Below are 57671 nucleotides of genomic sequence, written 5' to 3'. Positions count from 1 at the left end.
GCCCTGGAACTCCTCGGACCCGACGGCTCGGTGTGCGAGGGACCGGGGGAGGCGGCGGTGCGCGAACTGCTGATGTCGCGCTGCCTGACCATCGCCGGCGGCACCACACAGGTCCAGCTCAACGTCGTCGCCGAGCGCATTCTCGGCCTTCCCCGGGACTGAAGGAGCACGCTGTGAAGAGCTACATCGTCGGCGTCGGGATGACGAAGTTCGAGAAGCCCGGCACCCGCGCCTGGCAGTACTGGGACATGGCCGAGGAGGCGGGCACCAAGGCCCTCGCCGATGCCCAGGTCGCGTACGAGGATGTCGAACAGGTCCCCGTCGGCCACTGCTTCCAGGCGTCGACGGCCGCCCAGCGCGCGGTCTACGCGATCGGGCTCACCGGCGTCCCCGTCTACAACGTCAACAACAACTGCGCCACCGGCTCCACGGCCCTGATGATGGCGCGGCAGTTCGTCGAGGGCGGTATCAGCGACTGCGTCCTCGCCCTCGGCTTCGAGAAGATGGCCCGCGGCGCGCTCGGGGCCGGGGCGGACGGCGGGGACTTCGCGTCGTCGCCCGTGGCACGGCACTACGGGATCATGGCCGCGGCACACGGCTTCGAGGCGACACCGCCCACCGCGCAGATCTTCGGCAACGCCGCACGGGAACACATGGAGCGCCACGGCACCACCGAGCGGCAGCTCGCGGCCGTCGCCGCCAAGAACCACCGGCACTCCGCCGACAATCCCAACGCCCAGTTCCAGGACGTCTGGTCCGTCGACGAGATCCTCGCCGCGCGCACCGTCCACCGCCCGCTGACCAAGCTCCAGTGCTCACCCACCTCGGACGGCGCGGCAGCGGCGGTGGTCGTCTCCGAGCGGTTCGTCGTCCGGCACGGGCTGCACGCGAGGGCCGTGGAGATCGCGGGTCAGGCCATGACCACCGACACCGAGGAGTCCTTCGCCTCCGGCTCCTGCATCGACGTCGTCGGCACACCGATGTCCCGGGCCGCCGCGCGCCTCGCGTACGAGCGGTCCGGGCTCGGGATCGAGGACGTCGACGTCGTCGAACTGCACGACTGCTTCTCCGTCAACGAACTGCTCACCTACGAGGCGCTCGGCATGTGCCCGGACGGCGAGTCCGGAAAGCTGGTGGAGAGCGGCGCGACCACCCACGGCGGGCAGTGGGTGGTGAATCCGTCCGGCGGGCTGATCTCCAAGGGGCACCCGCTCGGCGCCACCGGTCTCGCCCAGGCCGCCGAGCTGACCTGGCAGTTGCGGGGCGAGGCGGGCGGGCGTCAGGTCGCGGGGGCGCGGGTGGGGCTCGCCCACAACATCGGCCTCGGCGGGGCGGCGGTGGTCACCCTGCTGCGCAAGCCCTAGGGAGTTTCCGCAAAGTATCGTCGTCCGCCCGGAGGGCGTCGCGAACCAGACGGGACTTTGCGGACACGACCTAGTCGCATCGACTGGGGCCTAGGTCTCCCGGCTCCTGGCGCGTACATCTTTATCCGGATGTACGGACCGCACCTTGGCTGAGACCATGACGGCCATGGTCCACGCCCGCTCAGACGCCACCGAATCCCTCATACCCGCGCCCGCCCGGACCGCCCGCACCTGGCTGGTGGTGCTCACGGCGTGTGCCGGGCAGTTCCTCGTCGTGCTCGACGTATCCGTCGTCAACGTCGCGCTGCCTTCGATGCGCGCCGACCTCGGGCTCTCCACCATCGGGCTCCAGTGGGTGCTCAACGCGTACTCCATCGCCTTCGCCGGGTTCATGCTGCTCGGCGGGCGGGCCGCGGACATCTTCGGCCGCAAGCGCACCTTCCTCGTCGGGCTCGGCCTGTTCACCGCCGCGTCCCTCGCGGGCGGGCTCGCCCAGGAGGGCTGGCAGTTGCTCGCCGCCCGGGCGGTGCAGGGTCTGGGCGCGGCCGTGCTCGCGCCGGCGACCCTGACCCTCGTGACGGCCGCCGTGCCGCCGGGCCCCGCCCGCACCCGGGCGATCGGCACCTGGTCGGCGGTGGGAGCCGCGGGTGGCGCCGCCGGCGGTCTCGTCGGGGGAGTCCTCACCGATCTGCTGTCCTGGCGCTGGGTGTTGCTGATCAACGTGCCGGTCGGTGCGCTGGTGCTGCTGGGAGCGGCCGTCTGGCTGACCGAGAGCAGGAACGGCGCGGGCCGCCGCCTCGACCTCCCGGGCGCGGTCCTCGTCACGGGCGGCCTGGCCTCGGTGGCGTACGGCATCGTGCAGACGGAGGAGTCGGGCTGGACCGCTTCCGCCACGCTGCTGCCCCTGCTCGGCGGCCTGGCACTTCTCGGGCTCTTCGTCGCCGTCGAGGCGCGGACCAGGGCGCCGCTGATGCCGCTGAAGGTGTTCCGGTCCCGGGCGGTCTCGGCCGCCAACGTGACCATGATGGTGTGCGGTTCGGCGTCCTTCTCCATGTGGTTCTTCATGACGGTGTACGCGCAGAACGTGCTGGGGTACACGCCGCTCGAAGCGGGCCTCGCGCTGATCCCCAGCTCGGTGAGCGTGATCGTCGGCTCCAAGCTCGCGCCCCGCTTCATGGCGAAGGCGGGAGCCACCAACGTCGCCGTCATCGGTGCGCTGATCGCCGCGACCGGCTTCGGCTGGCAGTCCACGATGACCGCCGACGGCGGCTATCTGACCTCGATCCTCGGACCCGGCATCCTGATGATGACGGGCGTCGGCCTCGCGGCGACCCCGCTCGCCGCCCTGGCCACCGCGGGTGCCGAGCCGGCGGACGCCGGTCTGGTCTCGGGCCTGATCAACACCTCGCGCACGATGGGCGGCGCGCTCGGTCTCGCCGTGCTGTCCACGGTCGCGGCGGCGCGCACCGGGGGAGGCACCGGGCCGAGTGACCTGGCCGCCGGATACGCGCTCGCCTTCCGTACGGGAGCGGGGGTGCTGGTGACCGGAGCGGTGCTGATGCTGCTCCTGCTGCCGCGCCGGGTGGAGCCGTAGAGTCGGCCGTCAACGCCCGCCGGAGTACGAGCAGCCCCGGCACTCGGGGAGTTCACAGCCAGCCCTGCCGGCGTGCCGCCCGCACCGCTTCCATGCGGTTGCGCGTGCCCGTCTTGCCGATCGCGGACGAGAGGTAGTTGCGTACGGTCGACTCCGACAGATGCAGGGTGCCCGCGATATCGGCGACGGTCGCACCGTCCACCGACGCGTTGAGCACGTCCTGCTCCCGCGCGGTGAGCGGATTGGGCCCCGCGCTCAGCGCGGCGGCGGCGAGCACCGGGTCGATGACCCTCTCACCGGTCAGCACCCGGCGGATTGCCGACGCCAGATCCTCCACCGGCCCGTCCTTGACGAGGAAGCCTGCCGCCCCGGCCTCCATCGCCCGGCGCAGATAGCCGGGCCGCGCGAACGTCGTCAGGATCAGCACCCTGCAGTCGGGCACCTCGTCCCGCAGATCCGCCGCCGCGTCGAGGCCGCTGCGCCCGGGCAACTCGATGTCCAGCAGCGCCACATCGGGCCGCCACTCCAGCGCCGCCCGGACGATCTCGTCGCCGCGGCCGACCTGGGCCACCACGTTCAGGTCCGGCTCCATGCCCAGCAGCAGAGCGAGAGCGCCCCGCAGCATGCCCTGGTCCTCGGCGAGAAGCACGCGGACGGACTTGGACGGACGGTGGTCCCGCGGCATCTCTTCCACTCCGTCATCGTATGTCCGACCAGCGCGAAGGCCTCCCGTGCGACGCACCTGGCCCCGGGCGTGGACGTCGTGGCCCCGCCCGTGGACGTGGCCCGGGTCAGAACGCGGGTGCCGGGCTCTCGTCCTGCACCGGGAGCCGGGCGCGGACGCGGAAACCCGCACCGGCCGGGCCCGCCTCCAGGGTGCCGCCCACCGCGGCCAGGCGTTCGCTGAGCCCCCTGAGCCCGGTGCCCTCGGTCTCCGCGAGTGTGTCGACGGGAGCCCCGATGCCGTCGTCGGCGATCGTCAGCTCGACCCGCTCCGTCGCGGTCGTGAGGGTGATCTCGCAGGTGGTCGCGCCGCTGTGGCGTACCGCGTTGGTCACCGCCTCCCGCACCACCCAGCCGAGCAGTGCGGCGGTCTCCGGCTCCGGCGGCGGCCCCGACTGGCGCACCACCGCCTCGACGCCGGCCGCGCTCAGCGCCGAACGGGCCCGGTCCAGTTCGGCTCCGAAGCTGCCCCGGCGGTAGCCCGTCACCGCCTCGCGGATCTCCGTCAGCGCCTGGCGGCCCACCGACTCGATGTCCGAGATCTGCGCCAGCGCCGCGTCCATGTCCCGTGGCCCCAGCCGCCTCGCGGCCTCGGACTTCACCACGATCACCGACAGCGTGTGGCCGAGCAGATCGTGCAGGTCGCGGGAGAAGCGCAGCCGCTCCTTCTCGACGGCGGTGCGGGCCAGTTCCTGCCGGGTGTCACGCAGTTCACGCACCGTTTCGGACAGGGCGAGGATCGCCGCGGTCACCATCCCGGAGATGAGGGTGCCGTACGCGACGCTGATCGCGCCCCAGCCGTCCCGCAGTCCCGCCACCAGACCGGCGGCGACCGTCAGCGCGAGGACCACCACGCCGACCCGGGGACCGCGCATCACGGCGCCCGTCGCCAGGCCCAGGAGCGGGAAGAAGTACAGCCACTCGCCGCCGTATCCCCCCGCCAGGGCGAAGGTGACCGCGGCGAGTGCGAGCAGCAGCAGGCGGGTCGTCGGCGTCTCCCGCGCCCGTCGGTCGAAGGCGCGGAAGACGAGGGCGATGTAGAGCGAGTTGAAGATCAGCACTCCGATGGCGCCGATCCAGGGATTGGGCGTCTCGCCGCGTACGAGATTGGCGATGGCGCCCATCCCCATCAGCAGCCAGGGCAGCATCGTGAATCCGCTCGGCGGACCGATACCGTCCCGCGCCGGTCCGCACCTCTGTGACGGCCGCCGCTTCCCGAGGCCGATCCTGTGGCGTGTGCCGCACCCGCCGTCCGCTGTCTTCGTCATACGGACGACGCTACGGAGGGGACGCGCTTCCCGGCAGACACAGGTGTACGGACCCGGCGGTGACAAATGTCCCGGGCGCGGGCGCGGGCGCGGGCGCGGATGCCGGCCGGGTCGGACCGAGCCCCGACCCGCCGCGACCCGGAACCGCCGCGACCCGGAACCGCCGCGACCCGGAACCGCCGCGACCCGGAACCGGCCCGACCCGGAACCGACCCGATCCGGAGCCGAACGTGCCCGGCGACCGCGCTCGGGTCAGCGCCCCCGTGGCCCCGCACCCATGTCTGACTACCCGTCAATTCCCTGCACCGGTCTGGTGTGCGTGCTCTTCACATGTCCTGTGGCCTGCGTTATACATAGGGGCCACCGGCCCTAGAACGCGTTCTAGAAAGGGCTGCCGGGCCGGTCCCACGCGACCTCGGTGCGGCCGACGGTGCGGACGGCCGTGCCGAGGTCTTCCCCTCCTCAAGGAGCCAGAGCCTCATGCCCATCGATCCCGCAAAGGCCGTCGCCGCGGAGCCCCGCAGCGCGGAGATCAGCTGGGACCGCAAGGACGTCCAGCTCTACCACCTCGGCCTCGGCGCGGGCATTCCCGCGACCGACCCCGCCGAGCTGCGCTACACCCTGGAGTCGAGGCTGCACGTCCTGCCGAGCTTCGCCACCGTCGCGGGCGCGGGCAAGGGCGTCGTCGGCGGGCTCACCGGACCCGGCCTCGACATCGACCTGGCGTCCGTCCTGCACGGCGGACAGACGGTCCGGCTGCACCGGCCGATTCCGCCCGGCGGGACGGCCCTCTCCACGACCCGGGTCGCCGCCGTGTACGACAAGGGCAAGGCCGCGGTCCTCGTCCTGCGCGCCGAGGCGGCCGACGACGACGGCCCGCTGTGGACCAACGACTCGCAGATCTTCGTACGCGGCGAAGGCGGCTTCGGCGGCGACCGAGGACCCTCGTCCCGCACCGAACTCCCCGCGCGCGAACCGGACAAGACCGTGGAGAAGCGGATCCGCGAGGACCAGGCCCTGCTCTACCGCCTGTCCGGCGACCTCAACCCCCTGCACGCGGACCCGGAGTTCGCCGCCCGCGCCGGATTCGACCGTCCCATCCTGCACGGCCTGTGCTCGTACGGCATGACGCTCAAGGCCGTCGTCGACACCCTGCTCGACGGGGACGTGACCCGGGTCCGCTCGTACACCACTCGCTTCGCCGGGATCGTCTTCCCCGGCGAGACCCTGCGCATCAGGATGTGGCGCCGCACCGAGGGCACCGAAGGCATCCGGGTGTCGGTCACGGCCGTCGAGCGCGACGACGCTCCCGTACTGGCCGACACCACCGTCGAGCACGACTGACCGGACACGACACGAACCGAGGGAGCCGCACCGTGCGCGCAGCCGTACTGCACGAGACAGGGCAGGACAAGCTCGAAGTACTCGACGACGTCGAGGCGGTGGGCTTCGGCCCCGGCAAGGTCAGGATCCGCATCCGGGCCACCGGGCTCTGCCACTCCGACATCTCCGCCATGAACGGGGTCCTGCCGCAGCCCGCGCCGTTCGTCCCCGGCCACGAGGGCGCCGGCGAGATCATCGACGTCGGCGACGGAGTGGGCGGACTGAAGCAGGGCGACCGCGTGCTGCTGTGCTGGCTGCCCGCCTGCGGAGTCTGCCCCTCCTGCAAGCGCGGGCAGACCGAACTGTGCCTCGCGGGCTTCCTGAACGCCGGCACCCCCAACTTCCGGCGTCCCGGCGGCGATGTCTTCGGCTTCGCCGGGACCGGCACCTTCGCCGAGGAGGTCGTCGTCGACGCGGCCTGCGCGGTGCCGATACCCGACGACGTGCCGTTCGACATCGCCGCGCTGATCGGCTGCGGAGTGACCACGGGACTCGGCGCGGCGATCAACACCGCCGATGTGGAGGCCGGTTCGTCGGTCGCCGTCATCGGCTGCGGCGGCGTCGGCATCTCCGCCATCCAGGGCGCGCGGCTCAAGGGAGCGGCGCAGATCGTCGCCGTCGACCCGGTCGCGACCCGGCGCGAGGCGGCCCTCAGGTTCGGCGCCACGGAAGCGGTCTCGCCCGACGAACTCGGCGACGCCAAGCAGCGGATCACCGCGGGCGAGGGCTTCGACTATGTCTTCGAGGTCGTCGGCAAGTCGGCCACCGCACGCACGGCCTACGAGACGACCCGGCGCGGCGGCACTCTCTGCATCGTCGGCGCGGGCGCCATGGACGACTTCCTCCAGCTCAACATGTTCGAGCTGTTCTTCGACGAGAAGCGCATCCTGCCGTCCATGTACGGCGGCGGGGACGTGCTCACCTCCTACGAGCGCGCGATCGCGCTGTGGCGGGCGGGCCGTATCGACCTCGAAGGGCTGATCACGCACCGGGTGCCGCTCGCGGAGATCAACGACGCACTGGCCCAGATGCGTACCGGTGAGGCGCTGCGCACCTGCATCGAGATCTGACACCGCCCCTACCCCCTACGGGAAAGGAACCCGATGTCTCTGCCACTCGACGGACTGTCCGCGATCGTCACCGGGGCGGCCCGCGGGCTCGGCCGCGCGGAGGCGCTCGAACTGGCCCGCCTCGGCGCGGGCGTCGTCGTCAACGACTACGGACGCCCGGGCCGGGACGGCTCCGGGGACGCCTCGGCGACCCCCGCGGAGGAGGTCGCCGAGGAGATCCGCGCGGCGGGCGGTTCGGCCGTCGCGCACCACGGCGACATCGCCGACTTCGACCGGGCCCGCGATCTGGTCGACCTGGCCGTCGCCACCTACGGAAAGCTGGACATCCTGGTCAACAACGCGGGCATCCTGCGGGACCGGATGATCTTCTCGATGTCCGAGGCCGAATGGGACTCGGTGATCCGCGTCCATCTCAAGGGCCACTTCAACATGACCCACTTCGCCTCGGTCCACTGGCGCACACGCTCCAAGTCCGCCGGGGCGCCCGTCTACGGACGGATCGTCAACACCTCCTCGGAGGCGTTCCTCGCGGGCTCTGCGGGTCAGCCGAACTATGCGGCGGCCAAGGGGGGCATCGTCGGCCTGACGACGTCGTCCGCGCTGGCGCTCGCCAAGTACGGGGTCACGGCGAACGCGATCTGCCCGCGGGCCAGGACGCGGATGACGCAGGACGTCTTCGCGGGCTTCGAGGAGCCTCGGAACGGCGGGCTGGACCCACTGGCGCCGGAGCATGTGGCGCCGCTCGTCGGCTATCTCGCGTCCCCGGCGGCCGCCGGGGTCAGCGGTCAGCTGCTCGTCGTGCACGGCGGGATGGTGGCGGTCGTGGAACGCCCCAAGGTCTCGGCGCAGTTCGACACCGCGAAGGAGAGCTTCAGCTTCGACGAACTGGACGCGTTGCTCACGCCGTTCTACGCGGACCGCAGCGCGCACGAGACGTTCGCGGCGTCGGAGGTGCTGGGCCTCAAGCACGGACGGGCCGGCCAGAACCTGTCCTGAGGTGTTCGGGCCGGGCAACGGGCAACCGGCCGGGTGCCGTGCTCGTACGCCGACGGGGAACGCGACCCCGCCGGCGTACGGGGCACGAGGGGCGCAGGCCCCGGAGGTTCAGTGCGTACGGCCGTCCGGCTCGGGGCGGCGGTGCTTGCCGTGCGCGGGCGACGCGTAGTCCTCCGTGCGCGCCGCACCCCCTCGGTGCTTACCGGCACCCCCTGCCTCCGCCTCCTGCGGACGCGAATCGGTGGTGTCGGTTCGGGCTTCAGACATGTGGGAAATTCCCCCGTTGAGATCGCTGACATACGTGTCCGGCCGGTGCGGTGTCACCCGCACCGGCCGCAGAGTTTATCCAGGGCCCAGGCGGCCGGTGAGAGGCGCCTGCTGCAAAGGAACCGGCTTGCACACAACGGGAGTCCCGGAGCCGCCGGACGGTTCCCCACCTGCGTGTTCCGCTTGTGCCGGTTCGGTGACCACCTCGTGCGCGAAGACCTCCGAAGCGTCGATCCGCGCCAGCGCGCAGGCCACCGTCCCGGTCGCGTACGGGAGTTGCAGCACCCCCTCCCGGCTCCACATCCCCGAGCCCGCCAGCCACCCCTCCGGCGCGGCCAGTTGATGCAGTCGCCGGCCCGCGGGACGCCAGATGCCGAGCCAGCTCCCCGCCGCGCCGTCGACGCGCAGCCCCACCGCACAGCTCTCCGGCATCAGCACCTGTCCGGGCTGCACGGCGAACGGCGTCACCGCGCAGTCGGCGAGGCGCAGACACTCCGGGAAGCGCACCGGGCGCAGGCTGCCGAGGACACCCCATCCCAGCCGGTCGTGCCCCGCCGCGTCGGACCGGATCAGCAGCAGCCCGCTGTCCGGGTCCGCCAGCAGCAGCCGGTCGTTGCTGTCCTCCGTGATCTGGAGCAGCGGTGTCACCTCACCGCCGCGCTCGAGGTCCACCGCGACCGCCTTCACCGGCGCTCCGGACTGCTGCCGGTTCAGGGCGAGCATCCGTCCCGTACGGTCCAGCCACACACCACCGGTGCAGTGGCCCCGCACCTCGGCGACATGCTCCGGGCCGAAGGCGCCGCCCGCCACCAGCCAGATCGCGGTCGAGTACTCACCGGGCGCCAGCGCGTAGGCGCAACGGCCGTCCGGCGACGGCGGAAGCATGGTCAGCTCGTCCGCCTCGACGCCGCCGAGCGGCAGTTCGCCCGTCCCCGGGCCGGTCGGGTACAGCAGCGAGAAGGCGTGCCGGTCCTCCACCCGCCGCCGGATGAGCACCCGCCCGTCGCTCAGCGGGTGCACGTCCGTGTCGCGTTCCTCGGGCTGGTCCAGGGGCAGTGGTACGGCGTAGGGCTCGGGACCGTCGAGCGTCCAGCGCTCGGGGTACAGGGCCTCTCCCTCGCCGGCCAGCCGGGCCGCGTAGGAACCGTCCATCGCGATCGTGATTCCCGTACTTCCCACCGCACCGTCCTCCGGAGCGGTCTCGATGGCACAGGCTGTCATCGGCACTTCACCTCCGGTGACGAAGCTAGGTTTCGTACGTCCTGCCGAACAACACGAGACCTGTGTCTTCACACATAAGGGTGTTGATGCAACGGTTCTCCTGAGGTGGGCGAGGTGAGTGTGCTCGGCAGGTACCTCCGCGGCGGGGGAGCCGACGGCAGCCGCGGAAACGGCCGTGCCTAAAGTCAGGCACCCCTAAGTACCGGATCTGGAGCACCTCATGTCCCTACGCCGCCGCGGCACAGCCGCAGCCGTCGCCTGCGCCGCCGCGCTCACCCTCGCCGCCTGCGGAAGCGGTGACACCGCGGCGAGCCCGGCCGGCAAGGCCGACGCCGCAGGCAAGAAGGCCGTCGCCCAGGGCGGCAAGGGCTTCGGCGACGCCGCGACGAAGACGGCAGCGATGGGGACGGACGCCGAGCCGGGCCGGTTCCCGCGCACCATCACCCATGCCCTCGGAAAGACCGAGCTCAAGGCCGCTCCGAAGCGCGTTGTGGTCCTCGACGTCGGCGAGCTCGACAACGTTGCCTCGCTGGGCATCAAGCCGGTCGGCTACGCCCCCACCGAGGGCGACGAGGGCATACCGGCCTACCTCGCGAAGTCGGCCGGCAGCCCCGCGAACGTGGGCACGATCAACAGCCTCAACCTGGAGGCGATCGCGGGCCTCAAGCCCGATCTGATCCTCGGCAGTCAGCTGCGCGCCGCCGACAAGTACAAGGAGCTCTCGCAGATCGCTCCGACCGTCTTCTCCATCCGCCCGGGCTTCACCTGGAAGGAGAACTACCTCCTCAACGCCTCGGCGCTGGACAGGACGGCCGCCGCGAAGGAGAAGCTCGCCGCGTACGAGAAGAAGGCCGATCAGCTCGGCGCCGACATCGGCGCGACCAGGCCGTCCGTCTCGATGGTCCGCTACATGCCCGGCAAGATCCGGCTGTACGCCCAGGCGTCCTTCATCGGCACGATCCTGAAGGACACCGGTCTGCCGCGGCCCAAGAACCAGCAGATCGAGGATCTCGCCGTCGAGATCAGCCCCGAGAAGATCGACGACGCCGACGCCGACTGGATCTTCACCGGCGTCTACGGCGACCCGAAGACGACCAAGCGGGACACCGCACGCTCGAACCCGCTGTGGAAGAACCTCGAAGCGGTCAAGGCCGGCCGGGCGAAGGACGTACCGGACGAGACGTGGTATCTCGGTCTCGGTGTGACCGCCGCCGACCGTGTGCTGGACGATCTGCGCGGCTTCCTCGTCCCGTAGGTCCCGTCCCGGACGGGGCCCGGGAGCGTCGTGGGCCGGATGCCCAGGCCGGCGGGGCGCCGAGCGCGGGTAACCTGTTTCCGTGCCCCGTCTGTCTGAAGTCATCGCCGCGCTCGACGTCCTCTGGCCTCCCGAGCGCGCGGAGGAGTGGGACGCGGTCGGGACGGTCTGCGGCGACCCCGGTGCGGAGGTCGTACGCGTGCTCTTCGCCGTCGACCCCGTCCAGGCGGTCGCCGACGAGGCGATCGAGCTCGGCGCCCAGCTGATCGTCACCCATCACCCGCTCTATCTGCGCGGGACCACGACGGTGGCGGCCGGCCATTTCAAGGGCCGGGTCGTGCACACGCTGATCAAGAACGACATCGCGCTGCACGTCGCGCACACCAACGCGGACACCGCCGACCCCGGTGTCTCCGACGCCCTCGCGGGCGCGCTCGACCTCCGCGTCGTCGGGCCCCTGGTGCCGGACCCGACGGATGCCTCGGGCCGCCGCGGCCTCGGCCGCATCTGCGAACTCGACCAGCCCGAGACGCTCGGCGCGTTCGCCGAACGGGCGGCCAAGAGGCTGCCCGGCACCGCCCAGGGCATCCGCGTCGCGGGCGACCCGGGCGCGCGTGTGCGTACGGTCGCGGTGAGCGGCGGTTCCGGCGACAGCCTCTTCGACGCCGTCCGCGCCGCGGGCGTGGACGTCTTCCTCACCTCCGACCTCCGTCACCACCCGGTGTCCGAGGCCACCCAGCAGTCCCCTCTCGGACTGGTGGACGCCGCGCACTGGGCCACCGAGTGGCCCTGGTGCGAGCAGGCGGCCGCCCAGCTCGACGAGATCTCCGACCGGCACGGCTGGGACCTGCGGGTCCACGTGTCGCGCACGGTCACCGATCCCTGGACCTCCCAACACTCTTCTCCTGGAGCCCCCAACTGAACGCCGCGCCCGCCGACCAGATCCGACTCCTCGACGTCCAGGCCCTCGACGCCCGTCTGTCGCGGCTCGCGCACCGGCGCAAGTCGCTCCCCGAGCACGCCGAGATCGAGTCGCTCGCCAAGGACCTCACGCAACTGCGCGACCTGCTGGTCGCCGCACAGACCGAGGAGAGCGACACCGCCCGCGAGCAGACCAAGGCGGAGCAGGACGTCGACCAGGTCCGCCAGCGTGCCGTCCGTGACCAGCAGCGCCTGGACTCGGGCGCGGTCACCTCGCCCAAGGACCTGGAGAACCTCCAGCGCGAGATCGTCTCCCTCGCCAAGCGCCAGGGCGACCTGGAGGACGTCGTCCTCGAGGTCATGGAGCGCCGGGAGTCCGCGCAGGAACGTGTCGCCGAACTGACCGAACGGGTCTCCTCCGTCCAGGCCAAGGCCGACGACGCGACCGCCCGCCGGGACACGGCCGAGCAGGAACTCGACGCCGAGACCGCGACGCTGACCAAGGAGCGCGAGCTCCTGTCGGCCACCGTGCCCGCCGACCTGCTGAAGCTGTACGAGAAGCTCCGCGTCCAGCAGGGCGGGGTGGGCGCCGCCCGCCTCTTCCAGCGCCGCTGCGAGGGCTGCCAGCTCGAACTGAACATCACCGAGGTCAACGAGGTGCGCGCCGCGTCCCCCGACACGGTGCTGCGCTGCGAGAACTGCCGCCGCATCCTGGTCCGTACCTCCGAGTCGGGTCTCTGATGCCGCGGTTCGTCGTCGAGGCGGACGGCGGCTCCCGGGGCAACCCCGGTCCGGCGGGCTACGGCGCCGTCGTCATCGACGCCGCCAGCGGTGAGACGCTCGCCGAGGCGGCCGAGTACATCGGCGTCGCGACGAACAACGTCGCCGAGTACAAGGGCCTGATCGCCGGACTGAAGGCCGCGTACGCGCTCGCGCCCGACGCGGACGTCCACGTCCGGATGGACTCCAAGCTGGTCGTCGAGCAGATGTCCGGGCGCTGGAAGATCAAGCACCCCGACATGAAGCCGCTGGCCGCCCAGGCGGCCAGGGTCTTCCCCGCGGCCCAGGTGACCTACGAGTGGATCCCGCGCGAGAAGAACAAGCACGCGGACCGGCTCGCCAACGAGGCGATGGACGCGGGCAAGCAGGGCAGGCAGTGGGAGCCGTCCCGCTCCACCGCCGAGTTCACCACCCGGGACGACACGGCGGCCCGGGTCGTCGGTGACGCGACGGCGGGTGCGGCGAAGGCGCGTGCCGCACTCTCCGGCGGCGGCCGGGGCGATGCCGGGCTCCTCCCGGGCACCGAGAACGCCGGCGAGTCCGGTCCCACGGCCGAGAAGCCCGCCTCGCAGGGCTGGGGCGCCGACCTCGGCACCCCCACCACCTTCGTCCTGCTGCGCCACGGCGAGACCGCCCTCACGCCGGAGAAGCGCTTCTCCGGCAGCGGCGACCACGAACTCTCGCCCGCCGGCCTGCGCCAGGCCGAAGCGGCCGCCGCGTCCCTCGCCGCCCGCGGCACGATCCAGGAGATCGTCAGCTCCCCGCTGAAGCGTTGCCGGCAGACCGCGGAAGCGGTCGCGGCCCGGCTCGGCCTCGACGTCCGTATCGAGGACGGCCTGCGCGAGACGGACTTCGGCGCCTGGGAGGGCCTCACCTTCGGCGAGGTCCAGGAGCGCTACGGCGACGACCTCACGGCCTGGCTCGCCTCGGCGAAGGTGGCCCCGACCGGCGGCGGCGAGAGTTTCGCGACGGTCGCACGCCGCGTCGCCGCGACCCGCGACACGATGCTGACGCAGTCGGGGGGCCGCACGGTCCTGGTGGTCACCCATGTCACGCCGATCAAGACGCTGGTCCGGCTGGCGCTGGGCGCACCGCCGGAGTCCGTGTTCCGGATGGAGCTGTCGGCGGCGTCCCTGTCGGCGGTCGCCTATTACGCGGACGGCAACGCGTCCCTTCGGCTGCTCAACGACACCTCCCACCTGCGCGCGTGACCTGGCAACTCACCGGCGACGTCGAGGAGTTCCAGCGGGTCGCGGGCCCGTACCTGGCGGCCGACCCCGTCGGTACCACCGCGCTGATCACCGTCAGCGAGACGCTCCGGCGGCACGGCCCGTCGGTGTACGGCGCCGGCGGCCCGCCGCCCCGCTTCGGCTGGTGGCGGGAGAATCCCTCGGCCTCGGTCGAGGCCGCCTTCGTCCAGACCCCGCCGCACACACCGATGTTCGGGAGCATCGACCCGGGGCACGCCCGTTCGCTGGCCCGGGTGCTGCGGGTGGCGGGCGACGATGTGCCGGTCAGCGGGGTGAAGGGCGCGGACGGTGGTGCGCAGGCGTTCGCCGACGCGTGGGCCGGACCCGGCTCCTGGTCGGTCGTCGCGAGGCTGCGGCTGTTCCGGCTGGGGGAGCTGACCCCGCCCGAGCCGCCCGGCCGTGCCCGGCAGGCCTGCGCCGGCGATGTGCCGCTGGTCGCCGGCTGGATGCGCGGTTTCGCCGCCGACATCGGCGGTGACGCGGACGCCGACCAGACGGCCGACGCCGCCCGGCGGATCGCCGACGGCTGTCTGTGGCTGTGGGAGGTGGAGGGGCGTCCCGTCTCCATGGCGTCCCGTTCCCCGGTGCTGGTCGGCCAGTCGCGCGTCTCGCCCGTCTACACGCCGGACGGTTTCCGCGGCCGGGGTTACGCCGGAGCCGTGACCGCGGCGGTCAGCCGGGCGGCCGTCGCTGACGGGGCCGAACTGGTCCTGCTCTTCGCCGATACGGACAACCCGACGAGCAGCGCCCTCTATCAGCGCCTCGGCTACCGGGCCGTCCAGGACCACGTGGACCTGGCGTTCGGCTAAGGGCTGTCCCGTAATCCTCGGTGGAACAGCGCGCGGCGTCAGATGCGGTGCATCGCAAGGCGAAGGGTCGTCCTCATACTGGGCGTATTCGGGCGATCCGACAACGCAGCGAGGGGCCGTAGCTGTCGTCGTGCGCCCGCCGGGGATTACGGGACAGCCCTTAGGTCGTGTCCGCACGGTCTCGTCCGGTGCGCGGCGCGACCCCCGCCCTGCGGGCGGACGACGACACTGTGCGGCCACTTCCGGGCCGTCAGCCGCGCAGCGCGGCCGCCCCGGCGGCCAGCTCCTCGATGCGGCCCCAGTCCTTCGCGGCGAGCGCGTCCGCCGGGAGCATCCATGTGCCGCCCACACAGCCGACGTTCGGCAGCGCCAGATACGAGGGCGCCGAGGCGAGCGAGATGCCGCCGGTCGGGCAGAAGCGGGCCTGCGGAAGCGGCCCGGCGAGGGACCGCAGATACGCCGTCCCGCCCGCGGCCTCGGCCGGGAAGAACTTCATCTCGTCGACCCCGCGCTCCAGCAGCGCCACCACTTCCGAGGTGGTGGAGACGCCCGGCAGGAACGGCACACCGGACCGCTGCATCGCGTCCAGCAGCGTCTGCGTCCAGCCCGGGCTCACCAGGAACCGGGCCCCGGCCGCCACTGCCGCGTCCACGCCATCCGCGGAGATCACCGTCCCCGCGCCGACGACCGCGTCCGGCACTTCGTCGGAGATCGCGCGGATGGCGTCCAGTGCGGCGGGCGTCCGCAGCGTCACCTCGATCGTGGGCAGTCCGCCCGCCACGAGTGCCCGCGCGAGCGGTACGGCATCGGCGGCGTCCTCGATGACGACGACGGGAACGACGGGCGCGAGGTCCAGCAGGGAGGTCATGCCGCCATCCTGCCCCGATGCTCACATCCTGCGCAACGAGCGTTGCGCAGGATGCAATGCGGAGGCGGGCGGCTCGACGCCGGCTCAGTGGATCTGCGTGACCACCACGTCCAGCGACCACGGCCGGCCCGCCCGCGCGGGAGGCTCCGCCTCCACCACGTACCCCAGGTCCCGCAGCGCCTCCACCAGCTCGCCCGGACCCTTCGGCCTGGCCCCCGTCACCAGCAGATCCCGTACCAGCCGGCCCTTCGTGGCCTTGTTGAAGTGGCTGACCACCGACCGCTTCTCGACCCCGTCGACCAGCTGTGAGTGCAGCACCCGCACCGTCGCCGTACGCGCGGCCACCTCACCCTTCGGCTTCCACGCCGCCGCGTAGGCGGACGACCGCAGATCGAGCACGAGACCGCTGCCCGCCACCTCCGGCAGCACGGAGTCCATGGGCGCGCGCCAGTGCGTCCCGAGCGCGCCGAGACCCGGCAGCTTCACGCCCATCGAGCAGCGGTACGGGGGAATCCGGTCGCCGATCCGCACCGCGCCCCACAGCCCCGAGAACACCAGCAGCGACGCGCGCGCCCGGCGCCGGGCGTCCGGCTCCAGCGTCGCGAGCCCGAGGGCGTCGTACAGCACACCGGTGTAGAGCTCGCCCGCCTGCCGGGCTCCCGCGGTCCTCAGCTGCACGTTCTTCGCGATCTCACCGCGCAGGCCCTCGCTCAGCCCGAGGATCTCCCGCGCCTTGTCCGCGTCGGCCGCGCACAGCTCGACGAGCTCGTCCAGCACCGCGGCGCGGGCATCGGCCAGACCGGGCAGCGACAGCGACTCGGGGTTCAGCGGAGCCCCGCGACCGGAAGCGGCCTTACCTTCCGACGGCGGCAACAGCACGAGCACGGCAAGTCTCCTTCGTACGTACGGGGCGGGGGGTGCGGCCCCCGCGCCAGCCTACGGTCATCCGGGGTGCCGTCCGTCGCCCACCGCCATACGCTCGGTCCATGCCCCGCCGCCCTCTGCACACCACCGGCGCAGCCGAGGCTCCGCTCCGGGCCGCACTGCGCGAGCTGCGCATCACCCTCGGCGTCCCGGGCGAGTTCCCGCCCGAGGTGCTCGCGGAGGCGGAGTCGGCCGCCGCGGCGCCCACGCTGCCGGACACCGACGCGACCGACCTCCCCCTGTTCACCGTCGACCCCCCGGACTCGGCCGACCTGGACCAGGCGATGCATCTCGCCCGCCGGCGCGACGGCTTCCGCGTGCACTACGCCATCGCCGACGTCGCCGCCTTCGTGAAGCCCGGCGGCGCGCTCGACGCCGAGGCCCACCGTCGCGTCCAGACCCTGTACTTCCCCGACGGGAAGGTGCCGCTGCACCCGGCCGTGCTCTCCGAGGGCGCGGCCAGCCTGCTCCCCGGCCGGAGCGTGCCCGCGCTGCTGTGGAGGATCGACCTCGACGCCGAGGGCCGTACCGTCGCCACCGACCTGCGCAGGGCGCTCGTCCGCAGCCGGGCCAAGCTGGACTACGCAGGCGTGCAGCGGCAGATCGACGACGGCACCGCGGAGGAACCGCTCGCGCTGCTGAAGGACATCGGCCTGCTGCGCGAGGAACGCGAACGCGAACGCGGCGGGATCTCCCTCGGCGTCCCCGAGCAGGAGATCACCGAGCGGAACGGCGCCTACTTCCTCCACTACCGCGCCCCGCGGCCGGCCGACGGCTGGAACGCCCAGATCTCCCTGCTCACCGGCATGGCCGCCGCCGACCTCATGACCGCGTCCGGCACCGGCATCCTCCGCACCCTGCCCACCGCACCCGACGGCGCGGTGGCACGGCTGCGCCGCTCCGCGAGGGCCCTGCACATCGACTGGCCCCACCATGTCTCGTACGCCGATGTCGTACGGTCCCTCGACCCGGGCAACGCCAAGCACGCGGCCTTTCTGCACGAGTGCACCACCCTGCTGCGCGGCGCCGGCTACACCGTCTTCACCGGCGGCGAACTGCCCTCGCCCGCGGTCCACGCGGCCGTCGCCGCCGCCTACACACACTGCACCGCACCGCTGCGCAGACTGGTGGACCGCTACGCCGGCGAGCTGTGTCTGGCCATCAGCGCCGGGCAGGGAGTGCCGGAGTGGGTGCTCGCCGCGCTGGACGACCTCCCCCGGGAGATGGCGGACGGCGGGCGACGGGCCAACACCGTGGAGCGGGAGTGCGTCGACATCATCGAGGCGGCCCTGCTGAAGGACCGGATCGGCGAGGTCTTCGAGGGCGTCGTGGTGGACGTGAAGGAGCACGAACCGGCCGTCGGCACCGTTCAGGTGGAGGAACCGGCGGTGGTGGCCAGGGTCGAGGGCGGTGGCCCGCTGCCGCTCGGCGAGCGGCTGCGGGTGCGGCTCACCCAGGCGGAACCGGGCTCGGCGAAGGTGCAGTTCGCTCCGGCGCAGGCCTGAGCGCGGCCACCAGCGCCCTGGGATCGTCGGCGTTGAACCGGACGGTGTGCGCGGTGCCGACCCTGCCGAGCGGCCGGACGAAGGTGACGGGTGCGGCCAGCTGCACGGTCACGGTCGTCTGCCCGCCGACGGCCAGTTCCAGGATGCCGTCGTCGCGCGCCGTGCCCCGACTGCCGTCCGGATAGCGGCGGTCGACGCCGGCCCGGACGATCTGCTCCGCGGGAATCCGCAGGTCGAACAGGGCCCCGTAGCGGACGCGCAGTGATCCGTCCGCCTCCACCACATGCGGCCGGGTGACACAGGCCGCATGGAAACCGATCAGCTGGATCACGCCGTAGACATCGATGAACAGTGTGATGGCGTGCACCAGCGGCCAGGGGATCAGCACCGCCAGGGCCACCGTCTCGACGATCGCCACGAAGACGAATCCGTACAGCATGGCGGTCTGCGGCTCGGTGTACTTGGCGGTGTACGCGGCCGTCCGCACCCCGTCCCGGCGGCGCAGCACCCAGAGCGCCAGGCTGTGCAGGGCGCGCACCTCGTGCACGGTCAGACGGCGGAGAACGGTGGCGGATCTCATCGAAGCTCCTCGGCACGGGCGGAAAGGGTGGCCAGCATCTGCCGTACGACGGCGGCCTGCGCGGGCGAGAAGTCGGCGAGGAACGCCTCGCCGAACGACCCCTTGCTCTCCTCGAGGCCCTCGCCGCTCTCGTTCATCAGCGCGATCAGCTCGTCGGGCATACAGGCGGCGAGCTCCTCGCCGAGCGGCCGGACGCGGGGGTCGTCGCCGTCCGCGTCGGCGAGTTCGTCGAGGCGTTCGTACAACCCCTGCACCCGGGCGGAGAATTCGGCGTCGTCCGCGAGCGGTTGCAGCGCGGTGAACAACCGGTCCCGGTCCTTCGGCTCGACCATCGTGTCCAGCAGCGCCAGATGGGCCCGGTCCTTGGCGGCGGCGGGGGAGTCGCTCGCGGTGAGCGAGCCGAGCAGCCGGGCCAGTTCGGGGGAGACCGGCCCCTCCGCGGGCAGGGTGCCGTCCTTCGCCTGCCGGATCAGCTCGGCGAGGCGGGCGCGCCGTTCGGCGATGGCGCTCTCCTGCTGCGCCAGATCGGCGTCGAGTTCCGCCAGCACTTCGGCGAGTTCGCGGCCGGCGTCGTCGGCGAGCACGTCGCGGACCTCGGCCAGCCCGAGACCGAGCTCGGTGAGCCGGCGGACACGGGCGAGCAGCACGGCGTGCTGGAGCCCGTAGTCGCGGTAGCCGTTGGGCCGGCGTTCGGGCTCGGGCAGCAGTCCGAGATGGTGGTAGTGGCGGACGGTACGGGGGGTGACGCCCGCGAGTGCGGCGATCTCTCCGATCCTCATGCGGCCAGTAGAAACCATGACGTTGCGGCAGGGTCAAGGCTCGCCCGCGCGGCCCCTGCCCGCCGGCTTCGGGGCCGGGGCCCGACGCGCCCCGCGGTCCGGGCCGCCGGCTCCACGGCGTTCCCGTCCGCCGGTGCCGGGTAGCATGGTCGCCACGGCAGACGAGCCGGGCGGACGGCCGCGTGGGGATCCTCGGATCCTCCCGAGGAACGTCCGGGCTCCACAGGGCAAGGTGGTGGCTAACGGCCACCCGGGGTGACCCGCGGGACAGTGCCACAGAAAACAGACCGCCGGGGACCTCGGTCCTCGGTAAGGGTGAAACGGTGGTGTAAGAGACCACCAGTGCCCAGGGTGACCTGGGCAGCTAGGTAAACCCCACCTGGAGCAAGGTCAAGAGGGAGCGCCTGTAGCGATACGAGGTGCTCCTGCGCGGACGTTCGAGGGCTGCCCGCCCGAGTCCGCGGGTAGACCGCATGAGGCAGGCGGCAACGCCGGCCCTAGATGGATGGCCGTCTCCCCGGCCGCCGCGAGGCGACCGGGCGACAGAACCCGGCGTACAGCCCGACTCGTCTGCCGCCTCCGCGGGGGGAGCTGCGACGAGCGAAGGCGGCCCCGTGAACACGACGGCGCGGACGAACCACTACGCGGGCCCGTGCGCCGTGTGCGGCGCGACCGTTCCGGCGGAAGCCGGTGTCGTCCTGCCAGGAAGCCACGGCGGCTGGGAGGTCTACCACCCCGAGCACGCCCGCGAGCCGGGTCCGCCGCCCCGGGGCACGCACCCCGGCTGGCATCACCGCCGCCTGATGTCCCTGGACATCGCGTCGACCGGGCCGCGCACCGGCGTCGACCGCATCCTTGCCACGGCCCTGCGCGTCTCGGACGGTCCGGGCCGGGACCGGCTGATCGACCCCGGGCCGGGACTCGCCCTCGATCCGCGGACCACGCACGGCATCACCCTGGACCGGGCCCGTGCGGACGGCCTCCCGCCGGAGCGGGCGCTGGACGAGACGGCCGACGCGGTCGCCGCGCATCTGGCCACCAAAGAACTGCTGGTGGTCTGGCACGCGCCGTACGTCCTGACCTTCATGGAGTCCGAACTGCTGCGCCACGGGCTGCGCCCGCTCGCCGAGCGCTGTCCGGCGGGGCTGTTCCCGCTCTGCGACCCGCTGGTCGTCGACCGCCACGTCGACCGGTACCGCGGCGGCGGCCGCTCCCTGCGCAAGGTCACCGCCTGGTACGGCGTCCCGCACGAGAACCCCGGTGACCCGGGCAGCGACGCGCAGGCCGCGCTGGTGCTGGCCGAGGTACTCGGCGCCTGCCACCCCTCGCTGGGCCGGCTGTCGCGTTCGGCGCTGCACCACGAGCAGACGCTGTGGCGGGAGCGCCAGGCGAGCGACGCGGAGGCGTACCACCCGGAGAGGAAGCAGGACCACCGCTGGCCGCTGGCCACGGTCGAGGCGCTGCCGTGGGAGCCCCCGCCGGCCGGCTGAGCCGGTACCGCGGACGTCGGTGCCCGCGGTCTGTGCCCGCGCTCTGGGGCGCCGTCAGGCAGCGAGCGACCGTGCCGCGACCTTGCGCAGATGCGCGGCGAAGACCTCGGGTGCGTCCGGGGTCTCGCTACACAGAGCACTCCTGGCCCGGTAAAACGATGCGCCGGCAGCTGCATACGAGGAGGGCGGAAGACCGAAACAGGTTGCGGTACCTCTGTCCACTGGCCCTCGCTCTGCTGCTTGCCTCTATGGGGTGTCTCTCATCAGGAACCATTGGCGCATCACTGCATCGTGAACCTGGCAGCCCGTTGGAGTGTGGCGGTCGCGCCGCTGAAGTCGGCCAAACGGGCAGCAAGCGTGGCCTCAGCCAGACGAGGCGGAAGAGCGGCGCTGAACTTCAGCCCTGCCAAAGCGCGGGGGTCAATAGGTGGCTGGCACAGGTGGCTGGATGCGTCGCCAGCTGCCTTTCTCCATTCCTGGGGCGTGACGTCCTCGCGGAGCCTGACGTACGTGTCCGTGGGGCGTTGGAGGGGGTCCGCGACGCTGGAGAGAGTCGCGGACAAGGTGGCGTTGGCCCGGTAGCCCGCCCACGTCCACCAACGAACATTTGTGTCACGGCCTCCTCGCGAAATGATGGTGCAGTCGCTGTGCACCTGCTCTGCGCCCTTGTCACGCAGACGCGTGAGGGCACTCTTGGCACGGCGCGTGACGCAGATTGGAACAGTGGCGCCGAGCAAGACTTCGCGGGCTGCCTGCGTCAGTTCGTAGGAAGCGGTGCGGTTCAGGCCGATCCCGCCCCAACGGGCCCGCCCACCACCTTCCACCGGCTCGACGAAACAGCGCCGCCGAGACCAATCGATGTATGTCACCTGCCAGCTGCGCCCAGCGAGGAGCAGTCGGCGAGGGCCGACGATTTCGTCCGTGAGTAGTACGGGATCTGTCGAGCCGATCTCGGTGCGGCCCGACAGAACGGTGAACTCCGGCGCTGCGGTGAAGACTGCGGTGAGATCCATGAAGTGCCGGTATCCGAAACGCTTTTCGGCTTCTGGACCGATGAACAGCAGTTCCCCGTCCCGGTCCAGGTAGCCTTCCTCGACCAGATGGCGCACGATCGGCTCGGCGGAGGGGCCGAAGGGGCCAAGGCCTCCCCACCATTCCTGCCACAGCCGGTCACCGACCTGGTGCTCCTGGAGACAGAGCGCCAGCACCTGTTGTGCGGCGATGTGCCGTGGCTCCGGAGGAGCGATGACCGGCTCCACCCAGCCGCGCGACCAGAGAAGCAGGAGTGCCGTCGCGGACAGGAGGCCGGCGTCGTCGGTGGCGAGGAACAGGCAGTTGCGGCTGGATCCGGGTCGTCGACCGGTGCGGCCCAGTCGCTGTAGGAATGAGGCGACGGTGCTTGGTGCATCGATCTGGACGACCCGGTCGAGGTCGCCGACATCGATGCCCAGTTCCAGGGTGCTGGTGGAGACGATCACACAGTCGCGAGCCTCCGCGAATGCTTCCTCCGCTCGCCGCCTTTCGTCTGCGGACAGCGATGCGTGGGACAGGAAAGTGGTCAGGCCCTTCGCCCGCAGCGCCGCGCCGAGTTCCTCGACCTGCTTGCGCGATTCGCAGAAGACCAGCCGCTTCTCGCCCCGGTGCAGTGCCGCGATCACCGTCGCGGCATTGGCCAAGGACCCCACGTAGTCGAGCTGGACGTCCCCGGGCGGGGGCAGTTTCTTGATCTTCTCCTTCAGGTGTGGGGCGACGACATGCGCCGTGTGCTGCCCGGCCTTTGCTCCCTGCAACCAGGTGAGCAGCTCCTCCGGGTTACCCACGGTCGCGGACAGGCCGACCCGCTGCACCGGACGCCCGGCCACCCGCTCCAGCCGTTCCAGCACGGCCAGTAGATGCCATCCCCGGTCGTCGCCCGCGAAAGCGTGCACCTCGTCGACGACGATCGCCCGCAGCCCGGAGAAGAACGCCCGGTGGTCGACGTTTGCGCTGACCAGCATGGCCTCCAGGGACTCGGGAGTGGTCAGCAGCACATCCGGTCGTTCGCGCAGGATGCGCTTGCGGCGGGAGTGCGTGACGTCGCCGTGCCAGAGCGCGGCTGTGCGCCCGAGCCAGGAGGTGTATGTCTCCAGCCGGGGCAACAGGTTGTTGAGCAGCGCTTTCAGCGGACACACGTAGAGGACCGAGGTGCCGTGCCATTTCTCCTGCGTCATCCGGGACAGCAAGGGGAAGCACGCAGCCTCGGTCTTCCCACCCGCGGTGGGGGCGATCAGCACGGCGTCCTCCCCGTCTGTCAGGGGGGTGATCGCCTCTTCCTGGAGGGTCCGCAGGCGGGGCCAGCCCAGGGTGTTCACGACGTGGTGGACCAACCCCGGGTGAAGCAGGTCCATCGGGTCGGGCGCCATGTCGCTCACGGGAGGTCCAGTTCGACGTCATCGGCACTGTCAACCGCCGCGGCGCTGCGCTCGACCTCGGTCAGCTCCGAGGCGTTCACCGTGAGCGCGTAGTGCTTGCGCGGGTCGAAGTCCTCGAACTGCTCCACACGGTCGAGGACGTCGCCGACGAGCTTCTTGAGGAACAGACGAGGCGCTACCCCCACCTTGCCCCCCAACGCCCCGCCGACGGCCTTGGCCAGGTCGGCGACATATACGTCGTCTGTGATCTCCCTGACTCGCTCGGCCGCCGAAGACCCGGACGCATACAGGTCCCTGATGGTCAGCCCGAGACCGACCAGCGAGTCCAGTGTGAAGCCCGGCAGCCTGATCTGCACGGCACGAGGGTTGTCGAAGCGCGGATCGGTGGTGAAGTCGGTTGCCAGCCGCTGGGCCAGGGGAGCCAGACGCTGCACGCCCTGTCGGCCGTCGTAGAACGGGGGCGTGCCGGTGATCAGCAGATAGAGGCCGGGGAAGCGTCCGGAGTGCACCTCGTCGATGAGCTGGCGGAGCGCGTTCAGCGCCTTGTCACGGGCGTCGGACCGAACCCGTTGCAGGGTTTCCACCTCGTCCAGCACGACGAACAGGCCCGCGTGCCCGGAGTCACGCAGCACGGTGAGCAGTCCCTGCAGGAACCCCAGAGCGCCGAAATGGTCGAGGTCGCCGCGCACCCCGGCGGACCTACGGGCCACCGCGGCCACATGCGGCTGTCCCCCCAGCCACGCCATGACTGCCGAGGCGGTGGCCTCGTCTCCCGACTCGAGGGCCATACGGTAGCCCCGCAGCGCCGTCGCGAACGACGGGGCGTGCCGGGACACCTCGGTAAGTCGGGCGGTCATCAGCCGCTCCACCTCTGTGGGCAGGTCCTCCTCGGACGCACCTGCGGCGAGGGCGTCCTCCTCAAGGGCGTAGAACCAGGCGTCAACAACCGGCCGCAGCGCGCTCGGGGAGAATCCGGGCGTGGCCAGCCGCTCGGTGAGGCGGCGGTAGACGGTCTCCAGCTTGTGCAGCGGAGTCTCGGTCTCCGAGACCTGGATCTCGGCGACGGCGAAATTACGCCGCTTGGCCCGCTCCCCGAGCCACCGCGCGAAGAAAGTCTTGCCCGACCCGTACTCGCCGCGCACGGCCTTGAATACCGACGCGCCCGACGCCACGGCGTCGAGCTCAGCGTCCAGGGCGCTCTCGTACCGGTCCAGGCCGGTGGCCAGCAGGTCGAGCCCGCTCTCAGGAACGGCTCCCCGACGCAGCGCATCAATTACGTCACGGCGCCGCGCGGCGCTGACGGGCCCGTTTCGGCCAGGGCTGTCTGTACTCACCCCGACAGTCTCCCATCGGCTTGAGACCATGAGGGTGCAGGGCGAAACGGACGGCACCTTAGTGCGTTTGGACCGTGGTGCGGATGGACATTCCGGGCGGCCCCGGGCGCTGATTCTGGTGCATGGTAGCGGGATCGGTGAACGCCTTGACTGCCGCCAACCCCCTTGGTGCAATGGCATGTTCACCGCCGGGAGAGGCGGTGACGCAGCGTTCGGTCCCAGACGGAAAGACACAGCGTGGCACTCGACAGTCTGAAACTCAGCGACGCCCTTGCGGACGTCGCTTCCGGCGCCTTACAGCTCCCCGACTTCCAACGCGAGTGGAAGTGGGACGACGAGCGCATCAGGGCACTCATCGCAACGGTCACACTTGACTATCCGCTCGGGGTGGTGATGGCGCTGCAGACCAACGGCGCCTCACTTTTCCGCACCCGGACACTCAAGGGTGCCGAGGACGCGGAGGCCCGGGTGCCCGATCTCCTGCTGCTCGATGGCCAGCAACGGTTGACCTCCCTCTTCCAGGCCCTGCACCGGGATCGGCCGGTGGAGACGGTGGATGCTCGCGGCAAGGAGCTGAGGCGCTGGTACTACATCGACATCGCCAAGGCCATCGGGCCACCGGCCGAACGCGACGACGCCATCGTGTCTGTGCCTGAGGACAAGATCCTCAAAACCGGCTTCAACCGCAGGGACCTCATCGACCTGAGCACTGTCGAAGGTGAGTGCGCGGCAGGCTACTTCCCTCTTCATTTCGTGTTCGATACCGAGCGAGTGAATGACTGGCACCAGGAGTATGTGAAGGTCGACGTCACGAACTGGGGGCTGTGGGGACAGTTCCAGATGCACGTGCTCAACCGTATGCAGTCGTTCCAGGTACCGATGATCAAGCTCGCGGCCTCTACGACCATGGACGCGGTCTGTGCGGTGTTCGAGCGGGTGAACACCGGTGGTGTGCCGCTCAACGTCTTCGAACTGCTGACGGCCACGTACGCGGGCAACCAGGAGTACGTGGCCCAGCACGGCGACTACTACAAACTTCCCGACGTCTGGCTGGACATTAAGAAGAGCCTGACCTCGTCGTACCCCGTGTTCGGGCGTATGGAGGCCGGTGTCGAGGACGGGCTCAGCAGCAGTGACTTCCTCCAGGCTGTGGCGCTCGTCCGAACCTGGGAGCGCAAGCGCCAGGAGCCGCGCGCCGCGGTCTCGTGCAAGCGCCGTGACCTGCTGGAACTGCCACTCGCCGACTTCAGTCTGCTCGCTCCGCGTGTGGCGGAGGCATTCGAGTGGGTGGGGGCCTTCTTGGAGCGGCAGTGCATCGTGCGCGCCCCGGACCTGCCGTATCGAACCCAGCTCGTACCACTGGCTGCCGTACGGACGATCCTGGGCGAGGAGACCGAGACAGGGGCAGCCGACGAGCTGTTCACCCAGTGGTACTGGTGCGGTGTGCTCGGCGAGATGTACGGCGGTTCTACGGAAAGCCGCTTCACCCGCGACGTCGAGCAACTCGTCGAACGCCTACAGGGCAACACCGAAGTAGTTCCCGACACCATCGCCGAGGCGGCCTTCCTCGATGATCGGCTGGACACCCTCAGTACACGTAACAGCGCCGCGTATAAGGGGGTTTACGCCCTCCTGGTCAAGCAGGGGGCGGTGGACTGGTACTTCACGGAAGCACCCCTGAACGCCGCGCGCCTCGCCGAGTACAGCGTGGAGGTGCGCCAGATCTTCCCGAAGGCGTGGATCGACAAGAACGACCGGGCCTACAGCAACAGGGCGAACTCGATCATCAACAAGACACCCCTGTCGCTGCGGGCCAGCAAGAGCATGACCGGATCGCCTGCCGGCTACCTCAAGACGCTCGCGCTCGAGTCGGGAATGCGTCCCGAATGGTTCGACGACGTCATCGGCACTCATCTCATCGACCCTGCCGCGCTGCATTCGGGCGATTTCGAGCAGTTCTACGAGAACAGGTCCAAGCAGCTGCTGGAGCTGGTCATGTCGGCCATGGGCAAGCGCACCGTCTTCCGCGACGTGAAGGCCGGGTGACGCGGCCGTGCTCCGAACACCCTCCGACGAAGAACTGCTGGCATTCAAAGGCCGGCGCGTTCCTCTCGTTGAGCTCCTGACCTGTTTCAACACTCGGTTCCGCAACGACCAGGCCATCCTTCACATCGAGCAGAAGCTGAAGGACCTCGGTCTAGCGACCCTGCCGTACTTCGCGACCTGCAGCAGTCAGTCCGAGATCCACATCGTTGCCCAGGAATCCGCGACAGGGGATCAGAGCGATGGTGCGGACGAGGAGCAGGAGGACGAGGCCGGGCTGTTGCCCGGGGCCATGCCACAGCAGCCCTTCCGGATCGGCGACCTGCCGTGCGCACACGCCGGAGTCGATTCGGTCACGCCTGCCTCGGACCTCACCGAGGCGACGTACATCATGCACACGAAGAACTACTCCCAGGTCCCGGTCCTGGAGGACCAGTACACGGTGGCCGGTGTTGTCACCTGGCGCTCGGTGGCCAAGATGTACGCCACCGGAGCGGAAGCGGCACTGGCCAATGCGATCGTGGAGGACCCGCCGGTCGCGCACGCACACGACGACTTCTTCGCCATGCTCTCCAATGTTTGCGAGCACGGATACGTACTGGTCCGGGCTCACAACGGGCGCATCAGCGGGATCGTCACCGCTGCGGACATCACCCAGCGCTTCGACGCGACCGCATGGCCGTTCTTTGTCGTGGGCGAGATCGAGTTCCGGCTCCGCAAGTGCCTCGGCGCGAAGATGAGCGAGGACGCCATCCGTGCCGTGCAGCAGAATGACAGGAAGACGGGGAAGATCGCGGATCTCATGTTCGGCCAGTACGTGATGCTGTTGGACGGCGATCAGCGCAGCAAGCAGGGAAACCGCAAAGAGGCGCTGTGCGCCGCGGCCGACCAGAACTGGCAGACCCTGGGCTGGACCGGGGTGAACCGCGTCCAGTTCGTGCACCAGCTCGACCGAGTGCGCAGCATCCGCAACCAGATCGCGCACTTCGACCCGGAGCCGCTGTCGGCGCAGCGGAGCGAAGAGCTGCGCCAGTTCGCGGGGTTGCTACGTCAGCTCACCTGACGCATGGGGTCGTCGGTCCCGGGGCGCCCGGGACCGACGACCCCGTTTCCTCAACCCAGCTCGAACTGGTCCCGTAGCAGTCCGGTGTGCAGCCGCAGGGTCCGACCGTCCGGCAGTGTCTCCAGCACCTGAACACCGTCGTGATTGAGCAACTGCCGTAGTACGGCGGCGAAGCCGTCGGCCGGCCGGTTCGCGGGCAGACCGACGCGCTGGGCGAGAGCAGTCATGGGCAGGGTGCCGCCCGCGTCCAGTAGAGCGTGTACGGCCTTTTCCACCCGAGCAAGGTCCGGTTTTCGGGCGAGCAACTGAACCTGTGCGGCAAAGACCTCGGACTTCAGGAGGGCGTCGACCAAGGCATCACCCGGAGGCACAGGGGCTACGGACAACAGAGCGCCGTCCTCGGATCCTGAAGGAACCAGCATCACGTCGAACAGTGCCTCGTGGCTCTTGGCGAGTTCCGCCTCGTTCTTGGTCTTTTTGGGCGGCTTCTTCGGTGCCGGTGCCGGTCCCGAGACCGCGGCGGCGTTGGTCCGCAGCGGCTGCTCCTCCCCTTGCGGGGCCAGTGACCACCAGCTCGGCTGCTGGTTCCCCAGCTCCCGCCAGCCGCTCGGCGGCTTCGCACCGAAGGGCAGGAAGGCCAGCACAGGGATGGCGAATTCGGCCAGGGATGCGCCGCCGTGAAAGCCGGCCTTGCGAGAGGTGTAGCGGGTGTCGGCGTCCCAGAGAGCGACGATCTCGCTTTCCGGTTCCGGATCGAGAACCCGAGGGCCCGTCAGTACGATTTCCTGCTCGACGAGCGGGCTTCCAGGGCCACGGTGCCGTGCGGACCGCACGTCCTCGGCGTTCACCCGCGCCGACCGTCGGTCGATGACGTGACCGTGGTCGCTGGTGAGGATCACCGCTCTGCCCTGCGCCGCGGCAGACCGAAGCAGCGCTCGCAGCCCCCCTATGTCGGACAGCCGCCAGGCCCCGTCACCGAGTTTCTGCTCGGAAGCCAGCCGGTCATCCACGGTGTTGAGGACCACCGCCACGTGAGTACGGTCGCCGACGAGCGCGTCGTGCAGTGCGGGCCCGAACGGCTCGCCGCTGCTCTCGGAGCGCAGATCGTCCTTGTGGAAGACCGCCACGTCCTCCCCGCCCCAGAAGCGGTGAGCGGGGACCAGCCTCTTCTCGTCGGCCTGCGTGCCCTCCATCAGCCGCGCGGCGAAGAGCGAGGTCCGCGACACGGCCGTGACAGTGGGGAGCGCGGCTGCCATAGCGCGGCGCCGCGGGGCGTCCTTCGCTCCTGGCAGCGGGTCGTACTCGACCCAGTGATCACGCAGTTGCTCGCCGAGTTCGGCGGCGATGGCGGCGCTCATCCCGTCGAGCACGAGGAGCAACAGTCTCCGCTCTCCGGCCTTCACCACCGGGGCGACGACCTCGGGGAGAAATGTCTCCACGGCCAGCATCGAGCCGGGACCACGGTCGGTCGCCGTCCGGACGGCAAGCACCTGGGCGAAGTGCCGGTCGATCTCGCGCCGACGGTCGTGCGCCGAGGCGCACAGAGCGTCGTACGCCGACCGGAGCACCGGATCGGGATCGCCTCCGGACTCGATGTGTTCCAGCGCCAGGTCCACCCAGCCCGTCTCGGTGACGTGACGGGCGATGGCATTGGCCACCGTGTCGGTCTCGACCGGCGGGTCGGTCGCGAGCCAACGGGCCAGTCGCTGCGCCATGCGCACCCGCTCAATACGGACGCTGTAGTCGGTATCCCGGGCGAGCAGGTGCCGACTGAGGGCCGTCACTGCGGGCGGGATTCGCTCGGGGGAGCCGCTCAACAGCGCCTCGCCGGCAGCGGTGAGGCGTGCTTCGAGCCCCGCTGCCAGCACGGGGCTTGTCCTTGCGGCCCGTTCCGCCCCGAACTGGCGCGCAAGGGCAGCCGCCCGGTCTAGCACAGAGCCGGTCAGCCGCCGGGCCTCCGCCGCCTCCTCGTCGCTGTCCGATCGTCCCGTCAGCAGCAGGGCGGAGACGAACTCCTCGCAGGACCGTCCGAAGGCCGCCGCGAGGGCGTCCAGGTGTCCACCCTGTGCGGGCGGCTCCTCCCCGAACCAGCGCTCGGCCCGCCCCCGGGCCCGGTAGTCCTCCGCGTCAGCCACGGTGTCGGCGTGCCCCCACAGGGCGGCGCAGAGCAGCCCAAACGCGACGGCGTCCGGACCGTGTTCCGCCGTCACGAGGGCGAGGAGAGCCTGCCCCGCGCGCCCGGCCTGTTCCTCTTCGCCGAGAAACTGCACGAGGCCGGTTCGCTCCGGCGCCCGCAGGGCCAGGAGCCGTTCGGGGCCGCCGGGCACGAGGGACCATCGCAGCAGGGTGTGGATGTCCAGTTCGTCACGGACTCCCGCCGCGGAGCGGGAGGTTTCGGCGTCCGGATCGTAGCGGCCGATCCCCAGCCTGCGCAGGGCGAGTGCGGTCAGCGCCTTGCTCCGCGACAGCGGACCGCCCGCCAGCTTCGGCCATCCACCGTGCGGCGGAGCAGCGTCCAGCAGTGCCTCGGCAGCCCAGTTCTCCTCGAACAGCCGGTGGTCTGAAGCGGTCGCACCGAACGCCTCCCGTACGACGTCCCAGGTGTCGACGGCGTTGACCCGCTGGCGGTGCACCTTGGCCAGCAGGTCGGGCCCGAGCTCCGCCTCCTCGCGGTCGGTGAGCACCACCAGCACGTCGGGCCCGGTGGCCGACGGCTTCTGGTGCGCGAGGAGCAGCTCGTACACGCCGAGGGGAGAGGGCGCCGCCGCGACCGTCGCCCGCCGCTGCTCACCCCACGACAATTCGCCCGGCCCGTCCCAGGAGGGCGCGGCCCGAAGCAGCACGACCCTGCGCTTGTCCGGCTTGAGGCCGTGCTGTGATGCCAGGTACTGGGTGATGGTCGCGGGCTTGAGCGGCACCGCGCTGGTGGTGGTCACGGTCGCCGTACTCACTGGTCCCACACCTTCTTCGCCCACTGCCTTTCGCTCATTCCACGACCCGCCAGCTGATCTCGATCTCCGCGTCCGGCTCGGCGGCCGCCAGTTCGGCCAGTTCGGCCCTCAATTCGGCCAGCGCACGGGAGGCCGTGGTCCGGCCCCCGCCCGAGCGGCGTCCCGCACGTCGTCCGCCCGGGGTTTCAGGGTGGGTGGAGGGCACGGGCGGTTGGCCGGTGTCGGTGGACAGGCTGATCGCGTCGGGCTGCGTGAGAGGTTCGGCCGGCGGGGGTGCGGCGTAGGCCCTACGCGGGTCGGCGGTGTGTGCCTGGCTGCGCTCAATGACGGCGACGATGGACCGCCGTGCCTCGAGCAGCGACTCCTTGAGGTCCTTGGTGCGCTGGTCGACACGTGCCGCGCCGCGCAACTCCTCCAGCACCGCCTCGCCCTGCGGCCCGTAGTTGGGCGCGAGCTTGAGCATGTCCCAAGCCGCGGTGGCCAAGGCAGCCGCGACGGCCTCGGCCTGCTTGATCGACGCACCGTAGCGGCTCGTCGGCACGTCACCGAGATCGAAGCCGGCGAACGCGGAGATGACCTGCTTGGCCGCCGCTGAACCGCCGGCCGCACCCTGATCCAGCCCGCGCAGTTCGTCCAGCAGGTCCCGGGCCCGCCGGGCGATCGCCAGTCGGCCGGACTCGTCGGTCCCGTCCAGGCCGAGCAGCGTCGCGTGCTTCTCCAACTGCGCCACCAGATCGGCCGCGTGCGGCTGGTACGTGCGAGCCCGCTCCGTGATCCGCCGGGCGAACTGCCCGACCATCCGGCCCCGGCGCAGCCTGGGCGGCTCCTCACCGAAGACCTCCCAGTAGCGGCGGCCCGCCTCCTCCCAGACGTGTTCCTCCGGCAGCGGCTGGGAACGCAGCGCGTCCTGAGGCCTGATCGCCGAGAGTTCGGGCGAGGGGTCGAGCAGCGCGCCGGCCCTTACCCAGACCCTGTCATCCATCTCCGCGTACGACGCGATGACGAGGTTGGCGAGGAACGCCTCCAGGCCCATCGTGTCGGGACGGTCGATCCACTCGGCAAGCTGGACGACGCTCAGATCACCGGGCCCGGCCTCGCCGCGCGCCTGGAGGGCGAAGTGCTCCGGCCAGCGGTTCGAGAGCCGGAAGTACGCCTCCTTCTGCTGGCCGAGCCCCAGCGGCGCGGCGATGCGCCGCATGAGCGCACGCTCCTTGGCCGGGATCTCGGCCTGCCGGTCCCCGGCTTCCGCGGCGGCGCGAATGTGCCCGAAGACGGTTCGCGCGTCGGCGAGTTTGACGACGCTGCCCGTGCCGTCGGGGTCGAAGTCCGGGTGCGCGGGGAACTGGTGGGCCAGCAGTTTGCCCGCCACGTGCCGGGCCGCGTCGTGCAGGGACTGTCCGATGGAGACGCGCAGATCCGGCACGTCGGGCAGCGGCTCCAGATGCTCGTTGAAGTCAGGGTTGACATCGCCGGGCTTCTTGGCCGCCAGACCGTAGGCCTGCTTGAACGCCGCCTTCACCGTCTTGGTGAGCGTCTCGCGCTGGTCTTCGAGCAGCGCCTTGGCTCGGGCCCGGTTGTCGGCGTTCAGGTGTTGGGCGTAGCTGGTGTCGAAGCGCCGCTGGTCGGCGAGGGCGTAGTGGATGACGACCAGCCGCTGGAAGTCCTGGAAGCGGCCGGTGGACAGATGCGTGGGAATCCACCCCACCGTCCGCGGCCGATTGCCGGGAAGCCGACGGAGCTCGGCCATGCGGTTGGCGTCCTCGCGCGGGCCGTACTCGCCCTCGTCGTACGGCAGATCGATGATCATCCGCCACAGCCCGTCCTGGCTGGGCGCGAAGTCGTGGTCCTGCAGGTCGTCGTGGTCGGCGATGTTGCCGAAGATGACCTCCACCGTGCGGTTCGAACCCCGCCACACGAACTTCAACTCGTCTGCGGTGAGCCGTTCCTGGAGATCGATGCCCAGCTCTTCGGCGAGGAGTCGCTTGGCCAGAGAGCGGCGGTTGGAGCGGTTGTCGTTGACTTTGGCGTTGGCGAGGACGGAGTCCACGTCCACGCCGGCCAGTTCGAGCCGTACGCCTGGGTTGGCCTTGGTGCCGGTGGGCTTGATCTCCGCGAAGCGCGCCGCCCACTCGTCGACCTTCGACTGGATCGCGCCGACCTCCGCCCCCGGGATGGGGGAGATGACCGAGCCATGGTTGAGGGACGCGAGCCGCCGGATCGTCAGGTCCCGCAGCGCGGGCACGCTGGGTGCCAGTGCGGACAGCAGAAGCGTGCACATCAGCCGGTCGTCGCCCACGAACGCCTTGCACCGCTGCACAAGCCCCTGGTCGGTGACGGTGTCACGGCGGTGGCGGTAGCGCTCGATGTCCTCCTCGGTGACGTCGTACATCGCCAGGAGATAGGGCCGCAGCTTGGTGCGGTACAGCTTGTCCGCGGCCTGGAACTCCACCTTCAGACTGTCGACGAACGGCCGGTCGCCGCCGTCGGCGATGACCGGGTAGAGGTCGCCGAGCGGGATGAGCTGCTCCAGCGTCGCGTCATCGCGATGATCGGCCAGCAACTGGCCCATCAGCTTCAGACCGGTACGGGAGCGCTGCAGCGCCGAGGAGATGTGGACCAGGGTGTCCATGAACGAAGGCGAGAAGGGATACGTCAGCCGGAACGACGCTTCGTCGGCGCCGGTCGTCCCCTCGTCGGAGCCCAACAGCACGTCCCACACCTGCGGTCCGACCCGCTTGATCTTGGCGAAGGCCGCGTCGAGCTTGGCGGCGGCCTCCGCGTCCTTGGGCCTCAGGAGACGCGCATGGGCGATCTGCGGGAGGTTGCGGTCCTCCAGTGTGATCTTGTCGAAGCGCCCGGAGGCCAGGTTGAGACTGTCCTGGATCGCCGTCTCGGCGGCGCCCGAGACCTCCTGGCCGACCAGCTCCCGCAGATCCCGCTGCCGCGCGATGAACGACACGATCGGGATGGCACGGCGGGAGTCGGCGCCCTCCACGAAGTTGGTGATCTTGTCGGCTTCGCGGGAGACGAACTTCTGGTCGTGGATGCGGTTGGCGAGCCAGAGGATCAGCTCGTCCATGAACAGGATCAGCCCGTCGTACTTCAGCGACTTCGCGTGCTCGGCGATGACGGCGAGGCCGGCGTCGAGCGAGATGAATCCGTGCTCGTCCTCGGCGGCGTTCTTCGCGAAGCCGGGGAACCAACTGGTGCTCGCGTCATGCACCAGCTTGGCCCGCAGCTCGGCCGGGGTGGTCGGGTTGACCAGGTTGAGGTTGACCTCGGCGCCGTCCAGTTCCTCGGCGGTGAGGGCGGCGTCGAGGAGCGCCGGGGTCCAGGCGAAGGAGTCGCCCCACTCGTCGCCGGCATCCGCGGTGTCCCCGTCGGCGGCGGCCCCGGCGAGGCCTTCGATGAACTTGTCGTCGCCCATACGATCCCGCAGCGCGCGGATGTCCGCGAAGAGAGAGTCGGTCCGGTAGACCTGCGGAGTTGACGCCTCGGGGTGCAGTGCCTTGACGTGGCTGACGTACCCGCCGAGCACCCGCTGCTCCAGGGACTTGGCCCCGAGCATGTGGTACGGCACGAGCAGGAACTTCTTCCCGTCGGTGCTCAGCCACTCGTGCTTGGACAGCACCGGATCGAAATCGGTCCGGGCACGGGCGGCCGCGTCGCCCCGGAGCAGGGCGTGCAGCACGGCCATGAAGTGCGACTTACCGGATCCGAACGAGCCGTGCAGATAGGCGGCCTTCGACGTCTGTCCGTCCAGCGCGGTCTTGATCAGACTCAGCGCCTCGTCGAAGTTCTCAAGGAGGCGCTCGGTGACGACGTAGTCCCGCAGCGCCCGCTCGGCGCCCTCCTCGGTGACGGCCTCGGCCAGCTTCAGGACGAAGTCCGACGTGGAGATGGACGTCTTGATGTCGATGACATCGCGGAGGAGGGGGGCCGTTGCGGCGGTCGGGGCCATCTCTGTCTCGCGTCTCCTGTTTTCCGTGTACTACGTCAACGTCCACCGGGCAGCGCGGCGCGTCCCCCGTCACCGGGACGACGAGTGATGCTCAGCACCGCATGCTGCCCCGGAGGCACCGTCCCCACTGTTCACACAAGGGGGGACGGCCTTCGATCGTATCGGCCGCGTATGACATGGGGGAGGGAGGTCACGCAGCGGAGCCCCAGGCCTCCATCAGCTGCTCGGGTCCGTACGTCGCCGCCGGCCCGTCCACCGTGAACCCGGAGCGGGACACCGCGACCAGCGGAGTGTCCTCGTCGGCACCCGGTACGGCGAGAGCGTCCCGGGCCAGCGAGGCCAGGGCCCGACGGTCGAAGGTGCCGCGCTCGTGCCACTTGATCGAGCCGACGAACCCGATCTCGCGCGCCGGATACCGGTCTGCCCCGACGAGGTCGACCTCGGGGTTGTTGGTACGGGGCCACCAGCCGCCCACTTCTCTCACCCGCGGCCACGTGTCGTCGGGCAGTAGTCGGGCCAGGGACTCCCGTACGACGGGTTCGATCGCCCGCCCGCGCCACGAGGTCCAACCGCGTTCGACCGCCTCGGCCACGATCCGGCCGCGTCCGCGCTCGATCTCCGGGATCCCCTGTTCCAGGAAGGCGAGCCAGAAACGCAGGTAGGGATCGGCGACGCGGTAGCGGCGGTCGCGGTCTCCGGGGTGGGTGGAGAGCGGGGTGTCGACGGCGATGAGTCGCTTTTCCGCGAGGGTGCGCAGGGCCGGGTTGAGCGAGCCGGGCGGGAGCGGCCGATCAGCGGCCCCCGCTTTAGCGGCGATCGTCCCGAAGGTCCGCTCGCCGCTGCCGATCACGGAGAGCACGTGCCTGGCCTGGAGGGCGGTCGGGAACTCGGCGGCCAGTGCCCGCTCGGCGGACACGAGGAGGGGCGAGGTGGGGTCGTCGAGGGCGCGGGAGAGGAAGCCGGTGCGGCTCTCGCCTTCCCGCCACTCCTGGCAGATGAGGGGCAGTCCGCCGGTGATCAGATGGGCGTCGAAGGCGTCGGCGGCAGGGAGCCCGGTCATTGCCATGACTTCGGAGGGCGAGAGGGGCGCGAGGACCATCTCGACTCCTCGCTGATGAAAGGGGCGGCCGTAGGCGGAGAGCTGCTCCATCATGGCGAGATCGCTGCCGATGAGGATGAGCAGTACCGGCTTCCGGCTCAGCACCCGGTCCCAGACGGTCTGCAATGTGCCTTCCAGAACCGGGTCGCCTTCGAGCATCCACGGCAACTCGTCAAGTACGACGATGCTGGCAGCGTCGTCCGGGAGTACGGCTGCGAGCTGGCGCAGGGCGGTGTCCCATTCGGCGACGGTGGTGACGCCGGCGAGGAGGGCGGTGTCGGGCAGTGAGGAGTGCCGGACCTCGTCGAGGAAGCGGGCCCGTTCCCGGTGGGCGTCCTCGCCTCGGGTGGCCTGGTGGACGACGTAGGGCACCTGGGCGCGCTCACAGAAGAGGTCCACGAGCCGCGACTTCCCGACGCGACGCCGACCGCGGAGGAGCAGGGCCCGGCCGCGTTGGTCGCCGCGGCCGTCGCGGACCCAGGCGAGGTGGCGGTTCAGGGTGGCCAGCTCGGATGCGCGGCCTACAAAGCCTAGCATGGGTCACCCTCCGAGTTTGCTCAATCTGAACATACTCAAGTTAACCATAGTATGGAGAATTCGAGTAGCGGAGGGGTTTCGGTGAGTGATGGTGTGCGGGCTGGCTGGAAGGCAGTGTAGGGCGGGCCGGCCTTGAGGGTGGTCGGCTCAGCCGAGGTGGTTGATGAAGGTGCGCCAGGCGTCGGGGGTGACGGTGATCACGGGGCCGACGGGGTGCTTGCTGTCGCGGACCGGTATGAGGGTGGGGATGTTGTCGGCGATCTCGACGCACTCGTTGTTGCCGCCGCTGTAGGTACTGCTGCGCCACTTCGCGCTCGACAGATCCAGCGTGCTGTGGCGTCCGCTATTCATGCTCTGTGCTCCTTGGCCCTGCGTCGGATGACGGCTCGGGATTCCATCGGAGAGAGCGCGGACGTGCGAGCGGCGTCGAACAGATCTTGGTAACGGGCGACTTCCGCTTCCCGCTCCAGCCAGATGGAGCCGGTCGGGTTGTCCGCCAGTACCACGTCGAGCGCTGCCTCCTCAGGGAACCCCAGTACTACGTACGGGCCGAACATACTCGCGTGCGCTCCGCGCGAGAACGGCAGGACCTGGATGGTCACGTTGGGCTGTTCGGAGGCCGTCAGGAGGTGCTCCAGCTGTGCCTGCATCACCTGGGGGCCGCCGACCTGTTGGAGGAGAACGGCCTCTGACAGTACCGCCCAGAGTCGCAAGGGGGAGTCGCCAGTGAGTCGTTCCTGTCGGGCGAGGCGAACCTGGACGAACTTTTCGATCTCGTCTGCCGTTTGCCACTGTCGTGAAGCCACCGTCACTGTACGGACGTACTCTGGGGTCTGGAGCAGGCCGGGAACCAGCTGCGCCTGGAATGTGCGGATCTCTCCGGCCATGGCTTCCAGCGCGATGTAGTCGCGGTACGTGTCGGCGAGGACGGATCCGTACTGGTTCCACCATCCTTGTTTGCGGCGGCGGTTGGCCTTGCGGGCCAGCGCGCCCAGTCGCTCACGAAGCTCAGGAGCCGCCACCCCGTAGGCGTGCAGCATCGCGGTCAGGTCCGGGAGACGGACCGCCACCCGACCGTTCTCGATGCGACTGATCTTTCCCTTGGTGCAGTCGAGGGCTTCCGCTGCCTGATTGGTGGTCAGTCCTGCGGCCTCCCGCAACCGGCGTAGTTCGTCGCCTAGTTGACGGCCGAGCACGGTCGAGGGATTCGGGGTGGCGCTCTTCGCAAGCATGCCAACACCTTTAGCAGAGCCGTGGATGTGGCGTGGCGGGATTAACCCGAAAGGGGGAAGATTGAGACCATCTCAGTTGGCAACGTTGCAGATTCGAGTGGTGCGCGTACATCCTGCTGGCCATGGACACCGGCGTCCCACGGCTCAACTGGCCGTCTCTATGGGGCTCCGACCGCGCGTCGACCCTATGGAGGGCTGCCTTGGCTGCGTTGAACGAAGTCACCTTCCGGCTGTCTCGGTGCCGTCGAAGTGCGCCGAGATCTCGGGCGGCGCTGCATGCTGTGCTCGGCAGTTGGGGTGTGGGCCAAGATGTCCTGGAGTCGGCGGAGTTGGTGCTCTCGGAGCTGGTGACCAACGCGTTGCGCGTACGGGTGCCGAGTGATCGGCAGGTGGGCGTACGGATCGCGCGATCCCTAGAGGACGGCCTGCTGCGGCTGGAAGTCAGCGACGCGGGCTCGGGCAGGCCCGAAGTGCGGACGCCCGGTGACGAGGAGACCGGCGGACGCGGGCTGTTGCTCGTGGAGGCGTTGGCTCACCGCTGGGGAGTTGAGGAGCGCGCGGGCGGGATCGGGAAGACCGTGTGGGCGGAGCTGAAAGCGCCGGACATCGTGACTGAACCCGACGGGCGGGAGGTCGCGGCTGTCATGGTGCGGCCTGGCCAGCTAGTGCGAGTGTGGGGTGAGTGGCGCACTGTCCGTACGGTGCGCACTGAGTCGTACGCGGCTGGTGGACTCGCCGTTGTGTTGGGACTGGACGAGGGCCCGGCGCTCCGGGTACACGCGGCCGAACCGTTGACCCTGCGGGACGTTGGCGTGCCCTCCGCATGGGAGAGAGGGGAGGGCACGCCGGGGTGATCAGCCCTTGGTCGGCTTCCCGGGACGCCACGCGCGCAGGTCGTCGTCGGTCAGACCGTGTTCGCCCTGCTTCGTCGCCCGGTAGCCCGCGAAGAAGGCTGCGGGCGAGCCGCCGTACAGGGCGTCGAACTCCTCGTGCCACTGGTTGAGCCAGGGCTGGAGTTCGAGGAGGCCGGCGAGCAGCGGGGTCATCTGCTCGTCGGACAGCTCGTCGTGGTTCGTGAAGTACGTGCTGAGGGCCTGGGCCTGCTCACGGTGGTCCCAGCCCGCCCAGCCGAACAGGTCCGGAGTGCCGGAGATCGCGCCGGTGGCGTACGAGATGAACCGCTCCTTCGGCACGTCAAGCTTCCCGCGGGCGCGCCAGTAGGACGGCTTGAGGAAGTCGGCCGACGTGTACTTCGGCGGCACGGGGATCGAGTCCCGGATGCTCCGCTTGGCGGGCTCGTCCGGGGCGGCGTCTTCCTGACGCTGGAGATCCCAGACGTGCTCCCAGTCGGCGCGCTTCCTCAGCCCCGTGGGCTTGTACCGTAGAGCGGCGAGGAAGGGGACGTGCTCGTTGGCGAGAAGATCCGCGACGACGGTCGCCAGCTCCTTGCGGGGGGCGTACAACTCGGCGACGGAGACGAAGTCCTCGTCGGCGGAGAGCGCGGAGACGAGCCGGGCGAAGGCGAGAATGGTTGGCTGGCCGTCCTGGAACCACAGGTCGCGGTTCTCAATCCTGTCGAGCAGCCAGGAGCGCAGGGCTGTGGCTTGTAGGGACTCCCAGCCGCTAGTTTCCCAACGTCGTTTGTATTCGGGTCGCTCTACCATCTCTATGGCGCGGCTCGACGCGATGGCGTTGATCCGCTTCTGGACAATCTCTCGGTACGACTCTGGCCAATGGGCGGGGATCTCGGTGAGTGGGGTGTAGCCATGATGGCTGAACCACTTGGTGGTTACCTTGCTGGATTCCATTTTGCGGGCCAGGACGATTTCGAAAGCCCGCTCGCCGGGAGCAAGGTTCGGAAGAGTGGACTCGGAGGCGCGCAGATCCTCCGGGTGGAGGTTGTAAAGGGAGTAGATCCCCCAATCCAACTCCTCTTGAAAGGCGATCATCTTGCCGCGCGTGGACTCCCAGTTGTTCTTGGCCGCACGGAGGGCGGCGGCGGTTGGGATTCCTGTCGCAGTGAGGGAAGTAGGGCTGGCAGCCATCAATTGCTGGGCGAGGGAATCGAGGGTTGTAGCGAGATGAGTGGCAGAAGCTCTCGGAAGAGGAATCCGCTCAATGTTGGAGCTGTTGAACTGATAGTTCCAGGACCAGGGCTGGTCGGCCATGCCGCTGGACGCAGTCGCGTTACCCTTGCAGAAGCACACTTGCTTCAGCCAGTAGCAAACAGTTGAACTGTTAAGGACGGAAAGAAGCTGAAGGTGATCTGTTTCTGATTTTTCTGCGGGCATCTTGATTACTGGCGCGGTCTGCTTGAAGATGCTGCCGCCGCGATCCAAAGCGAACTGGTTGTGAGTTGTAATCTCGGCAAAGGTGATGGATAGGGGAGTGGTGTAGGCGGAGGCTGTGTGCTGCATATAGTCCCACCATTGCAGCCCGGAATCGGCGATTTCCCCTTGGAAAGTCCGTCGCGCTCTGAGTAGCTGCCGCACCGGCCAGAGCTCATCGGCGAGTTCGGTCGCATCCGCTTCCTCTGCGTGCGGATACCAAATGGACTCCATTGGAGATGCGTTCCAATCCCGAACGACCTCCCCGACCATGAGTGGGCGAAGTGCCTGTTTGTTAGCGATGGTCCGCAGCGTGGATCTTTTCGGGCGTACATACGCTTCGTCAGCGCCAACGCGCACTCCGCGACCTACGGGGGGATCAATCACGGCCTTTAGTGTTCCGACGCTGGCAGCATTGATTAGCTCGATCAACTCAAGGCCGCCATTTGTAAGCACCCAAGGGTGTTTGGAGAAGAATCTGGAACGCTCAAGGTCGTCAACGGCGACCCAATCGTTGAACGAGGTAGGTTGATCGATTAGTTCAACGATGGACTGCCAGACAACTCCCGCAGCTGCGTCAGGGGGAGTGAAGGGTTCTCCTTGGATTCCTCGGACCGATCGAATGAAGGGGGTCCTGTTGGATCCGCTTCTACGGCGTCCGATGATGATGACGGTTGGCGTCGAATGTCCAGGGATGTATGCTCCGGAGGAGTCAATAACTTCCGTAATCTCAACTTTGTGAGCGAAGTATTCCTCGATGAGTCGCGCCCCGAACTCGCGCGTGGTGAAGGAGTTCGCTGTAATCTGGCCGGTCATGCCATACCCGTGTCCGGTTGGATCCCCTGTTTTTGCTAGCTGGAAGAACCGTTCGGCGAAGGGGACGGACAGGGCGTAGGTTCCGGCGCAGGATTTGTACAATTCTCGATAAAGCGCGTTGAGATTCTTGTCCTTGACGGGAATGTATGGCGGGTTGCCCACCACTACATCATACTTACCCTGTTCGAGGATTCCCTTGTGCTCGTGCACGTCCTCTGTCGCATACGAGAATTCAGCTAGCTCGTCTTTCTGATCGGCGACGAATTCCAGCTCACCTTGCCCCGACGTGTCGCGCATACCGAACTCAAGCTGCCGAGATTTGATGAGTGAGTCACCCACAGCCAGGTGGATCGGCCAGTCATACTGATTGGCCTCTGCCAGCGTGCGTACGTTCGCCGCCGCCATTCCGGCCATTAGCAATCGGAACCGTGCAATAGCCACCGCAAACGGATTGATGTCCACCCCGTGCACGGAATTCAACGCATCCCGCACCCGCTCATGCACATCCCGCCCAGGCTCCCGCTCCGCCCAAAGCCTGACCATCCTTCGAAACGCACCCAGCACGAAGTGCCCCGACCCGCACGTAGGGTCGATCATCTTCAGCTCGCCGAATCGCCCGCCCAGTTCCCGCACCACCGGATCCATCGTCCGGTCGAGGATGAACTCTTCCACGAACTCCGGGGTCTGAAGCAGCGCGTACGTCTTCCGGGCCGCCTCCGACAGGTCCTGGTACAGGTCACCCAGGAACCGCGTGTCCCACCCCTTCGTACCGTCCTCGTTCAGCGGATCGGTGAAGTCGTGGACCAGAAGCTCCCCGTCCTCCCGCCGCTCCCGCCAGAACTCCACCAGCGCTCGCGCCCCGTCGTGCGAGACCGGGATCTGGTACAGAGGGTTGCGCCGCCTGTCGAACAGCAACTTGCCGGCCTGCCCTGAGCCCAGCTCCGCGAAAGCCCGCTCCAACCACCCCCGGTAGGTCGGGTCCTGCTCCTCCTCGACGTACTGCCGGTACCGCGCCTCCGCCAGATCCCGCCGCTCGGCATCCGGTCCCGTGAGGTACGGCTCCGGGATCAGCAGGTTGTCCTCGCAGAACCGTACGAACACCGTGCCCAGCACCCACGCCACCGCGACCTGCGTGATCCGCTCGTCCAGCCACGCGCTCCAAGTCGCCCCCGTACGACCGAGCTTGAACGCCTGGTCGTACTCGGCCCGCAGTCTCCCGGCTACCGACTCCGCCGCCCGTACCCGCTCGGCGCGCTCCTCCGGCAGCTCGCCCAGCCGCTCCTCCAGCCAGACCTCCCACTTGGGACTCCCCTTGGGATCGGCCTTCTGCAGCTTGCCGTACTCCGTGCGCAGCGGCTTCAGGACGGTCTCGCCGTCCCGTACCTGCTGGCCGAGGTCGACCTCGACCGCCTTAACCTGCTTGATCAGGTCCGTCAGCAGTGCCTTGGACTTGCGGTCGATCACTTGGTCACGTCTCCTGTCGTCATCCCCACCCACACGCGAGCGGCTCGGCATGCGGCACTCGCGCTCAACGCATCATCCCCGCGGGCCGCCGGCCACGGCACCCTCCGGCTTCGCCCGGTGTGCGTTCTGCACCCAGAACTCGTTCAGCACGATCCACTCACCGAGCCCCGACTGGTACGGCACCGCCACCGTCCCCAGCCGCGGCGGCCGGGCCGGGTCGCTCTGCGGGCACAACAGCCACAGTGCGCGTCCGCCACCCCGTGACCGCTCGGCCAGCCGCTCCAGGACGCCCATCGCGTCGTACCGGGCGAAGACCCCGCCGTCCGTCAGCAGCAACGGAGCCGCCACCCCGATCTCGGCCCCGCTCCCAGAACCCACGCCCCCCGGTCCCAGCAGCTCACCGATCCGAGGCTCCACCAGGCCCCATGCCGTCCCCGCGTACTCGGCGAACTTCATCGCCCCCGGCGTCCCGGCCCCCGCCACATCCGCACGCAGGATCGTCTCCCAGGTGGGCTTCGGCCGAGGGTCGACCAACTCGTGCAGGGCCTGGACGAACAGCTCGGCCACCGACACCACGACGGCCCCGCCGGCGAAGTCCTCCCGCCCGAGCTCGTCGATCGCATCCCGTGCCCACTCCGTCGGCACCGTCAGCACACGGAAGCCGTCCCGCCGCGCCGACGCCTTCAACCGGTCCTCGGCCGTACCCGCCGCCGCGAGCTCGGGGTCGTCGGAGTAGCGGTGCGCGGAGACGGTGCCCGTCGGCTGCCGTCGGGCGTCCGACGACAGATAGGCGGAGACGCCGTCCGCGCTGCTCGGCAGGTAGCGCAGCGTTCCCGTGCTCCTACGCGTCGACAGCACCAGCTCGAAACCGGCGTCCTTCAGGGCCTTCGTCAGCCGACCGCCCGTAGGCAGGGCACGGCCGCCGCGTTCGTTCAGCAGCTCCGGGAAGCGCGCCCGTACCCGCTCGTGGACGTCGTCGGCCGTCAGGCCCGGCTGTTCGGCCTCCGCCATCCCGGGGATGAGCGGTACCAGGCCGGCCTGGGTGAGGCGCAGCGCGCGCACCAGCGGCAGCTTGCGCGGGTAGATCTCCAGGCGGGGTGTCGCGGCGGCATGACGAGAGGCGGCCACCGCTATCTCCACCATCCGCCGGTCGTCCCACTGAACCGCCGCACTCGGCGGCGGTACGGCGCCCAGCTCGGCCACCACGGTCGCCGCCGTCGGCAGGGTGTCGAGCTTCGACATGTCGTCGGCGATACGGCCAAGCCGCTGGGCGTAGTGGAGCAGGCCCGGTGAGGACGGCGTGTCCGGGGCGTCGTCCGCGCCCACTTCCAACGCCAGGAGGCCCGCGCCCATGCTCTCGTCGGCCGCGTCGCGGTTCGGGGCGTGCTGGAACTCGGCCTCCTCCGGGACGAGTTGCTCGACCTCCACCACAGCCCGTACGGCGGCCAGGGCCAGCGCCCGGCGCTGCTCGCGCTCCTGGAGCTGGGTGCCGCGTCGCACGGTCAGCGCGTCCGCGACCTCCGCCGCCGAAGCGACCCGGCCCAGGTCATGCAGGAGGTCCAGGACCTCGGCGCGCAGTGCCCGTACCGCCGGGTGCTTCTTCCAGCGGGTCCGCTGGTTCTTCAGCATCTGAGGGATGCGGCCCCGCGACAGCCCGAGCGCGTGCGCGACGTCCGTTTGTGTCGGCCAGACCCCGACCTCCGACGGCAGTACGCCCTGCTCGTTGGGCAGCCGCAGCAGCAGCCGTACCATCTCGCACTCGTTGTGGTTCGAGCCGTCCTTGCGCAGCGGCGGTACGAACACCGTGGCGAGGGTGTCGAGGCTGACACTGCGCAGCGCGCGCTCCGGCAGCGAATGCGCACCGGCGCCGCCGTTTGCCGCCACGGCGTCGGCCACCGCGGCCTCGGCGGCCGACAACTCCTCCTTCGCGGCCTTGCGACCCTCGGGCGTGAGCGGTGCGGCGGGCTTCTCCGCGAACTTGAGCCGCCACTGCTTGATGCGGCTCAAGACCTCCTTGCGGGTCTTGGCGCCGAGACCGGGGGCGTTGACGAGCTGGCGCTGGCTGTAGTCGAGCAACTCGCCGACGGTGTTGACGCCAAGGCCGTACACGAACGACTCCGCGGCCGGGCTCAGGCCGGACGACGAGATCAGGGTGTCCCGGTCGACGCGGTCTGCCAGCCGCTGGCGCTGCTGCTCGGCGCTCTCGTCCTCGGCCTCTGGGATGGCGGCATCCGGGGAGGGCTGCGCCACCTCGCCCTGCGCGGGTGGCGCCGCGTGCCGTGACGGGCGGCGGGACGAGGGCTTCGCCTCGTCCATGGCGAGGAAGATCTTCTTCCAGGCGTCCCGCATCGGCTTGAGGTCGGGGAAGCGCTGGGAGGCGTCCCGGTGCAGGGCCTTCTGGAAGAACGAGACCAGGCCGTCCCGTACCGCCGGGTCGAAGGCGTCAGCGGCGATCCTCGGGTACGGCTCCTTCTCCGGGTCGGTCTGGCGCGGCGAGACCTTTCCGCCGCCCCACACCGGGAGCTCACGGGACGCCATCTCGTGCAGAGTTACGGCCAGGGCATACCGCTCGGCGTGGGCGTCGTAGACCGAGCGGTCGGTGAGCGTGCCGATGAACGGGTCCAGGTAGCCGTCCGTCCCGGCCGCTGTCTCGTTCACCGGGTAGCCCGCGAGCGAGAAGTCGATCAGCACCAGTTCGCGGGTGCGGTTCGGGCGGATACGGATCGCGATGTTGTCCGGCTTGATGTCGCGGTGCCATACGCCCTCACCTTCGAGGAAGTCCACCGCGCCGAACAGGTAGTCGCCGTACGCCTCGAGCTGGTCCACGGACAGACGGCCGAACTCGCGCAGCTGCCGGGCGACCGTCTCCTCCCGGCGTCGGCGCTTCGCACCGGGTGCGGATGGGTCGCCGCCCTCCTCGCGCTCGTCGCCGACGTACTCCATGACGAGGGCCGTGCGGGGCTCGATGCGCTGCGGCTCCGGCTCGACCAGCCGGATCACTCGGGAGTCCGGACGCAGCTGCCCCAGCACCTCGGCCTCGCGACGCAGGACCTCGCCTCGGCTGTCCGACGTCGCGACCTTCAGCACCGCCAGGGACTTCGAGAAGCGCCCATCCGGGCCGGCGGTCAGGTCCCGCACCAGGAACGCGCGGCTCGTCGAACCCGTACCGAGGCGACGCCTGACCTCCCAGCGGCCCGCCAGCACGTCGCCCGCGACCGCGTCCAGGGGGTCCTTCTCGGGTTGGGCCGGGCGTGGGGCCTCCGCCGATGGAGGCTCGGTCAGGTCCGCCTCGACGACCTCCAGCATCTCCAGGAAGTCGTCCACCGACGACAGCCGTGCGGAGACGTCGTAGGCGGTGGCCGCCTGCACCAGCTCGTCGATGTACGGGGAGAGGCCGTCCACTACCGAGCTGGGGCGCAGGCCCTCGCCCGCCTCGTAGCGGGCCACCAGTTCGGCCTGGCTGGCGGCCGGGGGCCTGCCGGTGGCCAGCAGGTAGGTGAGCACTCCGAGTCCGTACACGTCCAGGGCGACCGGGTCGGGCCTGAGCGCGGTCAACTCCGGGGCCAGATACGGGTCCGCGCCCTCGGCGAGATGCGCGCCTGCTCGCGAGAAGGTCGTGGGGGCGAACCGCTCGCCGCTGCCGGTCACGCCGTGCTCGGAGCTGCGCTGGACGGCGACCTGCCAGTCGGAGATCTGCAGGTGTGGGCTGGACCAGGCGCCGGTCTCGCTCTCGGAGTCGCCCCGGCGGCCACGGCCGCGCGGGATGACGTGGACCGCGCGTGCCGCCAGGGTGCGGTGGAAGATCCGTCGGCCGTGCGCCGAGCGCACTGTCTCGGCGAGCTGTCGCACCAGTGCCATCCGGCTGAGGATGTCCAGCTTCTCGCCGTACTGGATCAGGTACTCGTCCAGGCGAAGGGTCCGCGGATCGAAGTCGAAGATCAGCGCGGGGCCCGCCGAGTGCCCGGAGGGGTCGTACTGCTTGAGCTGGACGACACCGGGGTGCCGGAAGTGGCGCAGCACGGCGGCCTCGCGGCGCGCGGCACGCTCGACGGATGCCCGCAGCTCGGCGTCGGAACCGCGCTCGCGCAGATAGACACGGACGCGGGCGGCCTCCGGCAGCTCACTGTGCTGGGCCAGATAGTCGGCCCAGGTCGGGCCCGAGTCGAACGCCTTCCGGCTGAGCAGATACGGGCCGACCTTGTACTCGGCGTCGCTGCGCGCGATGCCGATGCGCTCCAGCACCGCCTTGATCCGGCGCGACCGCGCGGCGTCGATCCGGCGGTACTCGTCCTTCGGCGGCTCCTTCAGCGTCTCGGTGAGCTGGTGGACGGTGAAGACGCCGTTGCGGTCGTGGGCGGGGAGCCGGTTGCGCAGGGAGGAGTCGGTGAAGCAGACGGCCTCCGAGACCCACACCTTCTCGCCGTTCTGCTGCAGCAGCGCGCCCAGTTCCTTCGCCTTTTTGTTGGCCAGGTGCAGTGGGTTGCCGTGGGGGATCTGCCGGCCGCTGGGCTGCGTCTGCAGCCAGGTGCCGTTGCGGGACTCGACGGAGCCGTGCCAGTCCTTCAGCTCGATCAGGTGAACGCCGCCCGGGGCGATCACCAGCAGGTCCACTTCCCGGACATGGCCGGTGTGCGCGGTGAAGGTGAAGTTCGACCAGGCCCGCCACGGATCGTTGTCCGCGAGCTTCTCGCGGATGGCCTGCAGACCTCGGTGCTCATGCTGGAACTCGGATTCGGTGACCGTGGTCCACCGGCCGTCCCGCATCTGCCATCCCCGCTTCACTCTTGTTCTGTGCCGATCACTGCTGCTCAGGCCGCAAAAGCCCCGCACCGATCGTAGCGGGGCGGGGAACCGGGACGAAGGGAAATCGGTGGGTCACGGTCGGAGCTCCCGGACTCGGAAGTGGATTCACCAAATCATTTCCGAGCTTCGAGAGTGGCACTTCAACATTGGTTGGTACACAAACCGACTGCTGCAGTTGACCCAAACCGACTGCTGCAGTGCTACGGTGGTGTGCAGGTCGATGGGGGCGCTGTGGTCTCGTCGGTTTTTTGTGCTTTGTAGGCATACGTGGTGAAGGGGGAGCGTAGGTGGGTGGGACGCGCGGCATGAAGGTGACGCTCGCGATAGCAGTGGCGATGATCTGCGCGCTGCTGGTCGCCTTGTGGCGCCTGGCGCGCACAGGCGACCTGGATCAGGCCCTCATGACCGGCGGGGGCGCGTTCGTCGCGGTGTTCGCCATGGCCTTCATGGCCATGACCTACATGAGCGGCGGCTGAGTCCGGCCAGGCATGATGGGCGCACGGGAAGGCGGTCGTCCGGCCGAACGCGTGCAGAGACGGGAGACAAGGTGGAGCAAGCGTCGAAGGGGATGTCACTGGGGAGGGTGCTGGATGCCCTGCGCGGGGCACTGGCACCCCAGGACGCCCTCCTCCTCGTCATGGCAATGATCCTGCTGCGCCACGAGGCCGAAACGGAGCGTGGCGACGAGTGGGGCGGTCTCACGCCGGCACGCGAAGCCTGGAGTGCGCTCATGAGTGGTGGCCTCTGGCGGGACGGGGGGCACGGTCTGGCTGAGGCGCTCCACCGTGGACTTCACGCGCGGGAAGCTGAGTTTCCTTCGTTGCTGGACCTGCCGAACCTGGACGGATTGCGACGCCACCAGGTAGCGCCTTTGATCGACTGGGTGGCCATAGCACCGGACCTGACAGAAATCTTCGAAGTCTGCTTGGATCATGGGCAGACGACGAGTAAGGGCGGCGACTACTACACGCCGTCGGATGTCGCTCGCCTCCTGGCCGGGGTGATGGAGCCCCGGGAGGGCGACACCGTTTATGACCCCGTTTGTGGTTCCGGCGGCCTCCTCCTGCGGGCTCGCGAGTACCTCGAAGCGAGCGGTGGCCATGCCGATGAGCTGGCGTTGTACGGACAGGACGAGAGTCGGCGCGCCCTGCAGACCGCTGCGATGAACGTCTCCGTCCACGGGGCTGCAGCACACCTGGAGGGCCCAGATTCCACATGGGTCAATGACCGCTTCGCAGACCTGACCTTCGACGTGGTTGTCGCCAATCCGCCTTTCAACCAGTCTGGTTGGGACGAGGGCGGCTACCTCCGCCACAGCCTTCCTTGGCCGTACGGGGTCCCACCAGCCGGGAACGCCAACTTCGCCTGGGCCCAGCACGTCGTGAGGAAGATGACGCCGACGGGGCGGGGCGCGCTCCTGCTGCCCACAGGCGCTGCCACTACGGCGAAGACCGCAGAAGGCCAGATCCGCGCCCGTCTGGCCGATGACGACGTCCTGAGTTGTGTGGTCGAACTGCCTGCCGGCCTGATCCCTCATGTGCGCAACCCGGTCAGTCTGTGGCTCTTTACCAAGAGCAAGAAGCCTCGCGACAACTGGGGGCGCAGTGACCGGTCGGGACAGTTCCTGCTGATCGACGCCCGTGACACCGCCGCGAGCGTGACGCGCGGACGGCGAGCCATGCCGGAGGCAGCGACGAAGCGCATCATCAAGACCTTCGCTGCCTGGAGGGGAGCGCGGGGCAGCCAGCCGTACGAGGACGTACCCGCCTGGTGTACATCGGTCTCCCGGGACGAGATCGTGGCGAAGGAGTACGACGTACTGCCCTCCCACCACGTTGCCGCGCCACCCGCCGAGTCCGTGCCAGCAGATGCGCACGAGCGTGCTGCCGACCTGACCGACGAACTGCTCGGGCTGTTCGAGGCGTCCCGCCGCCTCGAAGGCGAGCTGCGTGACCTGCTGGGGCAGCTGTGACGCAGGAGAGTCTGGAGAGCGAGCTGCAGCGACTGCCCAGGGATTGGGGCGTGGGACGGCTGGGTGATCTGTCGACCGTGCAGGTCATTGGGTACGGCATCACTCGCCCCGGGGCGCACTCCGATGACGGTGTGCCCATGATTCGCGCTGCCGACATCCAGGACGGACGACTGCGCGGCGACGAACCGAGGCGGATTGCATTCCGGGTGCACGAAACAAACCTGCGCAGCCAACTGGAGGTCGGCGACGTCGTCGTGGTCCTGGTGGGCCGCGTGGGTGAAGCGGCAGTCGTCAGCGAAGAGTTCCATCACTGGAACGTGTCTCGGACCGTCGCCATCATCCGAGCGAGCGACCCCGGCGAGGCCGCTTGGCTGAGCCTCTGGCTCGGATCGCCGGCGGTGCGCGAATGGTGCGAGCGGCAAGCCACTGGTTCCACACTGCAACGCACGCTCAGCCTGGCGGCGCTGCGAAGTCTCTCCGTACCGGTTCCGCCAGTAGGGCCAAGGACCGCCCTGTTGCGAGCGATGCGGCTTGTGGAGGCGAAAACGGCGACGAACGCACGTATCGCCGAGTGCGCCACGGAGTTGAGCGAAGCGCACTTCGCACGCGAGGGGCGCGACAGCAAGTCCTGGCCGGAGCAGCCCCTGGCAAGCCTTGTTCATCTCACTGCCGGAACCGCACCACGCCCGCGCCCGGACGGCGACGGGACGCATACCGAGGGCGGTACCGCTTTCGTCGCCCCCGCGGACATCCTGCAGAGCGAGCTGCCCCATTTGTATGCCACGAAGCGACGACTGCCCAAGGGTAAAGAGGGCCGCGTGTGCCCTCCAGGCTCCCTTCTCGTCGCCTCAAGGGAAGACGGCGTGCGGGCCGTGATGAACCAAGTACCTGCCGCCATTGGCCGCAACGTACTTGCGCTGGGACCTGAGTCGGTACCCGATGCGCAGTGGCTGCTGCACGAGATCCGCTCGCGCGGCGCCGAGCTAGCAGCTACCGCACAAGGATCTGCAGGGCGTGAACTCAGCGGTCGGGCGTTCGGAGCCACCATGGTTCGGTGGCCTCCGAGTGATGTGCGTGAGTGTTTCGCCCGGCTCGCCGAACGCCTCCACGCTCGAGCGCACATCGCACAAACGGAGAACGAGATGCTGCGCGGCCTGCGAGGACGGATCCTCGACAGCTTCTTGTCCGGCAGATTCCCGGGCAAGTCCGCCTCTTGACCGACCTCAGAGTCGACGGATCCCCGCCAGACTCCACGAGGTGAGATCGACTTGAAGCGCCGCGCCGATCTGGACGAGTACGGGCCCGTTGTTTGATGCCTCAAGTTCCTTACCAATTCCCCTTCTCAGTATGAAAATCTGATCGCCATGGGGAATGGTCATGGTGGTCAGCCGAACTTCGTCGCAGGTTCAGGTTCAGGTTCAGGTTCAGGTTCAGGTACGGGGGCAGGGGCAGGTGGCCGACGGAGGCAGAGCCCGGTCGGGCACATAGAAGCCGACGCGGCCCAATGGGTGTTGCAGCCCCGCGGCAGCGCCAGGGTGCGCGGGCCGCAACACTTCGAGCACTCGGTGCGCAAGGGAATCCGGCTCTCGGATTACGAGCACGCCATTGGAGAGCATGCGGTCGAGCTCAAGCGGATCTTCCCCGACGGAGTGGCGCGGTTGTGGGGTTCGACGCCCACGCAGCAGACGGGGAACGCCAAGGCCGTCGCGCTGCGGGACCGGAAGGTGGGCGACGAGGTCCTCTTCTATGCACAGAACATGTTCATCGCCCGCGCCCGCATTCTCGGACTCCTCCACAACCCCGACTTGGCGACAGCGGTCTGGGGGGTCGACGAGGAGACACGGACCACCTGGGAGCACATCATGGCCCTGGGTGACGTCGTTGAATTTGAGGTGGCGGCGGAGCCCATCCTGACCGCTCTGGCGATGACACCTCCGCTGCGCAGCCTCACCCTCGTCAGGGCCGCGGAGCGCCGCCGTCACCTGGGTCTCTTGGACGGACGGATGCCCACCGTGGAAGCACGGCCGTCTGGCGAGGGAGGTGCGGTTGCCCCTCCTGGCAGGATGCGGCGTGAAGACCTCCTGCGCGCGCTCGGAACGCTTGATGCCGTCACACCGGACGAGCGACGTATCCGGCAGGCATCCCTCACCCTCCTCTGGGCTATTGGGCGCCTGATGTCGGGACAGAGCCGTCTGGCGCCGTCGAACGTCTATCAGACCCAACTCGAGCCCATCATGCAGGAGTTCGGCTCCCCGAGCCCGTCAGTGTCACTTGAGTATCCGTTCCGTCACTTGAGAGGCAGCGGGCTCTGGGAAGTCGTAGGTACGAAGCGTCCGGGCCCGGACCAGCTGTCGCTCGCGGCCTCGGTCGAGTCAGGGACTCATGCAGGGCTCCGGCGGGATGCGGCAAGGCTCCTGCGGCAGCCGCTTGCCCGAGCTGAAGCGATCGGTCTGTTGTGCACCACCTATTTCCCAGATGTCAACCAGGAAGAGCTTCTGGACCGAGTCGGCCTCGGCGGGTACGCGCACGCCAGTGGAGCGGATGGAGGGGCTGAGCGCGATGGCAGGGGTGGGTCTGTGTCTGCTCTGCCCAAGCGTCGCCGTCAGGTCACTGCTTCGCGGCCCGACCGGGATCAGCAACTGGCGCACAGGGTCAAGCTGCTCCACCTGCATCAGTGCCAAGTGTGTGGCCTGCGACTGGAGACACGTTTCAGTCACTACAGCGAGGCGGCACACATCAGAGGGCTAGGAAATCCGCACGACGGTCCGGACGAGCTGTGCAACTTGCTGTGTCTCTGTCCCAATCACCACGTCCAGTTCGACACCTTGGCCATCTACATCGACGAGCAATGGAACGTACGAAGCAGCAAGGACGGGGCATCCATCGGCAGGCTGAGACGCCATCCCGAACACGACATCGAGGCGCAGTACGTCGAGTACCACCGAGGACTGTGTGGAGGAAACCGATAAAAGTCCATTTCGGATGGCGGAGCCCTGTCCATCTGAGTAGCGATTGGCCCGACCCTGTGCATCAGCAGGACACAGGCCGTCCACGTGCTGCTGGCGATACAGCCTCACCATCCACCGCCGCAGCACGGCACGACTGCCGGCTGTCGCGTTCGGCGCTGCACCACGAGCAGACGCTGTGGCGGGAGCGCCAGGCGAGCGACGCGGAGGCGTACCACCCGGAGAGGAAGCAGGACCACCGCTGGCCGCTGGCCACGGTCGAGGCGCTGCCGTGGGAGCCCCCGCCGGCCGGCTGAGCCGGTACCGCGGACGTCGGTGCCCGCGGTCTGTGCCCGCGCTCTGGGGCGCCGTCAGGCAGCGAGCGACCGTGCCGCGACCTTGCGCAGATGCGCGGCGAAGACCTCGGGTGCGTCCGGGGTCAGCGTGCGCAGGGCGACCATGGCAGTGACGACCACGTCGCACAGCTCGGACTCGACGTCCCGCCATGTGTGGGTGTGGCCCTTGCGGGGATTCTGGCCGGTTGCGCCGACCACCGCCTGGGCGACTTCGCCCACCTCCTCCGAGAGCTTCAGTATGCGCAGCAGCACCTCCTGTTGCGCGGGAAGGGTCCGGTTCTCGTCCAGCCAGGTGTTGAGGCGGTCGACCGTGTCCCAGATGGGGTCGAGCGTGGCGTCCAGGGTGTGGTCCATGCGCGCAAGCCTCCCACGCCGCGGGGCCCCGCAGGGGGCGCGCGGGTGGAGCAGGCCGACAGGTGGGGGCGGACGTGGAGGTGTAGGCATGGAGAGGACCGCGCCCCGGCGCACATCGGTACCGATACGGGCCGAAGGCCCTGCCCCGCACCCGAAGGAGACCTCCGTGACCATCTCCGTGGACAAGCTCACCGAACCCGCCGTCCGCGCCTTCGTCGGCGCCCTCAACTCCGGTGACCGGGACACCTTCCGGACCACTCTCGCGCCCGGGGCGACGATGTCCGACGACGGCAACGACCGTGACATCGACGAGTGGACGGGGCGTGAGGTCTTCGACTCGCGCGGCCACATGGAGGTCGAGTCGCAGTCGGCGGACGGGCTCTCCCTCGTCGCCCGCTACCGCAACGACACCTGGGGCGAGATGCGGACGTCGTGGAGGTTCAGCGTGGAGGGCGGCAGGGTCGCGCGCTTCGAGACCGGCCAGGCCTGAGCGCGGTACCGGCCGGCGGTACCGACCACGTCGGGCCGATCGGGTACCGACCATGTCGGGCCGGTCGGGTACCGGGCACGTCAGGCCGGTCGGGTACCGACCATGTCGGGCCGGTCAGCCGCTCGTGCGCAGGTCGACGCCGGCCCGGTAGCGGGCACGGCCCTTGCGGAAGTGATCGATGGCCTCGTCGATGCGTGCGGACGGGAAGACCTCCACCTCGGGGTGGATGCCGTGCAGTGCCGCGAAGTCGAGGAGCCGGCGGGTGACGGCCGGAGGCCCCACCACGGCCGAGACGAGGGCCTTCTCCGCGGGGATGATGCTGAGAGGGCTGACGGTGATGGGCTCGGTCGGCAGGCCGACGACGCACAGCCTGCCGCGGGGTCGCAGCGCGGCGAAGTAGTCGTTCGGTGAGCCCGCCCGCCCCGGCGGTCGCGGGCCTTGTCCTCGTGTGCACTCCAACTCGTAGCCTCCTGCGCCATGGACGCAACGGATGCAGTACGGACGACCGGCACCAGGACACTGGGACGCGCCGGCGGGATCGAGGTCGGCGCGCTCGGGTTCGGGTGCTGGGCCATCGGCGGTGAGTGGCAGGACGGCGAGGGCAACCCGCTCGGCTGGGGAGCGGTCGACGACGACGAGTCCGTCGCCGCCGTGCGCCGCGCCCTGGACCTGGGCGTCACCTTCTTCGACACGGCCGACACCTACGGCGCGGGGCACAGCGAACGGGTGCTCGGCCGGGCGCTCGCCGGCCGGCGCGACGAGGTGGTGCTCGCGACCAAGTGGGGCAACCGCTTCGACGAGGCGACGCGCACCCTGACCGGGAGTGACGCCGATCCCGGGTATGTGCGGCGGGCGCTCACCGGCTCGCTCACCCGGCTCGGCACCGACCGTGTCGACCTCTACCAGCTGCACCTCTCCGACGCGCCGCTCGATGTGGCGGCGGAACTGCGGGATGTCTGCGAGGAGTTGGTCGCCGAGGGGCTGATCCGGGCGTACGCCTGGAGCACCGACGACCCGGAGCGTGCCGCCGTCTTCGCCGAGGGCCCGCACTGCGCCGCCGTGCAGCACGCCTGCAACGTGCTGGAGGACGCGCCGGCGATGCTCGCGCTCTGCGAGGAACGCGGGCTGGCGAGCATCAACCGCAGCCCGCTGGCCATGGGACTGCTCACCGGCAAGCACGGTTCCGGCAGCCGCGGCGCCGCGGGCGACATCCGGGCGATGCCGCCGTCCTGGCTGCGCTGGTTCGGTGCGGGCGGGGTTCCCGAGCCTCAGTGGCTGGAGCGGGTCGACGCGGTACGCGACATCCTCACCTCCGGCGGCCGCACCCTCGCCCAGGGAGCACTCGGCTGGCTGTGGGCGCGCAGCGCACGGACCGTGCCGATCCCCGGGTTCCGGACCGTCGCCCAGGCGGAGGAGAACGCCGGGGCGCTGGAGCACGGCCCGCTGCGACCGGAGCAGATGGACGAGATCGACAGGCTCCTCTCCCGCCCGCAGGATTGACGGACCGTCAGATATGTGGGTTCCTCGGGATGTACCGCCACTGCGACGCATCCCGGGGAGCCCGGACATGATCGATCTGCTCGAGGACACGTGGGCGCGCGAGGTTCCGCACGGGCAGTTCGCCCGGCTGCGCCGCGAGGACCCGGTGCACTGGCACGAAGTCCCGGACAACCAGGGCTTCTTCGCGCTCACCCGGCACGAGGACATCGTCGCCGCGAGCCGCGACCCCGAGCTGTGGTCGGTGGAACTCGGCTCGTTCTTCATCCGGGACCAGACCCCCGAGGCGCTGGAGAGTCTGGGTCTCACCCTGGTCGGGATGGACCCGCCCAAGCACACCCGCTACCGGCGTCTGGTGAGCTCCGCGTTCTCGCCGCGCATGGTCCGCAAGCTCACCGACGACATCCAGCGCCGGGCACAGGCGCTGGCGTCGACGGTGTCGGCGAAGGGGCACGAGGCGGAGTTCGTCGAGGAGATCGCGGCCCGCCTCCCGTTGCAGATCATCTGCGAGATGATCGGCGTCCCGGCCGCGGACGAGGACCGCATCTTCGACTGGAGCAACCGGATGGTCGGCCACCAGGACCCGGACTTCCGTACGTCCCCCGAGGACGGGCAGAACGCGGCCGCGGAGATCTACGCCTACTGCGACGACCTGGCGGCCGTCCGCCGCGGGTCACCGCGCGACGACATCATGAGCGCGCTGGTCCACGCGGAGGTCGAGGGGGAGCGGCTGAGCACCCACGAGATCGACATGTTCTTCGTGACGCTCGTCGTGGCGGGCAACGAGACCACCCGCAACCTGCTGGCGGGCACGATGCTCACCCTCGTCGAACAGCCCGCCGCGCGGGCCGAGTTGGCCGCGGGGATCGACGACGACGCGCTGTGGGCGACGGCGACGGAGGAGCTCCTGCGCTGGAACGGCTCGATCCACAACTTCCGGCGTACGGCGACCCGCGACACCGAGGTGCGGGGCGTACCGGTCAAGGCCGGGCAGAAGGCGGTGCTGTACTACACCTCCGCCAACCGGGACGAGGCGGTCTTCGAGGAGCCGGACACCTTCGACATCCGCCGGACCCCGAACGAGCACCTGACCTTCGGCGGCGGCGGGCCGCACTTCTGTCTCGGGGCGGGCCTGGCCAGGACCCAGATCAAGGCCCTGACGCGGGAGCTGCTGCGCCGGCACCCGGAGGTGGAGCTGACCGGGGAGCCGCGGCGGATGCGGTCGGACTTCATCAACGGGATCAAGTACCTGCCGGTGCGGTTCGGAGGATGAGCCCCGGGCCGGCCCCGAAGAGGTTCCGGCCCCGCTCCCTCAGCCCCGCCCGATGTAGGGCATCGCCGTCGCCATCACCGTCGCGAACTGCACATTCGCGGCGAGCGGCAGCTCCGCCATGTGGAGCACCGTCCGCGCCACGTCCGCCGCGTCCATCACCGGTTCCACGACCACCTCGCCGTTCGCCTGGAGGATCCCCGACTGCATGCGCTGGGTCATCTCGGTGGCCGCGTTGCCGATGTCGATCTGGCCGCAGGCGATCGCGTGGGGGCGGCCGTCCAGCGACAGGGACTTCGTCAGACCGGTCATCGCGTGCTTGGTCGCGGTGTAGGGGGCGGAGTTCGGGCGCGGGACGTGCGCCGAGATCGAGCCGTTGTTGATGATCCGCCCGCCCTTCGGGGACTGGTCCTTCATCACCCGGAACGCGGCCTGTGCGCACAGGAACGCGCCGGTGAGATTGACGTCCACCACCGTGCGCCAGTCCTCGTAGGAGAGGTCCTCGAAGCCGACGCCCCGGGGGCCCGACACCCCCGCGTTGTTGAAGAGCAGGTCGACACGCCCGAAATGCTGACAAACCGTGGCAAAGAGCGTGGTGACATCGGGCGGTGACGTCACATCAGTGGGAACACACAGGACATTCCCACCCGCCAGCGACGCCGTTTCCTCCAGAGCCTCAGCCCTTCTGCCCGCCACCGCGACCGACCATCCCGCCTCGGCCAGCGTCAGCGCGACGCTCCGGCCGATGCCGGAACCCGCTCCCGTCACCACCGCAATCCTCGTCGATGCGTTCATGGACGCGCAGCGTAGCCGCGTACCTGTACGGGGAACTCATCCGACCGACATACGGATGTTGTGTACTCGACAACGCAGAGTCGTCGGCCCCTACTCCAATGCGGAAGGACAACATCCGTCATGGGAGGGGCACATGAGACCCGCATCGCACGCACCCGAGCTCCGGGCCGCCGCCCAGCACATCGGCCGCCGCAGGTTTCTCACCGTGACCGGTGCCGCCGCGGCGCTCGCGTTCGCCGTGGACCTGCCCGGCACCGCCCACGCAGCCGCACTGGACTCCAGGAAGATCACCGAGGATCCCTTCACGCTGGGCGTCGCGTCCGGGGACCCGCAGCCCGGCTCCGTCCTGCTGTGGACCCGTCTCGCCCCCCGCCCCTACGAGCCCGACGGCGGACTGCCCCGTGGCACGTTCACCGTGCGCTGGGAGATCGCCCACGACTCCCGTTTCGCGCGCATCGCGCGGCGGGGCTCGGTCACCGCCCACCCCGAGTTCCACCACAGCCTGCACGTCGAGGCCGGCGGGCTCGACAACGACCGTCCCTACTACTACCGCTTCCGCACCGGCACCTGGATCAGCCCCGTCGGCCGCACCCGCACCGCGCCCGCCCGCTCCGCGCGCATCGGCGAGCTGAAGATCGCCGCTGTGTCCTGCCAGGCGTACCACGACGGCTACTTCACCGCGTACCGGCACCTCGCCGAGGAGGAGCTCGATGCCGTGTTCCACCTGGGCGACTACCTCTACGAGTACGCCGTGAACGCCGTCGGCGGCGCCCGCAACTACACCGACCGCCGGCTGCCCGCCCACTTCAACCGGGAGACGGTCACGCTCGAGGACTACCGGATGCGCTACGGCCTCTACAAGTCGGACCCCGACCTGTTGGCCGCCCACGCCGCGCACCCCTTC

General features: G+C 69.7%; 44 protein-coding genes and 1 other RNA gene (2 of these 45 cut by a window edge). 25 read left to right on the top strand and 20 right to left on the bottom strand.

Going from position 1 to position 57671, the window contains the following annotated elements; all coding sequences use genetic code 11:
* The 3 genes from ACQPWZ_RS10750 to ACQPWZ_RS10740 all read left to right on the top strand — a co-directional run.
* Nucleotides 1-162 carry the 3' end of an acyl-CoA dehydrogenase gene (locus ACQPWZ_RS10750; RefSeq protein WP_433571203.1) on the top strand. Its footprint begins 2004 nt before the window's first position, so the window shows 162 of its 2166 coding nt (coding positions 2005-2166); its start codon lies beyond the left edge, outside the window; it ends in the stop codon at nt 160-162.
* A gap of 11 nt (nt 163-173) precedes the next feature.
* Complete coding sequence (locus ACQPWZ_RS10745) at nt 174-1364, top strand: lipid-transfer protein (protein ID WP_340472834.1); 1191 nt, start codon at nt 174-176, stop codon at nt 1362-1364.
* Nucleotides 1365-1530: 166 nt separating this feature from the next.
* Complete coding sequence (locus tag ACQPWZ_RS10740) at nt 1531-2958, top strand: MFS transporter (RefSeq protein ID WP_383238642.1); 1428 nt, start codon at nt 1531-1533, stop codon at nt 2956-2958.
* A gap of 52 nt (nt 2959-3010) precedes the next feature.
* Here the strand turns inward: ACQPWZ_RS10740 and ACQPWZ_RS10735 are convergent, their stop codons facing one another.
* Both ACQPWZ_RS10735 and ACQPWZ_RS10730 read right to left on the bottom strand, forming a co-directional pair.
* Complete coding sequence (locus ACQPWZ_RS10735) at nt 3011-3643, bottom strand: response regulator (protein WP_405575837.1); 633 nt, start codon at nt 3641-3643, stop codon at nt 3011-3013.
* A 106-nt stretch (nt 3644-3749) separates the two neighbouring features.
* Nucleotides 3750-4949 (bottom strand): sensor histidine kinase, encoded by a 1200-nt coding sequence (locus ACQPWZ_RS10730; RefSeq protein ID WP_405569203.1) that lies wholly within the window; start codon nt 4947-4949, stop codon nt 3750-3752.
* Nucleotides 4950-5429: 480 nt separating this feature from the next.
* On the opposite strand from ACQPWZ_RS10730, the gene ACQPWZ_RS10725 reads away from it, so the two are divergent.
* Genes ACQPWZ_RS10725 through ACQPWZ_RS10715 form a run of 3 tightly spaced genes read left to right on the top strand, consistent with a single transcriptional unit; the run spans nt 5430 to nt 8398 of the window.
* Nucleotides 5430-6293: a MaoC/PaaZ C-terminal domain-containing protein gene (locus tag ACQPWZ_RS10725; RefSeq protein WP_433571202.1), complete on the top strand. Its 864-nt coding sequence runs from the start codon at nt 5430-5432 to the stop codon at nt 6291-6293.
* A gap of 32 nt (nt 6294-6325) precedes the next feature.
* Nucleotides 6326-7402 carry a Zn-dependent alcohol dehydrogenase gene (locus tag ACQPWZ_RS10720; protein WP_340472831.1) on the top strand — a complete coding sequence of 359 codons (1077 nt, stop codon included), beginning with the start codon at nt 6326-6328 and terminating at the stop codon, nt 7400-7402.
* 33 nt (nt 7403-7435) lie between these two features.
* Nucleotides 7436-8398: a 3-oxoacyl-ACP reductase gene (locus ACQPWZ_RS10715; protein ID WP_356703590.1), complete on the top strand. Its 963-nt coding sequence runs from the start codon at nt 7436-7438 to the stop codon at nt 8396-8398.
* Between the two features lie 108 nt (nt 8399-8506).
* On the opposite strand, the gene ACQPWZ_RS10710 is transcribed toward ACQPWZ_RS10715, so the two are convergent.
* Together ACQPWZ_RS10710 and ACQPWZ_RS10705 are read right to left on the bottom strand one after the other, a co-directional pair.
* Complete coding sequence (locus tag ACQPWZ_RS10710) at nt 8507-8665, bottom strand: hypothetical protein (RefSeq protein WP_356703589.1); 159 nt, start codon at nt 8663-8665, stop codon at nt 8507-8509.
* A 75-nt stretch (nt 8666-8740) separates the two neighbouring features.
* A complete protein-coding gene (locus ACQPWZ_RS10705; RefSeq protein ID WP_433571201.1) occupies nt 8741-9886 on the bottom strand; it encodes a hypothetical protein in 1146 nt (381 codons plus the stop codon).
* 220 nt (nt 9887-10106) lie between these two features.
* On the opposite strand from ACQPWZ_RS10705, the gene ACQPWZ_RS10700 reads away from it, so the two are divergent.
* The 5 genes from ACQPWZ_RS10700 to ACQPWZ_RS10680 all read left to right on the top strand — a co-directional run bounded on the left by ACQPWZ_RS10700 (nt 10107) and on the right by ACQPWZ_RS10680 (nt 14901).
* Nucleotides 10107-11141, top strand: coding sequence for an ABC transporter substrate-binding protein (locus ACQPWZ_RS10700; protein ID WP_433571200.1), 1035 nt, complete (start codon nt 10107-10109; stop codon nt 11139-11141).
* Nucleotides 11142-11223: 82 nt separating this feature from the next.
* Complete coding sequence (locus tag ACQPWZ_RS10695) at nt 11224-12063, top strand: Nif3-like dinuclear metal center hexameric protein (protein WP_340472826.1); 840 nt, start codon at nt 11224-11226, stop codon at nt 12061-12063.
* Complete coding sequence (locus tag ACQPWZ_RS10690; RefSeq protein WP_340477823.1) at nt 12060-12803, top strand: zinc ribbon domain-containing protein; 744 nt, start codon at nt 12060-12062, stop codon at nt 12801-12803. Before ACQPWZ_RS10695 ends, ACQPWZ_RS10690 begins: the two co-directional genes overlap by 4 nt.
* A complete protein-coding gene (locus tag ACQPWZ_RS10685; RefSeq protein ID WP_405569189.1) occupies nt 12803-14053 on the top strand; it encodes a bifunctional RNase H/acid phosphatase in 1251 nt (416 codons plus the stop codon). Before ACQPWZ_RS10690 ends, ACQPWZ_RS10685 begins: the two co-directional genes overlap by 1 nt.
* Nucleotides 14050-14901, top strand: coding sequence for a GNAT family N-acetyltransferase (locus ACQPWZ_RS10680; RefSeq protein ID WP_433571199.1), 852 nt, complete (start codon nt 14050-14052; stop codon nt 14899-14901). Before ACQPWZ_RS10685 ends, ACQPWZ_RS10680 begins: the two co-directional genes overlap by 4 nt.
* A 250-nt stretch (nt 14902-15151) precedes the next feature.
* Here ACQPWZ_RS10680 and eda read toward each other — a convergent pair whose 3' ends face one another.
* Together eda and yaaA are read right to left on the bottom strand one after the other, a co-directional pair.
* Nucleotides 15152-15769, bottom strand: coding sequence for a bifunctional 4-hydroxy-2-oxoglutarate aldolase/2-dehydro-3-deoxy-phosphogluconate aldolase (gene eda / locus ACQPWZ_RS10675; protein ID WP_433571198.1), 618 nt, complete (start codon nt 15767-15769; stop codon nt 15152-15154).
* Between the two features lie 84 nt (nt 15770-15853).
* Nucleotides 15854-16654 (bottom strand): peroxide stress protein YaaA, encoded by an 801-nt coding sequence (yaaA, locus tag ACQPWZ_RS10670; protein ID WP_433571197.1) that lies wholly within the window; start codon nt 16652-16654, stop codon nt 15854-15856.
* A 101-nt stretch (nt 16655-16755) separates the two neighbouring features.
* Between yaaA and ACQPWZ_RS10665 the strand changes: the two genes are divergently transcribed.
* Nucleotides 16756-18198 carry an RNB domain-containing ribonuclease gene (locus ACQPWZ_RS10665; RefSeq protein ID WP_405569179.1) on the top strand — a complete coding sequence of 481 codons (1443 nt, stop codon included), beginning with the start codon at nt 16756-16758 and terminating at the stop codon, nt 18196-18198.
* Here ACQPWZ_RS10665 and ACQPWZ_RS10660 read toward each other — a convergent pair.
* Entirely contained in the window at nt 18143-18778 is a 636-nt protein-coding gene (locus tag ACQPWZ_RS10660) for a hypothetical protein (protein WP_433571196.1), read from the bottom strand. The two genes, ACQPWZ_RS10665 and ACQPWZ_RS10660, sit on opposite strands and share 56 nt — an antisense overlap.
* Nucleotides 18775-19557 (bottom strand): MerR family transcriptional regulator, encoded by a 783-nt coding sequence (locus tag ACQPWZ_RS10655; protein ID WP_356703579.1) that lies wholly within the window; start codon nt 19555-19557, stop codon nt 18775-18777. The genes ACQPWZ_RS10660 and ACQPWZ_RS10655 overlap by 4 nt, the downstream gene beginning before the upstream one ends.
* A 162-nt stretch (nt 19558-19719) precedes the next feature.
* On the opposite strand from ACQPWZ_RS10655, the gene rnpB reads away from it, so the two are divergent.
* Nucleotides 19720-20130: RNase P RNA component class A (rnpB, locus tag ACQPWZ_RS10650), an RNA gene on the top strand.
* A 41-nt stretch (nt 20131-20171) separates the two neighbouring features.
* Nucleotides 20172-21047, top strand: coding sequence for a hypothetical protein (locus tag ACQPWZ_RS10645; protein ID WP_433571195.1), 876 nt, complete (start codon nt 20172-20174; stop codon nt 21045-21047).
* A 281-nt stretch (nt 21048-21328) separates the two neighbouring features.
* On the opposite strand, the gene ACQPWZ_RS10640 is transcribed toward ACQPWZ_RS10645, so the two are convergent.
* Nucleotides 21329-23449, bottom strand: a complete 2121-nt coding sequence (locus tag ACQPWZ_RS10640; protein ID WP_433573801.1) for a DEAD/DEAH box helicase — start codon at nt 23447-23449, stop codon at nt 21329-21331.
* A 5-nt stretch (nt 23450-23454) separates the two neighbouring features.
* On the bottom strand, nt 23455-24822 hold the full coding sequence (gene brxD / locus ACQPWZ_RS10635) for a BREX system ATP-binding protein BrxD (RefSeq protein ID WP_433571194.1): 1368 nt from the start codon (nt 24820-24822) through the stop codon (nt 23455-23457).
* 207 nt (nt 24823-25029) lie between these two features.
* On the opposite strand from brxD, the gene ACQPWZ_RS10630 reads away from it, so the two are divergent.
* Both ACQPWZ_RS10630 and ACQPWZ_RS10625 read left to right on the top strand, forming a co-directional pair.
* Nucleotides 25030-26838, top strand: a complete 1809-nt coding sequence (locus ACQPWZ_RS10630) for a GmrSD restriction endonuclease domain-containing protein (protein ID WP_433571193.1) — start codon at nt 25030-25032, stop codon at nt 26836-26838.
* A gap of 7 nt (nt 26839-26845) precedes the next feature.
* Nucleotides 26846-27898, top strand: coding sequence for a CBS domain-containing protein (locus ACQPWZ_RS10625; protein WP_433571192.1), 1053 nt, complete (start codon nt 26846-26848; stop codon nt 27896-27898).
* Between the two features lie 50 nt (nt 27899-27948).
* On the opposite strand, the gene pglZ is transcribed toward ACQPWZ_RS10625, so the two are convergent.
* The 5 genes from pglZ to ACQPWZ_RS10600 form a co-directional block, all read right to left on the bottom strand.
* Complete coding sequence (pglZ, locus tag ACQPWZ_RS10620; RefSeq protein WP_433571191.1) at nt 27949-30849, bottom strand: BREX-2 system phosphatase PglZ; 2901 nt, start codon at nt 30847-30849, stop codon at nt 27949-27951.
* 34 nt (nt 30850-30883) lie between these two features.
* A complete protein-coding gene (gene pglY, locus ACQPWZ_RS10615) occupies nt 30884-34810 on the bottom strand; it encodes a BREX-2 system ATPase PglY (RefSeq protein ID WP_433571190.1) in 3927 nt (1308 codons plus the stop codon).
* Nucleotides 34811-35000: 190 nt separating this feature from the next.
* On the bottom strand, nt 35001-36446 hold the full coding sequence (locus tag ACQPWZ_RS10610) for an ATP-binding protein (RefSeq protein ID WP_433571189.1): 1446 nt from the start codon (nt 36444-36446) through the stop codon (nt 35001-35003).
* A gap of 147 nt (nt 36447-36593) precedes the next feature.
* Nucleotides 36594-36797, bottom strand: coding sequence for a DUF397 domain-containing protein (locus ACQPWZ_RS10605; RefSeq protein ID WP_433571188.1), 204 nt, complete (start codon nt 36795-36797; stop codon nt 36594-36596).
* Entirely contained in the window at nt 36794-37678 is an 885-nt protein-coding gene (locus ACQPWZ_RS10600; RefSeq protein WP_433571187.1) for a helix-turn-helix domain-containing protein, read from the bottom strand. Before ACQPWZ_RS10600 ends, ACQPWZ_RS10605 begins: the two co-directional genes overlap by 4 nt.
* A 122-nt stretch (nt 37679-37800) precedes the next feature.
* Here ACQPWZ_RS10600 and ACQPWZ_RS10595 point away from each other — a divergent pair, with 122 nt between their 5' ends.
* On the top strand, nt 37801-38532 hold the full coding sequence (locus ACQPWZ_RS10595; protein ID WP_433571186.1) for an ATP-binding protein: 732 nt from the start codon (nt 37801-37803) through the stop codon (nt 38530-38532).
* Here the strand turns inward: ACQPWZ_RS10595 and pglX are convergent, their stop codons facing one another.
* Both pglX and pglW read right to left on the bottom strand, forming a co-directional pair.
* Nucleotides 38533-42285 carry a BREX-2 system adenine-specific DNA-methyltransferase PglX gene (pglX, locus tag ACQPWZ_RS10590; RefSeq protein ID WP_433571185.1) on the bottom strand — a complete coding sequence of 1251 codons (3753 nt, stop codon included), beginning with the start codon at nt 42283-42285 and terminating at the stop codon, nt 38533-38535.
* A gap of 72 nt (nt 42286-42357) precedes the next feature.
* Nucleotides 42358-47049, bottom strand: a complete 4692-nt coding sequence (gene pglW / locus ACQPWZ_RS10585; protein WP_433571184.1) for a BREX system serine/threonine kinase PglW — start codon at nt 47047-47049, stop codon at nt 42358-42360.
* A 344-nt stretch (nt 47050-47393) separates the two neighbouring features.
* On the opposite strand from pglW, the gene ACQPWZ_RS10580 reads away from it, so the two are divergent.
* The 4 genes from ACQPWZ_RS10580 to ACQPWZ_RS10565 all read left to right on the top strand — a co-directional run bounded on the left by ACQPWZ_RS10580 (nt 47394) and on the right by ACQPWZ_RS10565 (nt 52029).
* On the top strand, nt 47394-47564 hold the full coding sequence (locus ACQPWZ_RS10580; RefSeq protein WP_433571183.1) for a hypothetical protein: 171 nt from the start codon (nt 47394-47396) through the stop codon (nt 47562-47564).
* Nucleotides 47565-47671: 107 nt separating this feature from the next.
* Nucleotides 47672-49060, top strand: a complete 1389-nt coding sequence (locus ACQPWZ_RS10575; protein ID WP_433571182.1) for an N-6 DNA methylase — start codon at nt 47672-47674, stop codon at nt 49058-49060.
* Nucleotides 49057-50277 (top strand): hypothetical protein, encoded by a 1221-nt coding sequence (locus ACQPWZ_RS10570; protein ID WP_433571181.1) that lies wholly within the window; start codon nt 49057-49059, stop codon nt 50275-50277. Before ACQPWZ_RS10575 ends, ACQPWZ_RS10570 begins: the two co-directional genes overlap by 4 nt.
* A gap of 348 nt (nt 50278-50625) precedes the next feature.
* On the top strand, nt 50626-52029 hold the full coding sequence (locus ACQPWZ_RS10565) for an HNH endonuclease (RefSeq protein WP_433571180.1): 1404 nt from the start codon (nt 50626-50628) through the stop codon (nt 52027-52029).
* Nucleotides 52030-52376: 347 nt separating this feature from the next.
* On the opposite strand, the gene ACQPWZ_RS10560 is transcribed toward ACQPWZ_RS10565, so the two are convergent.
* Complete coding sequence (locus ACQPWZ_RS10560) at nt 52377-52715, bottom strand: MazG-like family protein (protein WP_356703577.1); 339 nt, start codon at nt 52713-52715, stop codon at nt 52377-52379.
* A gap of 166 nt (nt 52716-52881) precedes the next feature.
* Between ACQPWZ_RS10560 and ACQPWZ_RS10555 the strand changes: the two genes are divergently transcribed.
* Complete coding sequence (locus tag ACQPWZ_RS10555) at nt 52882-53205, top strand: nuclear transport factor 2 family protein (protein ID WP_356703576.1); 324 nt, start codon at nt 52882-52884, stop codon at nt 53203-53205.
* 114 nt (nt 53206-53319) lie between these two features.
* On the opposite strand, the gene ACQPWZ_RS10550 is transcribed toward ACQPWZ_RS10555, so the two are convergent.
* Nucleotides 53320-53664: a hypothetical protein gene (locus ACQPWZ_RS10550; protein WP_405569159.1), complete on the bottom strand. Its 345-nt coding sequence runs from the start codon at nt 53662-53664 to the stop codon at nt 53320-53322.
* An 18-nt stretch (nt 53665-53682) separates the two neighbouring features.
* Here ACQPWZ_RS10550 and ACQPWZ_RS10545 point away from each other — a divergent pair, with 18 nt between their 5' ends.
* Nucleotides 53683-54705: an aldo/keto reductase gene (locus tag ACQPWZ_RS10545; RefSeq protein WP_433571179.1), complete on the top strand. Its 1023-nt coding sequence runs from the start codon at nt 53683-53685 to the stop codon at nt 54703-54705.
* 67 nt (nt 54706-54772) lie between these two features.
* Nucleotides 54773-55975 (top strand): cytochrome P450, encoded by a 1203-nt coding sequence (locus ACQPWZ_RS10540; protein WP_433571178.1) that lies wholly within the window; start codon nt 54773-54775, stop codon nt 55973-55975.
* 39 nt (nt 55976-56014) lie between these two features.
* Here the strand turns inward: ACQPWZ_RS10540 and ACQPWZ_RS10535 are convergent, their stop codons facing one another.
* Complete coding sequence (locus tag ACQPWZ_RS10535) at nt 56015-56767, bottom strand: SDR family oxidoreductase (RefSeq protein ID WP_340472806.1); 753 nt, start codon at nt 56765-56767, stop codon at nt 56015-56017.
* A gap of 133 nt (nt 56768-56900) precedes the next feature.
* Between ACQPWZ_RS10535 and ACQPWZ_RS10530 the strand changes: the two genes are divergently transcribed.
* Nucleotides 56901-57671, top strand: partial view of an alkaline phosphatase D family protein gene (locus ACQPWZ_RS10530; RefSeq protein WP_356703571.1) — the start only. The gene runs 852 nt beyond the window's last position; 771 of the gene's 1623 nt are visible here — the first part of the coding sequence; the start codon lies at nt 56901-56903; its stop codon lies off the right edge, out of view.

It is taken from the genome of Streptomyces sp. CA-251247, assembly GCF_050952975.1.
GTDB classification, from domain to species: domain Bacteria; phylum Actinomycetota; class Actinomycetes; order Streptomycetales; family Streptomycetaceae; genus Streptomyces; species Streptomyces achmelvichensis.
The sequence above is the reverse complement of the archived record's forward strand: the minus strand, read 5'-3'. Positions and strand labels throughout refer to the sequence as shown.

What these genes read in the sequence shown, in the direction of transcription:
- ACQPWZ_RS10705 (WP_433571201.1), bottom strand. Translation starts at nt 9,886, where the DNA reads ATGACAGCCTGTGCCATCGAGACCGCTCCGGAGGACGGTGCGGTGGGA.
- ACQPWZ_RS10610 (WP_433571189.1), bottom strand. Translation starts at nt 36,446, where the DNA reads ATGCTAGGCTTTGTAGGCCGCGCATCCGAGCTGGCCACCCTGAACCGC.
- ACQPWZ_RS10735 (WP_405575837.1), bottom strand. Translation starts at nt 3,643, where the DNA reads ATGCCGCGGGACCACCGTCCGTCCAAGTCCGTCCGCGTGCTTCTCGCC.
- ACQPWZ_RS10700 (WP_433571200.1), top strand. Translation starts at nt 10,107, where the DNA reads ATGTCCCTACGCCGCCGCGGCACAGCCGCAGCCGTCGCCTGCGCCGCC.
- pglW (WP_433571184.1), bottom strand. Translation starts at nt 47,049, where the DNA reads ATGCGGGACGGCCGGTGGACCACGGTCACCGAATCCGAGTTCCAGCAT.
- pglY (WP_433571190.1), bottom strand. Translation starts at nt 34,810, where the DNA reads ATGGCCCCGACCGCCGCAACGGCCCCCCTCCTCCGCGATGTCATCGAC.
- ACQPWZ_RS10725 (WP_433571202.1), top strand. Translation starts at nt 5,430, where the DNA reads ATGCCCATCGATCCCGCAAAGGCCGTCGCCGCGGAGCCCCGCAGCGCG.
- eda (WP_433571198.1), bottom strand. Translation starts at nt 15,769, where the DNA reads ATGACCTCCCTGCTGGACCTCGCGCCCGTCGTTCCCGTCGTCGTCATC.
- ACQPWZ_RS10655 (WP_356703579.1), bottom strand. Translation starts at nt 19,557, where the DNA reads ATGAGGATCGGAGAGATCGCCGCACTCGCGGGCGTCACCCCCCGTACC.
- ACQPWZ_RS10595 (WP_433571186.1), top strand. Translation starts at nt 37,801, where the DNA reads ATGGACACCGGCGTCCCACGGCTCAACTGGCCGTCTCTATGGGGCTCC.
- ACQPWZ_RS10535 (WP_340472806.1), bottom strand. Translation starts at nt 56,767, where the DNA reads ATGAACGCATCGACGAGGATTGCGGTGGTGACGGGAGCGGGTTCCGGC.
- ACQPWZ_RS10545 (WP_433571179.1), top strand. Translation starts at nt 53,683, where the DNA reads ATGGACGCAACGGATGCAGTACGGACGACCGGCACCAGGACACTGGGA.
- brxD (WP_433571194.1), bottom strand. Translation starts at nt 24,822, where the DNA reads ATGGTCTCAAGCCGATGGGAGACTGTCGGGGTGAGTACAGACAGCCCT.
- ACQPWZ_RS10605 (WP_433571188.1), bottom strand. Translation starts at nt 36,797, where the DNA reads ATGAATAGCGGACGCCACAGCACGCTGGATCTGTCGAGCGCGAAGTGG.
- ACQPWZ_RS10640 (WP_433573801.1), bottom strand. Translation starts at nt 23,449, where the DNA reads ATGGCGCCCGACCCGATGGACCTGCTTCACCCGGGGTTGGTCCACCAC.
- ACQPWZ_RS10540 (WP_433571178.1), top strand. Translation starts at nt 54,773, where the DNA reads ATGATCGATCTGCTCGAGGACACGTGGGCGCGCGAGGTTCCGCACGGG.
- ACQPWZ_RS10740 (WP_383238642.1), top strand. Translation starts at nt 1,531, where the DNA reads ATGGTCCACGCCCGCTCAGACGCCACCGAATCCCTCATACCCGCGCCC.
- ACQPWZ_RS10560 (WP_356703577.1), bottom strand. Translation starts at nt 52,715, where the DNA reads ATGGACCACACCCTGGACGCCACGCTCGACCCCATCTGGGACACGGTC.
- ACQPWZ_RS10730 (WP_405569203.1), bottom strand. Translation starts at nt 4,949, where the DNA reads ATGACGAAGACAGCGGACGGCGGGTGCGGCACACGCCACAGGATCGGC.
- ACQPWZ_RS10715 (WP_356703590.1), top strand. Translation starts at nt 7,436, where the DNA reads ATGTCTCTGCCACTCGACGGACTGTCCGCGATCGTCACCGGGGCGGCC.
- ACQPWZ_RS10665 (WP_405569179.1), top strand. Translation starts at nt 16,756, where the DNA reads ATGCCCCGCCGCCCTCTGCACACCACCGGCGCAGCCGAGGCTCCGCTC.
- ACQPWZ_RS10600 (WP_433571187.1), bottom strand. Translation starts at nt 37,678, where the DNA reads ATGCTTGCGAAGAGCGCCACCCCGAATCCCTCGACCGTGCTCGGCCGT.
- ACQPWZ_RS10710 (WP_356703589.1), bottom strand. Translation starts at nt 8,665, where the DNA reads ATGTCTGAAGCCCGAACCGACACCACCGATTCGCGTCCGCAGGAGGCG.
- ACQPWZ_RS10580 (WP_433571183.1), top strand. Translation starts at nt 47,394, where the DNA reads ATGAAGGTGACGCTCGCGATAGCAGTGGCGATGATCTGCGCGCTGCTG.
- ACQPWZ_RS10660 (WP_433571196.1), bottom strand. Translation starts at nt 18,778, where the DNA reads ATGAGATCCGCCACCGTTCTCCGCCGTCTGACCGTGCACGAGGTGCGC.
- ACQPWZ_RS10685 (WP_405569189.1), top strand. Translation starts at nt 12,803, where the DNA reads ATGCCGCGGTTCGTCGTCGAGGCGGACGGCGGCTCCCGGGGCAACCCC.